Origin of the sequence: [Flexibacter] sp. ATCC 35208 (genome assembly GCF_001975825.1) — a bacterium.
Lineage (GTDB): Bacteria > Bacteroidota > Bacteroidia > Chitinophagales > Chitinophagaceae > Chitinophaga.
Map to the genome: position 1 here is coordinate 115344 of NZ_MTKN01000011.1, position 55111 is coordinate 170454.

The window sequence follows — 55111 nt, forward strand, 5'->3', positions numbered from 1 at the left end:
AACAGGTTGCTGGCCATGCACCGTGGGGCACGTAGCTTCAACCTGAAGCCATTAAAAACAGAAGCGCTGAATATTCTCTTCAGCAGTATCATCGATCAGCATGAGCGCAAGACGAAGAGAGTATTGGTGGTAGAAGACAATGAGCCGGATGCATCACAGATAGCCCGTATCCTGGACAATGGAGAGCTGATAGAAATGGAATTTGTAGATAATGGAAAATCGGCCCTTGATGCCATCAATCAAAATAATTATGATTGTATCATCGCAGATTATATGTTGCCAGATATAGATGGTGCAGACTTTGTCGCTGGATTAAATACCGTGAACAGGTACAATGCTACACCTGTCATTGTATATTCTGCGCGGGACTTTTCCAACAATGAAAAATCCAAACTGAAGCAATATGCCAATAAAATATTGCTGAAGGGCGTTAACTCATTGGATTTGTTGCTGGAAGAAACGATCATGCAGTTGCACCTGAACCACCAGGCATTATTACCTGAAAAGAAAAAGCTAATCGAAGATCTGCGTTCTCAGAAAGATGTGTTAATCCATAAGAATGTACTGGTAGTCGATGATGATGTACGTAACTTGTTTGCCCTGACTACAGCATTTGAGCGTTTCCATATCAATACTATTACGGCAGAAAGTGGAAAAGAGGCAATGAGTATTCTCAGCGAGAATAACCAGATCGATATTGTGCTAATGGATATCATGATGCCGGAAATGGATGGATATGAGACGATGCAGAAAATTCGCAGGGAACATAAGAACAGTGCACTGCCGATCATAGCAGTGACAGCGAAGGCGATGAAGGGGGATAGAGAGAAATGTCTGGAAGCCGGTGCATCTGATTATATCACCAAACCATTGAAGATAGATCAGCTGTTATCGTTGATGAGAGTGTGGTTATACCGTTAATGTAAATACTTTATATCGATAAATATATTAATGTATATTCATTCCGAAAAAATTGAATAGGTGCAGCACCACGATGTCATAAAAATATTAGTAGTTGATGACCGACCGGATAATCTTTTGTCAATAGAATCCATATTGGAAAGGGAAAGCTACATCATCGTCAAAGCAAACTCTGGACGGGCTGCATTGAAGATCCTGCTTAAAGAATTTGATTTCTCCCTGATCCTGATGGATGTGCAGATGCCTGATATGAACGGTTTTGAAACAGCCACTTTCATTTATCAGCGTGAGAAGCTAAAAGATATTCCGATCATCTTCATCACTGCCCATAGTCACGAAGAAGAAGTGATCTTCAAAGGTTATAAGGCGGGTGCTGTCGATTTCATCTATAAGCCAATTAACCCGGAGTTGTTGCGTATCAAGGTAGGCCTGTTTGTAGAGTTGTATAGAAAGACACAATCACTCATTGCACAGGAACAAAAACTACTGAATGCCAACGCTTCACTACAGAAGGAAATAGAGGAAAGAGAAGCTTCTGAGCTGAGAGTATTAGATCTGAACAAGCAATTGCTGCAAAACAATATTCACCTCAAAGCGGTGAATGCTGAACTGGATAGATTTGCTTATATCGCATCGCATGATTTGCAGGAGCCGCTTCGTAAGATCAGGGTGTTCAGCGATATGATCGTTCAGAAAAAAAGCAGCAGCGAAGAAGTGAATAAGTATGTGATGAAAATCACGAACGCCACTATCCGCATGCAACAATTGGTCAGCGACTTACTCCGTTTCTCCCGTCATTCTATACAGGGAGGAGACTTTATTGACTCTGATCTGAATGAAATAGTGAAAGATGCATTGAACGAACTGGAGATAAAAATTCAGCAGAACAATGCGATTATTAAAATTGATCCATTACCGTCTATACATGTGATCCCAACCCTGATGCGGCAGCTGTTTTATAATTTAATCAGCAATGCGTTGAAGTTCAGAAAGAAGGATGTGGCGCCGGAAGTACATATCTATGCGCAGAAAGAATCGCCGGAAGATGCGACGAGTCAACTGTATAAGATCTATATCACAGATAATGGAATTGGTTTTGAGAGCCAGTATGCAGAGGATATTTTCATCGTGTTTAAGCGACTGCATAGTTACCATGAGATAGAAGGTACGGGTATTGGGTTATCTATTTGTAAGAAGATCATGGAGCAGCATAATGGTTTTATTACAGCTTCAGGGGAATTGGAACAAGGAGCGACATTTGTAATAGGTATACCGGTAAAACAGAGAGAGCCGCTGCCGCAGGCGCTATAAGCCCCCGCGGCAGCGGCTCCCGGCGGTTCAAAATCTTTTGCCGGAGGCAAAAGATTTTGAACCGCATTTTATTTTATAGTAAAACTACCATTCAATTTCACATCATCACTACTACCACCTACCATCACACTAAACGTTCCTGGCTCCACCACCCACTTATTCTGCGCATTCAGCAATTGCAGATCTTCAGGATTCAGTTCAAAACTAATTTCCTTAGACTCCCCTGCCTTCAAATGCACACGCTGGAAGCGTTTCAGCTGTTCATTCGCTGTCACCACAGAGCTATAATCATCTCTTACATACAGCTGTGCTACCTCATCCCCTTCTACCTTACCAGTATTCTTCACAATAAACTTTACCGCTACTTTCTTTCCATACACACTCACCTGCAGGTTCTCATAACCGAAAGTAGTGTAGCTCAAACCATATCCAAAGCTATATTGTGGCTTAAAAGTCATCTCAACATAATCATGTCTTGAAGCATTCTTATAGTTATAATACACCGGCAGCTGGCCTACAGATTTAGGAATAGACACTGGCAAACGTCCGGCAGGATTGTAATCGCCAAACAATACATCTGCTACCGCATGCCCACCTTCCTGACCAGGATACCATGCATTCAGAATAGCAGGTACATTGTCAGCAGCCCATGTGATATTCAAAGGACGGCCTTCAATTAATACCAGTACAATCGGTTTGCCGGTTGCAGCCAGGCTTTTCAGCAATTTATTCTGTAAACCCATCAGATCCAGACTCACCCTGTCATACCCTTCACCACTTTCCATATCACTCACAGCGTTTTCGCCTGATTTTACTTCAGCCGCACCCGTAGCCTGATAAGAAGTTTTGAAATCACGTGCACTGGAACCACCTAATACAAGCACGACTGCATCCGCACCCTTTGCTGCAGCAACCGCAGCAGCGATATTATCATTGGCAGTATCACGAATGGCACAACCTTTCACATAAGTCACATTGGTACCTGTTCCTAACTTCGCTTTAATACCCTCTAAAACGGTCACAATTTTCTCTTCCGGCTGCGGAGCGGTATAATCCCCCAACTGGTTGTAGATATTGTCTGCATTCGGCCCGATAACGGCTAAATTCTTAATTGACTTGCTCAGTGGCAGCAGGTTGTTTTCATTCTTCAATAAAACAATTGATTCCAGTGCTACCTTTTTAGACAGTGCAATATGCGCAGGAGTGGCTACTGCTTTATCAACAGCTGCCGGATCTACATATGGATTTTCGAACAGCCCCATTTTGAATTTCACGCGCAGCACATGTGCTGTTGCAGAATCAATGGTGGCCATTGTCACCAGTTTATCCTTTACTGCTTTGATCAGTGCATCGCCATAGGCTGCACCGCCCAGGTCATTGTCCAGACCTGCATTGATGCTCATCGCTGCTGCCTGTTCTATATCAGCTGCTACACGATGGTTTGAATTCATACTTGGAATGCCATGCAGATCGGAAACTGTATATCCTTTGAATCCCCAGTCTTTCACCAGCACATCCTTCAGCAGGAAAGCATTGGCACTGCAAGGGATACCATCTATAGAGTTGTAAGATGCCATGATAGAGAGTGCACCTGCTTTGATCGCATCTCTGAACGGAGGCAGGTAGGACATATACAGGTCACGCTGACCAGTAAGTGCAATACCACCATTGTGCCCACCTTCAGGAGAACCGTAGGCGGTAAAATGCTTCAGGGTAGAAATAATGTTTTTACCACTGTTGATATTGCTGCCCTGGAAACCTTTTACCATGGCAATACCCATCTGGCCAATCAGGTAGGGGTCTTCGCCATAAGTCTCTTCCAGGCGTGACCATCTTGGTTCACGCACCAGGTCCAATACAGGACCATAGCCAATGTGTGCACCCTGAACCCTTGCTTCTACAGCAATAGCACTTGCCATTTCCTGTATCAGAGCAGGATCCCAGGTACTTGCCTGTCCGATAGAAGTAGAGAATACGGTGGTACCAATTGCCATATGTCCATGCGGACATTCTTCTGCCAGTATCAATGGAATACCCAGGCGGGTATTTTCCATCATATATTTCTGCATGGCATTGGTGGCTTCAGCACTCTGGCGTGGGCTCAGACCTGTTTCCAGTGTCTTTTGTGTCCATGGATCGGCTCTGAGCGTAGCCCAGAAACTACCGATATGTCTTTTGGATATCTCTTCTTTGAACGTTTCACTTATACCTACAGCATCACCTTTCTTTTCGTACATAGGCCAACCGAGCAGTGTATTCAGCTGCCCGACTTTTTCTTCCAGCGTCATCCGTTGCAGCAGATCTTTCACCCTTGCTTCAACCGGTGCTTTCGCATTTTTGTAGGTCTGTGCACCAGCCTGACCAACGGCCAGCAACAGTACCCCAAGCATGATAATTCGTTGTCTGATTTTCATCGTTACCTGTTAAATTTATTGACAATCATTCATTTAGATGAATTGCGAGTCCTAAAAATAACAAGTATAGGGGTTAGTTTTTAAATAATTTTTAAAGTGATTTTATCTTCTCCCAGAGTGATAAATTATTAACGGGCTTTGATCTTTTTTAGCTCCCGCATGCCATCTTCATTATTCGGATTGATCTGGATGGAACGCTCGTAGAGGGCAATAGCTTCGTTTCGTTTACCCGCCTTGTTCAGTGCTTCTCCATAACTATCGTAGGTATTGAAACTAAGTGGAAATAGCAGACAGTTGAGTTTAAAGATCTCCAGAGCTGCATCGATCCGGTAGTAATCATAAAGCTGCTCATACCCTGCCTTGTTCAGTTCCCACTCACTCAGATAGTAGTGAGCAGTGTCAGTTTTCAGCAGGGATAATTGTGTAGCAGCGGCATCAGCACCTTCTTTGACTAAGGTAGTTACATATATTCTGGCCAATGATTTTTTATCATCGATTTTTTTCGGTGGCTCATTGTTTAACATATGCAATGCATTGGTGACGATCGCACCAAAAGAAGGAGCCGCAGTGTTGTCAAAAGCAATGATCGTTTGGTTTTTATCGAGGTTGTGGTAATAGAAAGTAGCGAGCCCGAATTTGAAACCACCATGCCCTGCTCCTTTGCCATAGCCGGGTTGATCAAATAATTCCCAGCCTAAGCCGTAAGAACCTGTACCGTCACCCTGCATGGTATCCATTACCTTTTCGCTGTGAATAGTTCCATTTTTCAATTTCACAGGTGTGAGCGCAAGTTGTACAGTAGCAGGACTGAGTAACTTATAACGAAAGAATGCTTTGTCAAATAATAACATGTCATTCACCGTCGTGATGATGTTGGATGCACCAATTGCTGCGTCATTGTTATAGTCTGTATACCGGTATCTTTTTAAATCACCTGTTCTTGAAAAGGTATCGATCGCAAAACTTTCATACGCATGTTTTGTGACCTGTGTGGGCAGTTTGTTTTGAGTAGGATCATAAACAAATGTTTCATACATGTGTGCGGGGTTAAAAATGTGTTTTGTTAAATAGGCATCAAATGGTTCATGACTGATCTGTTCTACCAGCAGACCTAATAATACAAATCCATTATTGCAATAGCGAAACGCTTCACCCGGTTTGAATGCAAGTGTTCTGTGTGCAGCCTTTAGCTGGTCAATGAGTATATGACTGGTTACAATCGTATCAGGATATTGTTTGATCAATGGTTCAAACAACTCGATATCAGGTAAGCCGGAAGTGTGTGTGAGCAAGTGTCTGATCGTAATGTAGGGATATGGAAAGTCAGGGAAGTATTGCTGGAAAGAATCATCCAGGTTTAACTTCCCCTTTTCCATCAGCTGAAGAATGGCGGTAGCTGTAAATGTCTTTGATATAGAAGCAAGGTTAAATGGTGTTTCCAAAGTATTCGGCGTACGCGACGGCATATCGGCATAGCCATATGAAAGACTGTGAATGACTTTCCCTTTTTGGGCCATCAATATATTGCCATTGAGTAGCTGAAAGTCTTGCGCAGACAATGATAGACTGGAGCTGAGCAGGGTGGTTATTAAAATGGATTTCATGTCAGTACAATTTTGATAGGACAATATTAATCCAGCCAGATTGCACCAGATTTTAAATGTGATTAAACCACTTGAATGTGGGATAAAAAAGGGAAAGAGGATTTGGTGCCCGAATTAAAAGAGACCGTATCATTACTTATGACACGGCCTCTCAGGGTACAAGGATAGGGATAACAAAGGATGCAGGACCGGTTTATTCTTTAGGTAGTTGTTGATTATTCTTTTCACCTAATTGTTCCAGCAGCTTCAGACCCAGCAGTCCGCTAATAGGACCATTGTTGCCATCGCCACCACCACCGATCAGTATGTCAGGCATAATCTTAATATGCTGTTCACCGATCGCTTCCATCACTTTCAATTGTGTGAAGTTGTTACCACCCATAGCTTCCACCGCCAGCTTATAAGACTCAGCGCTTGATTTACCAATCGCCAGGATCTTTTCCGCTTCTGCATTACCTGTTAAGGATATTTTTTCAGCTTCTGCTCTTGCCGTTAATTCCGTTCTTTCAGCTTCTGCTTTTGCCAGCACTCTTACTTTTTCTGCTTCACCACTTGCCAGCAGTTTCATACGATCCGCTTCTGCATTGGCTTGCAGGCGTACACTGTTTGCATCACCTGTTGCTTTCTTTACAGAAGCATCTGCAATTCTTTCCGCAATCAATACGCCCTGATCTGCTTTTACGATATCTTTCTGTATCTCTGCGATAGCGGTTTCTTTTTCCAGTACCTGTCTGGTTTCCTGTGCACGCATCTGTGTTTCATAAGTCACCTTTTGTTCTTCAGCGATCTTACGATCCGTCAGTGTTTTCATCAGGCTTTCAGGAGGAACGATATCACCGATCAGCGTATCTACACCGAATACGTTGTATTGTTCCAACACACGGCCGATGTGCAGTTTCGCAGATTCCTGTCTTTCCTTACGGCTCTTCAGGAAGTCGATCACTTCAGCATCCTGCGCAGAGTTACGGAAGTAGTTGCCGATGGTAGGTTCCAGTACCTGAGTGACCAGGTTACTCATGTTACCAAAGCGGGCAATTACCTTAGGTGCTTCGCTGGCAGGGATATGAATGATCTGTGCCACGTCGAGGTTGAATGTAAAACCATCCTTACTACGCACAGTAATGGTAGAGAGGTTTTTATCCAGCTGGTGGGCCTCACTGCGGGCACTCGCCCAGTTCAGTACCAGGTTGGTAGTAGGTACATATTCGACCTTCATGATGTAAGTATTGATAGGATACTTACCGGGGCCTAATGGTTCTGCCCATACACCTTTGTAGTTTTTACCTACAATGTTACCGTGTTTGAAATCGGTACCACTCAGGTCTTCACCTTCGTTACCTACATAAGAGATCACAACACCCACATGGCTGATAGGAATTTCAGTCATGGTACGCATCTCTACCTTTGCAAACCACGGGTTCATAAAGTAAGAACCAGAGAGAATCACCTGTTCCTGTAATCCTTTGTAGCCGCCCTTTTCAAGGAAAGCATCCGCATCCTGGAAGTTTCTGTGACCTTCTATAATCTTACCTGCGATCTGACCGTTTTCAATCGCCTTACCTTCCATTGTAGTGACAATACCCACCGCATTGTCAGGTACATTCACCATATCGGTGATTTCCACTTCAAAGATGAAGGTGTTGATACGATAAGAACCGGGTGTCATAATCGCCGTTTGACGACCTTTCTGACCACCACTTTTCAGGAACGTTTCTGCATTCTGGAAAGCATCGCAATCTACGCGGCGGGCCAGGATAGCGCCGGGTTGTAGCTCTGCACCATCTTTTGCTAATACGAGTCCGATCTTACCTGTAGGGATCACAGTGAAAGCCTGGAACTTAACATCGTACTGCCAGAACCATTTCCAGAAGTACACACCTGGGGCAAGTGTTTGGGCCTGAAAACCAGCTTCTCCGTTAGTGGCCAGAATGCGGCCTTCGGGGAGTTCCTGTTTACCCACCAGTACGAATTTTTTGGTGACTAGTCCTATTTTATCTTCGGGTACGATCACAAGGCCAAAGAATACGCGGAGAATGAAACGGTACAATACAAGGCATAGTACGGGGATGCCAAGCAGCATCAGCCACCTGATTACATCAGTTGTTTGCATAAAAGTTGTTGGTTTATGTATTTGAGTATATGAAATAGGAGTCCATGTCAGGTATGTCCCAATACCTGTGAATTTTGCGCGTGCGCACAGTCGTAATAGCTATAATGCTTTAATTAAAATACTGGTGGGGAAGTATTGAAAATTGTGAAGATTAGATAGTGCAGATTACGAAAATTGCAATTTGCGGGCTTGTTGTACATTGTAAATATTATTACCATACAAAAGTTATAACTATTTTTTGAATTCCAAAAAAGTTTTAACAAATCATATACAACTGCAAATTATTGGAAAATAACTTTTTAAGAAAGGAGTGCCTGAAATTGTGAAGAGGGCATAAAAAAATATGTGTTTTTTGAAGGTAGTATGCCTCGAAAACATACCACTACCATCAAAAAATACGTTATTTTTAATGAGCACACTGCGAAAAAATATTTTTGAACAGTGGCCAGATAATATCCTAAACCTATGAAAACTTACATGTTCGTAATGCCTTTGTGCATGGCTTTCGCCTGCAAACAATCAGCTTATTTGCCGGAAGGCAGAAAAATCCCTTTAGGAGATAGTGTAGGTGTCATTACCATCCAATTGCCTTCGCAGTACGATACTGCATTTTCCTTTGTTCATTATGAAATGGGGAAAGACTACCTTATGTACCGCTATCAGCCTAAAACATTGCCTTTGAATAATAGTGACCGGCTCACTGTATATCTATCTATCGACAAGATATACGATACAGCAGCAGCTATTCACCAGTTATTTTCAAGGCATGAACAACTACTCATTGATACCACTATGAATATCAATGGTAATCAATTTTATATCTATGGGAGCAATTTCCAGCAGGACTCTTTCTACTTGCAGACAGTGGAGGCATCCACGGTGAGAAAAGGACGTACACTGACACTTTTGTTCGAAAAGCGTTCCCCCGATGCAGATACCTCTTTCATTGAGAGTTCCAGAAATGCCCTGCTGGCAATGCGTATTGACTAAAGATCTAACCAGGCAGCAATTGCCAGTGTCTTTAATTGTGGTATATCGTAGGCCGTTGCATGCCTGTATACTAAACTGTTGGACATGGATTGAAGCTGGGCAAATTCAACGTCATCACCGCATGATCTAATTCTGCCCGCATTTGTGCGATGTATTCGTTGCTTTCCTTCTTCAATTGCTCTGCCAGTTGTTTGTAGTATTCAATGCCACTCAGCAGGTTTTTCTTGAATGTTTGTAATGATTTTACCTGCTGCGCTGTCAATGAACTGCTTGTTGCTAATTTCTTTTTGAAATAATCCATATAAAGATGCAGCTCATTGATAAACATATTCGGACGGTAAATTTTATTCAGCAAATTCACCCTGCCGTATATATGATTTACCATTTCTGTCAGCGAGAAGATGCCTGAAAAATACGCCAGGTTAGGTCCAGGGCATATCGTCACTGCATTCAGGTTATGTGATAATGGTAATCCGTTATTGATCAGTACAGAACTTGTCAAACCTTCACAGAGACAGTCTTTTACCACTATCTTTTCAAACGCTTCTTTGTATTCCTCACCACTCAGGTTCTGTGCTTCCAGTTCTTTGAGTTTCAGGTTTTGAAATTCTCTGGATGCGGTACAGATAGGATTCTTAGTAAAAGTCGTATCTGTCACCAGGAATTTTTTATAGCAAGGGCTACCCGGTCTTTTTTTCTCAATCCTGGTTTCCAGTTGCTTTTCAGCCGAAGTTCTGCGGAGGTTGTTGAAAGGCACACCCAGTGGAGATGCATCACTTACATAGTAGTCTTCTTTCTGGGCAGTAGCCAGTAGCTGAAGCGTTTCAGTATCTACGTTCGTTGCTTCCGGTACTAACAGGAATGGGCTGCCCCAACCTGTAGCATCCATGGAATAATATTCTAAAAGGAACTCCTGTTCATTGGCAGTACCAATACCACCCTGTACGGTGATCAGTTGTGGAGGCTGTACGGGATAGTGCTTTGCATTGCTGCACAACGCAAATAGCTCAGCAGCTAAATCAGCTCTCTTGGTTCTGAACTCTTCCAGAATAGGTCCGAGTAGTAAACCGTCGGTGGCAAAAGCGTGTCCGCCACAGTTCAACCCTGACTCAATTCTGAATTCAGAGATCCAAACGCCTTTCTTGGCAAACAGTTTACCTTGTATGAGTGCAGAGCGATAGTCGCTCACTTTCAGAATGATCTTTTTCTTCAGCTGCCCATTTTCGTCAGGCAGGAAATCTGCCAGCTGCTCTACATAGTTGTATAGGCGTGGATTATAGCCTGCAGACAATACGACAGAGCTGCTCAGTTTACTATCGGCAAAACCCCTCAATGCAGCAATTGCATCAGAATATTTTTCTGGCAACAAATCACCATTCGCATCTGTACGCAAATTATCAACCTTACACATGATGTTCACATCAATCGCACCTGCTACCAGCTGACTACGCAGGTAATCCTGGTCTACAGGCTCACCATCCAGCATTTTTAGGTACAGTTGTTTTACGGGAACATCGTCTGGAAGTAGTTCGAAATATTTACTCAGTTCGTTATCTTCAAAGAAAGGCAATTCTCGTAAAATGGTCATCTGGCGTTCCACCATTTCGTGGATCAGGTCAAGGTAACCTGTTATTCTTCTGGCTCTGTGGTCTTCTGCGCGCTCGCTGATAGGTTCGTAAGGATGGTCTAAAAGTTTTGAATAATGTGCCCGCATACTCTCTATCACAACATCGTCGGTGATCGATATAACTGACGAGATCCCGAATCTCGCCACTTTGGCTGGCGTGTCTATGGTATACCCCAGACCGAGTACTGGGATATGGAAGTGGTGCAACGTCGTAGTGTTCATTAGGTAAAGTTCACCAGATATTCGTTTTAGATTCCTGACCGTGAGCAGTCTTGTTACTGATGTAGCTCAGCCTTTTCTACTGATTTTATGCAGGTTTTTTAGGTGTTGCCACTTAGATCTTTTTTCTATTGATGACCTCCCAAAATGCTTCGTTGTACTTGTCACTTATCGGGATGCGCTTATCCCCTATGTACACGTGGTTATCCTGAATTTGCTGCAGGTGATCCAGGTTAATAATAAACGAGTGATGAATGCGGAGGAAGGGCAGCGCCAGCATCTCTTCAATTTCCTTGAGCCGGCGGTAGACGAGGATGTTTTCTTTTTCCAGCACCAGTTTTACATATTCTTTCTCACTTTCGGCATAGAGGATGTCGTGAATAGGCACTTTTTTGATGGTTTTGCCGGTTTTGGCAAAGAAATACCCGTTATCCACGACACTTTTCCCGTTCTCAAAGGCGGCTTCGATCTTTTTTTGAGCGTCGAGGAACCTTTTCAGGGTGATGGGCTTTAGTAAATAGTCGATGGCAGAGTAGTTGTAACTGTCTGCCGCAAATTCGGAGTAAGCGGTGGTAAATACGATCTTGATACCAGCGGGCAGTAATGCCGCCAGTGACATGCCATCCAGCAGGGGCATATTGATATCCAGGAAGATGAGATCTGTTTTATGCTGTTTTACCGCCTGCAGGGCTTCCAGTCCGTTAAAACATTTGGCCACAATCTGCCAGTCGGTGGTTTGGCAAATGAGGACTTCCAGCAGACTGACGGCATTGGGCTCGTCGTCGGTAATGATGCAGTTCAGTTTCATATAAGTGGGATTTTTAAGGAGGCGGTGTAGGTACCATCTTTGGATCCACATACCAGTTGGGCTTTATGGCCATACAGAATATCCAGCCTGTGTGTCAGGTTTTTTAACCCCAGACCGGCTTTGACAGCGCTTTGATAATCAGGGATGTGGTTGACGGCTTCAAACAGCAGGTGTTCACTGTTAGTGGTCAGGGAGATACTGATTTTGTTTTCATTGGCACATTTGTCAATGCCATGTTTGAAAATATTCTCGACAAAGGTGATGAGGAGCATGGGAGGGATCATCAGTTGTCCGTCGTATTCCATATTAAAGTCGAGTTGAATGTCGTGACGCACCCGGATCCGTTCCAGACCGATGTAGTTTTCGATGAACCGGACTTCCGTTTCCAGCATCACTTTTTCCCGGGGACTTTCTTCCATAAAGTAGCGCATCATTTCTGCCAGTTTTTCAATGAGCAGGGCGGTGCGGGGAGCTTCAAGGTAAGCTTCGTAATAAATATTGTTTAGGGTATTGAAGAGAAAGTGTGGTTGTACTTTGGATTTCAGGAGGTTCAGTTCTGCCTGACTCTTTTCAAGTAGCAACGAGGCAGTTTGCTTGCGGAGCTTAAAGTAGGCCATGGTCATTCTGATGGGAAAGCCCATAAAGTATACGATGGTCATACCCATGACAGAGCTCACGATCATGTCCGGGCTAAATTTTTCTTCCGGTTTTTCGGTAAAGTAATAATTGTAAAAATACCAACTTCCATAGGATCGGATAGTACCTATTACCAGGATGAAAAAGATGACAGCGAATACGTACAGCGGTTTTTTGCCCTGTTTATACAAATGTGGTTGTAGCACCAGCATGTCTGTATAGATCACGATGGCGTAAAAGCTGGTATAGTAAAGGGAGAAAAAAGTCGCATGTTGCCATGTATTCATGGACAGCAGCGAGGTAAACAGGAAAATGCAGATGAGGCCCCAGCCCAGCCACTGCAATTGCCGCAGGTTGAAATTGAAAATAACTCGTTCCACATAATAAAAATACCAAATCCTGCTCTTTTGCCTCGCTCAATTCAACCATCCGGGTACTTTATTCAATGAACTATTGAAAATATAACCCTGATGGTTGAATAAATTGGGTAAAGAGAGCAAGAATGGACACCTTTGATATAAGGTAAAAGAACGCCATTCTAATGCCTGATTCGCGGCTACTCTTTGTGGGTAGCCGTCTGCATTTTACGAATGAACAAGGTTTGAATGATGAGGGCGATCACATATAGAATCAATAACCCCATGAGGGTTTTGGTGATAGCCGGTGAGGTGATGTCGGTGGCGAGTGGGTGTCCCAATGGTATCCTGGTGAGTGTTTCATTCACCGCAGGAATGAGGGACAATAATAAGGTGGTGGTCATGAGAAAGGTCTGTACGTATTTGGTCCACGCCTGATTGGAGCGACGTAACCAATAAGCAATTGCTAAAAAAAGTAAAATCATGATCGCCAGTGCATGACCCGGATTGAAACCACCTGCTTTTGATAAGCCGAAGGCGGTGATACAGGCAAATACGGTCAGAATAGAGTAATAATTCCCTGTGGTGGTGCCGGGTTGAATTTTGCCAAATTGGATAAAAGCTGCAATTGCAAAAATGATAGCGACGATCGAAATGATCGTATGGATGGTGCCGAGTACGGATAAAGAGATCATATTGTTTGTTGTTTTAGTCATACAAATCTCGAATGAATCCCTAAGGAAAATCTTAACCCCGGTTAAAATCTGGATGCAACCGAGAAAATTCATAATCCGGATGCCCATCAGCAGGTGTTGATGGCATCTACTTTAAGTTCGCTGTATTTGCAAAACCTCTTAAGTTATACACAATACTGCGGTGCACAATCAGGTGGGTATAGTGCTATGTGACAATTTGTAACACCTGCCACTACTGCTTCTGCTTCTTTAAGTATAAATCCCAACCCAGTTGTGGGCCTTCATCTTGTTATAACAACTTTTATAATAACAGCCACCAGATATAGCTACCACCATTATTCCCCCATACTGATTTAATCTTCTCTTTCATTCCTGCGGCTGTCACTGGCATCCCTTTCTTAGGCGGTACAATACTTGTGGCAGGTACACTCGTGAGGTCTACATTCGTCGCAAACCAGGTTACATTATCATGTGGCAGTGCAATGCCTAATATCATACCAGGTAATCCTGTAAAAGACTCCGGCCCTCCTGACACATGTATCTGATCTGTATAAAACGCCACCACATAAATCGAGTCCATCACAATGGCATTTGCTCTCCGGCACTGATAGCCGGCTATCTCCCTCGTTTCGCTGGTGATTTTCCATTGTATGGCCCGTGCTGTGTCATTGATCAGCATATTGTCGCCATACACCTGTTTCTGGCAGGTATACAAGCCTGTAGTCAAATCTGTATAGATCAGGTTCGCCTGATAGACCCCTGGTGAATTCGACATAAAATCCTGTGCCCCCGGATCTGGCATAGGTGTAAATAAAGTTCGGTTGGCAGCAAAACTCAGTTTTGCATTGAGCCTTTTGAACTGAGGATTGGAATTACGCCACGATTCAAAAAATTGTTTCGACATACCATCATCCGGTCTTTCTTTAATGCGTTTGTTGATATACGCATGCATATTGATCGTTTTCTCAAAAGTAATCGTACCGCTGGATGGAAAGCGCTGTTGGGCTGTCAATGACTGTATACCCAATAAGCATACAGCAATCAGTATATAGAGCGTTCTCATGATTTAGGTTTTGCACCACCCATTTTATTGAAGTCCCAGGTGATGGTGAACATGAAATATCTTCTGATCGTGCTGTAGGTATTCTGTGTAATCTGACTACCTGATACATTTCTGTTAAAACCAGAATTCTGATTCAGCAGGTCATTCACCGAAGCCGCTACTCTCAGTTGTTTTTCCTTCAGGAATTTCCGGCTTACTTCCATATTCCAGATCGTTCTCTTCAGATCTGTATTAAACGATTTGGTTTTTGGAGAATAAGTAAAATTCGTTCTGGAATAAAACTCGAAATTTTTTGGAAGGAACACCCGGAACTCGGCACCCGCATCGAATCCCAATCCGTTACTATTCAGGCTGGGCAATAGCGATGACTTCTGAATGGTATAATTTGGCCGGGCGTTAACTTCGAAGTAACCCTTTTTGTCAGCATTCTTTCTAAGGGTGAGCTCTGGCGAAATAGTGTAGGACGTTGCTTTGTTCAGTACACTATTCACCATGTTATAAGACACATTGGTATTGGCAGACAACATCGTTGCAAGGCTCATGCCCCACCAATTGGTTTTGAAATCACGCATCGCCCAGATACCTCCATTGTAGCCATTCTTCTTAATATTTGCATATTGGTAAGTACTGGCGCCGGCAGAATCTGTTACTACATTCGATACAATCGAATTATGCTTGAGCGAGAAGTTCGCATTCAGGTACATGTATTGCTGCGTAATCGCTTTATAGGAATTGTAATTCCAGTAAATATCATCGCTATAAGACGGATCCAGGTCAGGATTGCCCAGGTGTATATTCAGTGGATCGGTGTTAATTCTCACAGGTTGCAATTGTGTCACTGTGGGCAATTGCGTTCTCCTGGTTACGTTAAAGGTCATAGACTTTGACTGACTGAATGTATACGTCAGGTAGACTTGTGGATTGATATTGACAAAGTTCCGTTTGAAGGTGCTGTTGTCATAGCGGTTCAGTTGTTCGAACGATACATTGGATACCTTGGAACCTGCACTGAGTCTGAACTTAGTCGCCTTGTAAATAAACATCGCGCCACCCTGATGAGAGACGTTGTCAATTTTGAAATCGTTGCTATACAGGCTATCCAGTACATCGTACTTATCGGAGTCAGATTTTTTGTACGTGTTCAGGTTACTGTTGGCATTGGTCAGCACAAAGTCGTAGGAGAACGCAAGTTGTGCTTTGTCTGACAGTGGTTCATTGAAGGTTGCATTAGCGGTCAAAGTATTGTTGTCGCTATGCTGCACCCTGTTCTGATCGTTGACCACACTACTATCCAGTCCTTCCTTTTCATTATAGTAATTAATAGCAGATTTCAGGAACTCATTTCCATTATTACGGGTATAACCTTCACTGATACCCATGGAGAATTTTCTGCCTTTCTTTTTCAATTGCTTATTGAATAAGATGCCGGCATTAAAGGTGGTTTCATCCGTTTTAGAATGCACTGCCCTGCTGTTAGTATTGAGCAGCGTACTATCCTGGCGCAGGCTGGTAGTATTATACTCGTTATCGACTGAACTGTTCCTTGAACCACCGGCGGCATTCACCACGAGGGTACTGGTGGTGTCCAGTTTGAATTCAAAGCGGCCATTACCTTTATGGCGGAAGAGATAATTATGGAATTGCTGATCAGAGGTGGTATTGATGTAGGAAGAAGGCAATGTGTTTTGTGTAATTACACGCTTGTTTCCATCTACCGCCAGAGACCCTATTCTATAATTGACATTGACGGTAGTCTTGTCATTATTGAATTTATTGTCGTAGTGCACACCGCCGTTTTTCGCGGTGGGCAGGCCTTCTCCATAGTATTCACCATTGTAGCTTTCCAGCTCATCGTTGGTCTCCCCGGAGATGCGGATGCTGCCATCGTCTCCAAAGTTGAAGTTGTAGTTACTCATGCCATACTTGCTGCTTTCACCCCAATCCATACCAAAATGGCCGGTGTTGTCTAATATGCCATAAGCGGAGAATCGTTCTTTGCCTTTGAATGCATTGAACATTAGCTTACCGGTATAGAAATTATCTGTACCGCCAGAGGCTTCGACCTTGCCGAAGTAACCGTTCTTTTTGTCTTCCTTGAGTTTGATGTTGATGGTTTTCTCTTTCTTACCATCATCAATCCCCGTGAAGTTTGCCTGGTCGCTGGATCGCTCGTAGACCTGTACTTTGTCTACCATATCGGCACGAATGTTTTTCGTCACGAGAGTAGGGTCGTCACCGAAGAATTCTTCACCATCCACGAGTACCTTATTGACGGTTTTGCCCTGGGCGGTGATCTTTCCATCTTTGTCTACTTCTATCCCCGGAAATTGCCGGAGCAGGTCTTCTACTTTTGCATTCGGCTCTACGTGAAAGGCAGAGGCGTCATACTCGGTGGTATCGCCTTTGATCTTCATCTCCGCTTTCTTGCCCTGGATCAGTACTTCCGTTAATAGTCTCGACCTCAGGAGCATGTTGATACCCTGAAAATCGTACACAGGTTTAGTTGAATCCAGGCTAAACTCTGCGGTGTAGTCTGCATATCCCGGGTAGGATACTAGCAAAATAAACTGGCCACTTTCTTTAAGTGGTACAGAAAAATTGTGACTGGAGTTATTCCAGATGAACTTGCAAAGGGTGGAGTCCTTTGCTCTGAGTACGCTGATCGTGGCATCAGTAATCTTTATTCCAGCAGCTGAATCGGTCAAACTCCCTTTCACGGCATAAGGCTGCTGGGCATACAGGTAACATGAGCACAAACAAAGAAGAAGGAGTATAGGTCCTGCTTTCATTTGTAAAATTTTGATGCATGGGTTAATCCGTCTACACTTGTACCTCTAGGTTATCAAATCAAAAATAAACTAAATTTTTAGTTGTGTGCCCATGCATCTCATTTTAACAAAAATTTATTAAAATCCGTCGAAGATAAAAGGCGTATTATCAATGGCTTTAGCAGGAAGTTTTTCATCTCTGATGCTGGCCTGGTAGGCGAAGCAGGCAATGATGACGGCGGCTTGTTTCAAGTCTTCTATTTGTAAATGATCATAGTCGTCCAGGTTTGTATGATGGGTTTTGCTGTTATAATCTACAGGGTCCTGAATGAATTGAAAGGCGGGAATTCCTGCCCAGTCAAAAGACAGGTGATCGGTGGATCCGGTGTTGTGGAGAGTAATAGTATTGGCACCTAGAGTATCGAATGGCGCGAACCATTTTTTGAAGATGGGTACGACGGCGGTGTTGTTTTGGGCGAAAATTCCTCTGATCCTGCCCGTGCCGTTGTCCAGGTTAAAGTAGACGGAAATGTTTGACTGTGATGGTTTTATTTGTCTGGTTTTCTTTTCCCTGAAATGATTGGTGACATAGTTAAATGAGCCATGCAGGCCCTGTTCTTCCCCTCCCCATAATGCGACTCTGATCGTTCTGCCGGGTTTGAGTTTTAGTGAATCCAGTAGTCGCAGGGCTTCCATCATGACAACACAACCGGCAGCGTTATCAGTGGCACCAGTGGCGGCTGTCCAGCTATCGAGGTGGGCGCCCAGCATCACGACTTGTGAGTTCAATTGTGGGTTAGACCCTTTTAGCTCTGCAATCACATTCATACCGGGTACTTCTTCTGTAGAAGCTTTTACCTGTAGGTTCATTTTCAGCACCACCTTTTTTAATCGGCTTATGCGTTGTGCATCTTCATTGGCGATATCTACTTCAGGCAGTACCATGGGGTTATTTTTTCTAAATCCATAAGTGGCCTGGTTCATCACTACACCATTATCACTGTTTCCTCTTGCCGCAATGATACCGATCGCCCCTGCCTGTTTTAATGCCTTTCTACACACGGGCAGGTTATGAAGATACACTTGAATGTGTTTCATCTCCTCCGACGATATCATGTAGGTATCTTTCAAAGTGTCCAGTGCTGCCTGATCATGCCTGGTAGCGGCCACCCCAAAATTCTTATGGGTATCTACAGGGGTGCTTTCGATCAGTATGAATTTATCTTTGAATTGGGCAGCGTGATTTTGTAACCAGTCAGCGTCCAGTGATTGCTCACGAGTGATGGTAGTCACCTCTCCCTGCAGGTGATCGGCGGCGGGTGACCATGGCACCGGATAAGCATGTATCGGAAAATAATATGGAGTGACGGCATCCAGGCTAAAGCTCTCAGCCTCCCATTGAATACCGAAAGGGCCCCAGGATTCAGTGCCGGCATAGCTCACATGCCATTTTTTAAATTCCTGTACTGCCCAGTCAGCGGCTCTTTTAAAACCAGGAGAACCTGTAAGCCGGCCACCAGATTGGTCTGTCAGCCCCTGGGCTAATTGAGGAATATGAGAGTAGGCAAATTCTGCCTGCATTATTTTCTGAACGATGGCAGGATCGATCGCGTCCTGTGCAAGGCAGTTTTGATGGCATGCAATAGCTATGAGAGAAAGCCATAAAATTTTCATGTGCGGATCTTTTAATTACGGTTAACTAATCACCGTAATTTATAACAATCCTTCAAAACCATACTTAGCCATGCTCCAAAATTCATCCAGTGCAATGATGCGGGGTTTGAAAAATGAGATAATTGCAGGCCAGTCTTCGCCTTGCAAAACATTCACATTTTCCAGCCGGGTACTGATGGTACTCATTGTTTTTCCATACTCGTCCATGGTATTGGCCTGCCATTGCCAGTCCTCTCCCAATGTCGTTTCCAGAACCGCTTTGTTGACGACAAACAACTTATAGAACCGGGGATCCGATTGTGTAATGACAATGGCAATGCTGGCATGCCGGCTATCGGCATCCATTTTAAAAAATACACCGGCAACACCTGTCTTATAGTTCAGCCAGCTAATAGGCTCCCCGTCCGCAGATAGCACGGGTTTCATATATCGACCAAAGGCGGTCCAGAAATTCTCTTTCAGTTTTGAAACTTCCTGTTTGGAATACATGCTGCGAAAATACTCACTGGAAGCACCAGTGCAAAATTTTCGCAATATTCTTTGCGTCGTTCATGCCTCTGTGGTGGGCACCTTCCAGTGAGATCTTTAGCATGCTCAGCGCTTTTTGCATACTGACAGGACGATCCGTTTTTTTCAATCGATGCTCGTTAGCAAAAAGATGAGGTAAATTTCATATTTCTGAATATACAAACACCTTGCTAAAGGCGGATTAGTTCTATTTCTCCAGATAACTTCACATCATCACCTACAATCAGGTTACCGGCATCATTAAGCAGGTGAAAGTTCAAACCAAAATCTTTTCGGTTGATCTTTCCATTGATTTCAAAACCAGCTCTGTGGTCATTGAACCTGCCAATACCACTGCCTGTATGTTCTACTTGCAGGGTAACAGGCCGGGTATTATTTAAGATGGTTAGTTCACCTTTTAAAGTATCATTGGCTAATACGCCATTGAATGTAATGGTAGGGAATTGCGCAGCGTCAAAGAAGATATTCGAGGTAAGATGACCGTCGCGTTCTTTATTATTGGTGTCTATGCTTTGTACTTCCAATGTGAAAGTAACAGAAGCATGTTCGAAGTTTTCATTGTCTGTTTGTACAGTGCCGCTGAATGCCCTGAAGAAGCCCGATACGTTGGCAATGCCAAGGTGTTTTACTTTAAAACCGATTTGAGAATGTCCGGGATCAATGTTCCATTGTGTCATAGCTTTAATTTTTTGTCAAAGCTATATGGAGGCATGGGGGAATATTTTACCATAGGGTAAATAATCAACAAATAGTTCTGATCCGGCTAGTGCTGAAATTACCTGATTGTCCTGATCCTGCTAAGCGACTGCTGTGTAATTCCCAGGTATTTCGCCATATCCCCCAGGCTAATCCTTTGATGAATTGCATTATTCTCCTCTACAAACAATCTGTACCTATCCGCCGCATTCTCTTCCAACATCTCACTGATCCTTTTCGTCATCTTAGTAGCAGCTATACTCACCAGCTTACGAAAGAACGTCTCCACAGCATGATGTTGTTTACATAACCCCTCCATGACCTCATAACGAATCATAGTAACAGTTGTATCTTCCAGCGCTACCAGATTAAACTTAGATGGCACCTGATTCAAATAACTATCAAACACCGTAAAAAGTACATTCTCAGAAAAGAACCGCATAATAAACTCCTTATCATCCTTCTCAGAGAACGACTTGATCAATCCTTCATTAACAAAATAAAGATACCTGCAGGTTTCCCCACTCCGCAACAGGAAGTCTCCTTTGTTGTAAGACTTAGTGATCGCCTGCGAAGTCAGTTCCCACAATACAGCATCTTCCAACGGTGAAAACTGCTGACAATACAGTACCAGATTTGCCATATTAATTAAATGAATTTCGGAATTCCAATGGCGATAACTGTGTCTTCGCCTTAAACAATTTACTAAATGACTGTGGATAATCAAACCCTAATCCATAAGCAATCTCACTCACCGACAAATCAGTAGTAGATAACTGTTCCTTGGCCTTCTCAATGAGTTTATCCTGTATATGTTGCTGTGTACTCTTGCCTGTTAATGTCTTCAGTAAGTTGCTCAGATAATTCGCCGATACATTTAGCGCTGTTGAAATGTACTTTACACTGGGTAGCCCTTTTTTTACCAACTCATCACTATTAAAATAATCAGTCAGCAATGCTTCCAGTTTTTCCAGAATGTGATGATTACTGATTTTTCTTGTAATAAACTGTCGCTGATAAAACCGCTCCGCATACGCCAACAGCGATTCCAGCTGCGCCAGAATGATCTCCTGGCTGAATTGATCGATATTGGTATGATACTCTCTCTTAATATTCTCCACAATAGCAGAAACCGTCAGCTCTTCTTTTTCTGAAAGAAACAATGCCTCGTTCACTGCATAATCAAAATACTGGTACTGTCTGATCTTCTTTGCCAGCGGCGTATTCCACAGAAAATCGGGATGGATCAGTAACACCCATCCCGATTGATTTATTTCTTTTGAAAGTGGTTCGATACTAAACACCTGTCCCGGCGCCATGAAACTCATCACTCCTTCATCAAAATCATACTCCTGCTGTCCATATTTCATTTTCACATTGTAGCCTTTCTTCATGCTGATCAGGTAAAAATTGAACACAATACTGACCGGCTCTTCCATATGAATATCTTTGATAGGCGCTACGTCTATCACACTGATCAGTGGATGCTCCGGTTTAGGGAAGCCCCTGAACTCGTGAAATGCAGATATTGTACTAAAAGTAAAGATGCGTTTTCCGGCCATCATACAAGTTAATTATTTTGCTGCAAAGGCGTTGGCAAAGTCTTTTGCGAAGTCTTTCACTTTCACCTTCCCAAATTCCGCTGGTCTGTTTTTTAAGTAATCAGCTTGCAGGACACCTTCGTGCACGCTGGCATACATTTCTACCATACCCTGGGCGATAGCGGGTTGCATACCGGCAGCTATCAGACCTTGCAGGTATTGTTCATTGGGAAGAGCGATCCATTGCAGGCCGGGTTTGCCAATAGCCTCTCCTATAATCTGTGCAGTTTCATTGCAGGTCAGTTCATCGCTTACTACATATCTTACCCTTCTGTGGGCAGCTGGCAGTGTGATTTCATCTGCAATTGCAGCGGCGATATCTGATGGTGCTACCCAGGTAGCGATGTCATCTCCTCCGGTATTGGAAGCCATGATACCTTGTTGCTTGATCAATCCTATAAAAGCATACAAGTTATAATAGAAGCCTACAGCACGCATGAAGGTAATGTCTGCATCCGCCAGTGTATTCAATGCCTGCTCTACATTGTAATGCAGTTTAATGAGTCCTGAGCCATGTTCCAGATGTGCACCGATACTACTCAGGTGAATGACTCTTTTTACACCGGCCTGCCTGATAGCCTGTGTCAGGTTGTCTGCCACTTTCTGGCATTCAGCGTACAGGTCTACATTGGGATCGAAGTAGCTGACAAAGGGAGGGATCATGGTATACACGAGGTCAGCGCCTGTAAAGGTGCGGGTGAGGAAATCTGCATCTTCAATAGAACCGACAGCCGGTGTGGCGCCGAGTGCTTTGATAGCGGCCGTTCTATCTTCTTTGCTGGTGACGATTGTCAGGTCATGGTGATGAAGAAGTTGTGCCAGTGGTAATCCGATATGGCCTAAGGAGCCTGTTAAAACGATTTTCATGCTATTTGATTTTGTATCACAAAACTCCTGATAAACGGGTGCGCGGACGTAACCAAATCTAAGGTTGTTGTGTTCAAATCTTTCTCCGCGTTGTTGGCGGCGGTGATATTGGGGGTATCTTACTATAGTTTCCTACATTTGCAGCATGGTGCACCCACTGCGAGCTCATATAGAAGCCATCAGTAAACTCACTGATGAGGAATTTGAATATATCCTGTCTCATTTTACGCCTGTTAAACTGAAGAAACATCACCTGCTTGTCAGGGAAGGGGAGTTGGTGAAGTGTGAATACTTTGTGTTGAAAGGTTGTCTCCGCGCTTATATGACTGAAGAAAAATCAGGTAAGGAATATACTTATCAGTTCGCCGCTGAAACCTGGTGGATCTCAGAGCGGGATGCATTTTTAAATCAGACCCCTTCAAAAACCGCTATTGAATGTTTGGAAGATTGTGAGTTACTGGCCATTACCCTGGAAGATACCTTGAAGGTGGGGCGGGAACTCTGGAAGTATGAACATTATAAAAGTGTCAAGTCTGCCCATGGGTTTGTTGCATTGCAAAAGCGGGTGCAGCTGATGATTATGGGAAGTGCGAAAGAACGGTTTGAGCATTTTGTAATGCAATATCCGCATTTATATAACCGGATCCCTAAAGCGATGATTGCTACGTATCTGGGTGTAACCCGCGAAACGATCAGTCGTTTGTACCGTAAATAATTTGAGTAACATATGCAATTATCCAGTCAGATCTCCTGCTAGCCTTGGAGTAACCCGCAAAAACATAAGTCGTTTGTATCGTAATGTTACAAATGTCACAATTTTAAAGTGACATTTGTCCTTCGACAGCAGTGCTTTGAGCAGCAATTTTGTGTCTCAAATTACAAACGACATGAAATATTTGTTCTTCTCTCTACTGTTTTTCGCAACATTTGCCACTTATGCACAAGAGCAACCTGGCTACTATCGCATGACATTAGGCGATTGTGAAGTCATCGCTATCTCCGATGGTACTGTTCCCCTGAATTTAAAGGGTTTATTACACGAAAAGAAAGCAGGTGAAATTGAATCACTGTTAAAACAGAACTACCTGGACACGATTGTAGAAACATCTATTACTGCATACCTGGTAAAGACCAATAATCAACTCATCCTGATCGACGCTGGTACGGGCAACTTTTTGGGCGCCACTTTAGGCAAAGTCCGTCACAACCTGGAAGCAGCAGGTTATAAGCCGGAAGATATCAATGTAGTTTTATTAACACACCTGCATGCAGATCACGTAGGTGGTTTAAGTGAAGGTGGTAAAATGGTTTTCCCAAATGCCACTCTTTACATCAGTCAGCCGGAAGCTGATTTCTGGTTAAACCCAGCCAACAAAGCCACTGCCAATAAAAGAGCGACTTCTTTCTTTGATCCTGCACAGCAATCAATTGCTCCTTATCAACAGGCGGGGAAGGTAAAAACATATGCTCCTGGCGCACAGTTGTTACCGGGTATCAGTGCCATTGCATTGGCAGGGCATACACCAGGTCACAGTGCTTTTATGCTGACCAGCAAGGGCGAAAAACTGGTCTTTGTAGGTGATATCATTCATGCTGGTGCGGTACAATTAGTAGATCCGGGCGTGACAATTGATTTCGATGTGGAATTTGCAGGTGCTGAAGCTGCGAGAACGAAAGCCTTTGATGATGCTGCAAAGCAAGGGTATTGGGTGGCCGCACCACATTTATCATTCCCAGGAATTGGACATGTGAAAAAGGTGGGGAAAGGATATGAATGGTTGCCTATTAATTATATGACGGTGAAGTTTCTGCATTAGTGTAGAAACTTTCTTCTAATGTGTCCATATCATCCCCTGCGGATTGAATCGGAGAGTATGTATTTCAGAGGTTCCTTTCTTGTATACGGCATATATCAAAAGTAAGAAAATTTGGATACATCATTTACTAACCTGGACACATCTACCCCAACTCCCTAAAGCATGTGTTGCTGTACAATAAAGCACAGCAACACATGCATATCATCTTCATCACCGGTGCCTCTTAAATGCATCAGAAAATGTGATAATGGAAAATGCAAAATGGCGCATCGCAGGATTAAGAGAGGAAAGTATACGGCCTGAAAAATGGAGAAGTTTAATGGAAAAAAAATAGCCCCCGCAAGGGGGCTACTCCGCTATATCTCCTTATTAATTATCTCCAACGCCTCCTTATCCTCATACTCCACTATCAACTTCCTCAACCGCTCCTTCAAATCCTTCACCACCTTTGCATACTGGGTATCCTTATACACATTCACCTTCTCCCCCGGATCCTTCTTCAAATTAAACAACTCCCAACTCTCCACTCCCTTATAAAACCTCACCAACACAAAATCCTTCGCCCTTATCCCAAAATGCGGACTCACATGATGCGGCTGCGGATACTCATAATAATGATAATACACATCCTTCCTCCAATCCTTCGGCTCCTTCCCCTTCAACAAAGAAAAGAACGACCTCCCCTGTATATCCGCCGGCGCTTTTATCCCCGCAAAATCCAAAATAGTCGGCGCCCAATCCACATTAGACACAAACCCAGCTACCTTCGTTCCCGGCTTTATCACCCCCGGATACTTTGCCACAAACGCCGTCTTCAAAGACTGCTCATATATAAACCGTTTATCAAACCATCCATGCTCTCCCAAATAAAACCCCTGATCAGAAGCATAAATCACCACCGTATTCTTACTCAACCCCGTACTATCCAGGTAATCCAAAATACGCCCAATATTTCTATCCAAAGACTTCGCCGTTGCATAATAGTCCTTCAGATAGCGCTGGAACTTCCACTTTACCAACTCCTTCCCACTTAATTTCTTCGCATCAAAATCAGCCGAAATCTTACCATAATACTTCTCATACGCCCCTGCCTGTTCTGGGTCCAACCTTGCATACCCCTTGTTCACATACCGCTTATTAGGCCCTGCATCCGCAGCATCCTTCAATGCTGTTCCAAATTTCTGATGCACTTTCAGATCCAGATCCAACAGCATTGTCTTATCAATTGTCATATCCTGATCCTGAGCTGCCAATCTCGTATCGTAGTTGTCAAAGAAATCGTCCGGCAATGGGAAATCAATATTATCATACGCGCCCAGATCCTGCACATCCGGCAACCACTCCCTATGTGTAGCCTTCTCTCCTACTACCGCAAAGAACGGCTTGCTTGTATCCCGCTTCTGCAACCAGTCAAAGAAGAACTCAGAGATCAGATTCGTCACATACCCCTTATACTGAATCGTATCATTCTGATTATTGATAAACTCCGGATTATAATACTGACCCTGCCCCGGCAAGATATTAAAGTAATCAAACCCAACCGGCAAACTACCCAGATGCAGCTTTCCAATCCACGCCGTCTGATACCCTCCCTGCTGCAATAGAGTAGGGAAGTTGGTCTGATTCACATCATACCGTTTTTCATTCAGGGTATACCCATTTTTATGGCTATACTTCCCCGTCAGCAAAGTCGCCCGGCTTGGCCCACAAATAGAATTTGCTACAAAGTTGTTATTCAGCAATGCACCTGCATTGGCTATCCTGTCTATATTGGGCGTCTGCACCAGCTTATTACCATAAGCACTCGTCGCCTGGTAAGCATGGTCGTCAGACAGGATAAAGATGATGTTAGGTCTGTTCTGCGCCTGTGTATACAACACTGTTGTCAACAACACGCATAGCAACCCAAATGGACGTAATAACATGGTCTGGTTAGTTAAAAGTAAATGTCCTGTGTCTGACTAACAGTCTACTGATTTAGTAGAGCAAATAAAGTAAATATATTCCCGGAATGAAAGTATTTGGTGGAATTTTTTTTCAGGAGTAAATTTAGAGAGAGTTATGATCGCTGAATTTCAAGCATATTGCCGCACACTAACGCTACTCTCTGATGAAGAGATAGAGCGGATTACCGCATTCGCAGTTCCCAGAACGCTACAGCGAGGTGAGCACCTGTTGCAGCAGGGACAGGTATGTCGGCATAAAACGTTCATAATAAAAGGTTTACTACGTAATTACGGTACTGCTGCCGATGGCACTGAATACATTTTACAATTCTCTTCAGCGCATCAGTGGATATTAGATCCGGAAAGTTATCACCTGCAGTCTGCCTCAAAATTTAAAATAGCTGCCATAGAGCGTACTGATGTATTGCAATGGCCAAAGGCTGAATTTGATACCTTATTAAACGAGATGCCGGCGCTGAATACTTATTCACAGCAATTGGTCTCAAGAATTAATTATACCGGCCGGCAGCGGCTGTTTACCACGCTTAGTGGTACGCCTGAAGAAAAGTATGATGACTTTGTTATTAACAACCCTGATTTACTCTCCCGTGTTCCACTCCATATGATCGCTGCTTATCTGGGTATGTCATTAAAGACATTGACCCGTATCCGGCATGCACAGTTACATCGTTAATTTAAATATGGTCAAATGACCACATTTACACCACCACATTAAATGACTTTTGTATCAACAAATTAAATCATTCATTTATGCGGGTATTTGTTACAGGAGCTTCGGGTTTTGTTGGCTCTGCAATCGTAAAAGAACTGTTACAGGCAGGACACCAGGTATTGGGTATGGTGCGTTCTGATATCAATGCCGAAGCATTGAAAAAAATAGGTGCAACAGCTCACATGGCAGACCTCACTGACATTGAAAGCATCAAAGCGGGTGCAGTACAATGTGATGCGATTATTCATACAGCTTTTAATCATGATTTCTCCCGGTTCAAACAAAGTAGTGAAGAAGATCATCAGTTGATTTTAGCATTAGGAGAAACTAAGTTGCCGTTCATCGCTACATCTGCGATTGGTTTGTTAAATTATGAACGTCCTGTTGATGAAAGTGATACACCTCCACCATCAGACAAGGTACCGCGTGCGGCTACAGAAGAAGCGGCCCGCAGTGTCGGTGCTTATATAGTAAGACTGCCACCCACTACGCATGGAGAAGGTGATCATGGTTTTGTGCCTATTATTATTAACATAGCTAAAGCAAAAGGTGAATCAGCTTACATTGGTGAAGGGAAGAATAACTGGCCTGCGGTACATCGTTTTGATGCAGCGGTATTATACAGGTTGATAGTAGAAAAACAGCCGGCGCAAAAAGTGTTTCATGCGGTAGCGGAAGTGAGAGTGCCATTTAGAGATATAGCGACGACTATAGGGAATGGATTGAATATGCCAACAGTGAGTAAGACAGGTGCAGATGCGGAAGCGCACTTTGGATGGTTTACGCATTTTGCGGGAATGGGAGTGATGCCTTCGGCTGAAGAGACAAAGCAAATATTAGGCTGGGAGCCCAGAGAGAAAGGGATATTGGAGGATATTGTGGAAGGAGGATATTTAAAATAAGCCACATATTCAAGCATCATTTTAAAAAAGGGGATTTATCCCCTTTTTGCGTTTCTGCACTTGTCGCGTTGGAAATTAGTTCTAATTTTCACCTGATTTTACAACTCCAATTCACGAATATTTCCAGATAGTATTTTTCTGGTGCTGGTGTATAACCAGTGCAGGTGGAATTCTATTGTCAAGACACTAAGCTTTTAATTCATAATGTTATGATTATTAATTCCCGATTTTTATATGGCCTTCTGGTGATGGCGTGCTTCGGGGGATGCAAACATGAGCCCTCCTTTGACCCTTATGGCCCTGGTCTTACTGAACGCCTCAATGCCTATAACAATGTACAGTCGAATGTTAATAACGGCACCCCTGATTTATTTATTGACTTCTCAGCAGGTATTAACAATGCCTTCAAAACTTCTACTGTCAACAGTCTGCTATCGCAATGTTTTAATACAATACTAACCGACAAATTTGAAGTATATAAGCTGGGATCTAATGAGGTAACCCCATTACCAGTGACCAATACCACGCAGCTTGGGCAGGAAATAAGTAATCAAAGTAATTATAAAGATATCTGGGCGCCTATCCAGAAAGCTGTCGAAAAAATCACAGCAGCCGATAATGATGCGCTCTTAATTACAGACTTCGAAGAATGGAATGATAAAACTGAAGTAACAAATACCGCCTATCTGAAACTGCCATTTTCAAAATGGTTGGCTAAAGGTAAATCCATCCATTTTTTTATAGTAGACTATAAAGAAGGTAATGTGGACAAACATATCTATTTTACCATCTTCAATAGTACTAACATTCTACTCTCTAAGCTCTCGCCTAAACTCAGTCCCTACAGCACCCGGTTCGATTTGTCTACAAGCGCATATACTTTATCAACAAACTATGCAGACCCCAAATCAGGTGGTATTTACAATAATAAAAATGATTTAGACCTAAAGAAAGATCAATATATAAAAGGTGAATGGTATGAGTACTATCCACTAGGTCTTGATTGGAAAAATATAGCAGACATACATAAAGAGGTGCCGGAAGAATTCTCCGACATATTCCGCAATCTCTTCATAGACCTCAGCAATCAGGATAGCTATATCTTCAAAGCATTCGAAGTACAAACTTTCAATGCCACTACAGATTTCACAAATTTTGCAAAAGCTGATTACACATTACACAATCCTCCCAAAACTACTAAAGGGAAAAATGGTGAACCCAAAATATCCGACGAAGAAAAAGATCCATTAATACTCGAATGCTATAACGACGACGGCTCAATAAAAGATGCCTGCAAATACCATCCGCAAACATTAAAGCCGCTCTCCAATTACTTCCACCTGAATCAACCCTTATTTGATAATACCAGCAAAAGCGATAACAAACATATAGAACTTGGAATCACCTTCGATTCCAATTTTACACCTGCAGAAGCTGATACTTTATTAAGAATAAATATCGTGCTCACTGCGGCTACCCCCAATATCGACAATCCAAAACTGGAAAAATTCAAATGGGTCAATGGGAAAGGAACACCCAATATCGCGCTATATGAATCTATAAAAAACACTTTACTGGAACTAAAACCTGAAAATAAAACGATCTACACCTATTATATCAAAACATTATAATCATGGAATCAATTACTGCCTACACCGTTTCTGTCATTATCACCCTTGTCATCTTATTCATCGCAGCTATCATCGCTAACCTCATCAAATTCGAAGGTGGCAGCAGACCCAAAGATCCCAAAATCAGGAAACTATGGTTCTGGGTATTATGTCTGGTAAATCCTATTCTCATCTTCCTTCTCGGCTTCTTTGTATTCATGCCCGATGGTAACAGAATGGTGATAAAAAATTACATCGCCGCCTTAACCATTGGCACCGCAGCAGGCTTCTTCTTATACATCCTATTAGGCTACATCCTCAGCCGCATCTTCACAAATGGTAAGCTAGGTCACTGGTTTTAATCTGCAATCATCATGGACAAATTATTCGTTATCGCCGTCGGTGGTACCGGCATGCGCTGCCTCGAAGCCTTCACTCACCTCTGTGCAGTAGGCATGTTCGACAGCAAGGAAATCGAAATGCTCACACTCGATACAGATCAGGCTAATGGCAACAAAGGCCGTGTGGAAAAACTGATTCAATTATACAACCGGATTAAATCCGGCGGTACCCCCAATGCAAATACCTTCTTCTCTTCTAAACTAAACCTCTATCGGTTTTATACCAACTATTCCGGTCAGGGCAGAGAGAATTATAAAAATATTTCCAAGTTGAATTCAGGCACACCTGAACAACAAAAAGGCAATAAACTCATCTCAGACCTTTTTCTTGACAACGAATCCGTACAGGAATTCGACCTCTCTCACGGCTACCGTGCACAAACACACCTGGGCTCTATGCTCATGTACCATGGTATGATCGAGGCAGCCAGAAATATTGTAAGAGGCACAGATGTAAAAGTACAGGAACGGGAACTGGATGAATTTGTTACCAAACTGGAACTCGCCGGGCAAGATGCTCGTGTGTTCATCTTCGGCTCTATCTTCGGTGGCACAGGTGCTTCTTCTATTCCCATCATTCCCAAAGCCCTGCAGGAATTCATAAAGATCCGGTCCAAAGGGGCTTCCAGCATCGACTTCTCCAAAGCTAAGTTCGGCTCTACCCTGCTCACTGAATACTTTACTTTCAAAAAGCCCAATGACAAACAGAAAGCCAATAAAGAAAATAGTATCATCGCAGATGCCTCTTATTTTCCCCTGAATAGTCAGGCTGCCCTGCAGTTTTATCAAAGTGATCCTACCGTACAGCGATGCTATAAAATGCTCTATCACATCGGTTGGCCGGTAGAAAGTAAACCTGTAGACAATGGCAGTACCCAAACCATCACCGGTGGTGCTACCCAGGAAAATGCGGCACATATCACTGAATTACTGGCTGCCTGTGCTGCCTATGATTTCTTTACCAGAACAACCGGTCTGGATGTAGACAAAACTGAGTACGTATACAAAGCCGTAGACTTTAACAGCAATGCCTTCAGTTTCTCTATTCACGACTTTGTGGGCAATGGTAATAAAGCAGGAGAACGATTCGCCAACAAAATCGGCGCTTTCTTTTCACTGGCACATATTTCACTCACAGTCAATAATGCGGCAAACGGTGACGCCGGTATCAAAGGTTTTATTACCAGGTGTCAGGAGCAAAAAATCACCCAATATAATACCATCACCGATGCTGAATGCGGTGAAATCAATGACTACTTCAAGGCATTCGCATACACCTTCGAAAGTGCGCGATTCACACCCGGTTGGTTGTACCAGGTTAGGAACACGGTTGCCCCGGGTACATTCATCTTCGATAGCAAAGCCTTTCCTGATAGTCTCTCTGAATTGAAGAAACTGGATGTCGGCACCATCTTCCCCGATGAAAAAAATCACTGGCCTAAAGGAGGTTTACTGGCTAACAGATATGACACCTTTGTCAAAAAGCTGATCAACCTGGGACCAGCCGAAGAGCAACAGGTCAATACCACAAAAGAAAAATTCCTCGCTCATATCTACAATGCAATCACTCATTCACAGGGCTTCCATTTAATCTGAAATTACAATGAGCAATAAAATAAAAGCCTTAACTATCAAGGTACACCCTAAGACAGAACTACAGGGCGTGCAATTCGCCTGGGACAAGATCCCACAGCTGGAAGTTTTTACCAGAAATATCATTATTCCTGAGATAGCAGTGGAACAGGATGGCGGTGCTGCTGTAAACATTGGTACCCTTGTATCTGGTATTCCTACCGTATTTGCGAGAGCGGCCCTGTTCGAAAGCGCTTTGAACAATATCATTGATCAGGATGCCGCTACATCCGGGCTCATGTCGTTTTACAAATCGCTGGTGAGTGAGTGGAAAGGTTTTATCAGTTGCCTCGCATTGAACTATAAAGATATTGAAGTAAACCGTGTTCCTCTCGTTTATTCAGATGGAAAAAAGCTGCCCGATACAGAAAATATTTATGAACCCACTGGTGCATTTGGCAATGCTTTGTTTGAAAGACAACCCCTATGGAGCGATCAGTCACTGGCTGATAATGCAGAGAAGGTGCCGTTTATAGATGTGATCTCTTTCAAAGGAAATGTAATCGGTGGTACATCGCCCGATTGCTTTCTCTTTACGTCGGTATCTTATAACATCAAAGGAAAATATCCTTTCATCAATATTCAAAACGGTCGTTTTGTAGATCCGTTAAAATCTGATCCAAGCCAGCAGGAGCTGAAATTAATCTATGGATATGCCAAACATATCCTGGACAATATACAGTCATTCAAACAGCACTTTAGTGGTTTGCCGGCAGATATCAGACCTTCCTACGAAAATATCAGCGCCTGCCTGCAGGATTGGATAAAGGATATGGTGAGATATCAGGAGCAAAAAAACTTTCCCAGACTGGATAGTCCCACCCCTCCTGAAGTTGGTTCTCTGTTTGCATTACCCTTTAGTAAGTTATTTAATTATTCCACTTTATTATTTGGTTCTGAAGGCATCATCACACAGGTAGAAAATTCAGCATACAGTATTCCATTTGATCCCAAAGATTTGCTGCTACCGGACTCCACCGAAATTGCGCAGATAGATTTTGGTAAAGAAGGTGCTGAAAAAAAGAACTTCTTATCTAATAAACCCATACTGTTATTAGCCGCCGAAACAAAGGGTCAGCCTAATAACTATACATACTTTGCGCTGCCATTGACACCGCTTGCCTTAAATGTATTTGGAACAAACCTGGATGCGCTTGCAGGATTGTCGCCTAACTCTAATGTCAGATCACGTATCTCTGCGGTATATGATCCTAATGACAGGGATGGAGAAAAGCTGATCGTACACCTCAAACTATTTACCGATACCGGCAATGAAATTCTCAGACAGGTAGTGTATAAAGTTACGCAGGAAGCCATTATGGGAAAAGACATACTGATGTGGCCCAACTTTATATCCAAACAATGGAACCGGTATTTCCTGTATTCTGAGATTCCTCACAACGATGCTAAATTCCAGGCCACGCCGTTTATTGGCAATGTCAATGACGAGTTCTTCCGCATTGCGCTGGATGATAAAGGTATCCCATTTTACCTGGCGGAAAAAGGCCGCGCTGTATCTGTTCCTGATACGCAGGTGCAGCTGCACATCGCATCGAACAATGCAGTGGCTGATAACAAATATAAGTATGAGATCTACGAAAGTAATCAGCCATTCAAAGGCATTAAGTTCTCGCATGCAGGTGTAGATTGTGGGTTTGGCATTATACGATACAAATCATTTGGGAACGATCCGGCATTTCCATTGAATATGCTGAATACGACAAAGACATTGTACCCGGCTTTTCTGGGCGTCGATTTTGGTAGTACGAATTCTTCCATTGCTTACTATTCCGAAAGTGATAATAAGGTGAAAGAGGATCTGAAACTTACGAACAAAAGAATTTCATTGTTGTCCACCGATTTGAAAAATAATGATGAACGTCCGGCAGTGGAAGATGAAATATTTTTCTTTCAGAATGATGAGATCTTTTCCAATTCTATCAAGTCGGTGCTCACTATTCATGATCCCAGAAGGATTGTGAATGAAAAGAACAACCAGCCTGATTCTCTCTTGTCAGATGCAGTAAAAGGTGGATTCCCTTGTTTTGAAAAGAACCTTCCTATCGATAGCGCATTGGATAACCGGTATTTCCTGACCTACAACAGAGTGGGGACGGCAGAGCTGGTATACAATATGAAATGGTCCACACAGCGTATTGATAAAAGTTATAAAACGGCTTACCTGAGTACGCTGATGTTGCATGTATATGCACAGCTCTTTGAGGAAAACCATGAGCCGCATACGCTGAAATGGTCTTATCCCTCTTCTATGGGCAAAGACCTTTTAAGCGAATACAGAGCCATCTGGGATTCGTTAGTGAATATCAGCCCTATCAATAGCAGCGTTAAATTGAAGACATATCCACCATCTGACCTGTCGGATATTGGTGATGTGCAGAAAAGTACCTGGGGCGTAGGCAGTGATGCAGGTGGCGGTTGGGGAGCAAGTGATGAAAGTGGCTGGGGCAATGAAAAGGAAACAAAAAAGAAGGAGATCGTAGAAATTCCTTTTGATACGGCACCTATTCGTTTTGATTTTAAAGAACTGGGTAATCAGGAGTCTTTGTCAGAAGCCTGTGCGGTAGCGAATTATCTCGTCAGGCCCCAGGGCGGCTATTCAATAAATGCAGGTGAGTTAATCCTGTGTTTTGATATTGGTGGTAGTACGACAGATATTACAGCACTTTGCCAGATGTTAGATGGCAAGGCGATGATCAAGCAAAACTCCATTCGCTTTGCAGCTGAGCGTATGGCGCAGGCCACCCGATATTCCCCCAATTTCAGAACCGTGCTGTTGAAAATGTGTGAAAGGAAACGCATCTCGATCCAGGGACTGAACAAGGGAGAGAATAAATTTTCTGAAAATACGGCTCCCTATTACTTTGAACAGGTATTGGACCGGTTGGAGCATACAGACTTTAATACCTTTTATCTGCTCATAGCAGCGGAGTGTAAAGAGATGATGAGTGTGAACCTGTACATCACAGGGCTGATCATGTTCTATGCAGGGCAACTGGTACATAAGCTACGAACAGAAATAATCCGTTCCGAAGATGCGCCACCTGCAGTGAAAAACACGCCTCCAAAAATCAGGATTGCCTTTGCCGGCAAAGGCGCCCGCATCTTTGACTGGTTCAATGCGGTCGATCCGTCTGCTGCAAATAACTACTATACCCAGATGTTCATCAGAGGTATTGGTGGCGAAGCGGTGGCAAGAAAGACCATCATTCCTGTGAGTCAAAGCCCGCTGAAAATAATAGATATCAATTCTCAGAAAGGAGACAGCTATACAGATGTTAAATACGAAGTATCAAAAGGGCTCGCTATTCCTACGAACCTTACCAGGATATTAGTGCCCGCCAATAAGCAGGCCATCGAGATTCTGGGGGAAGATCATTTCTGTATAGTCATGCCTAATGGCGAATTCAAATACCTCGAATCTACCAATTCAATTACGCCGGAAATGCTGGAACATATTGGTGATTATTTCATCAACTATCCACCACAGGGAAGCCAGCCTTGTCCGCGGTTTATGGACTTTGCAGATTTATTCTACAGGGTGGCGTCTTCCATGTTCGGATTGAAAATGAGCTCGGCGGACTTCATGGCAGGATTTCAGGATATGAATATCGAAAACTACATCAAGGGCATACCTGAGTTTATAGAAGCGAAGAAACGTAAAGTGGATGAGCAGAAGAAGTTTGATTATGTGGCGCCTATCATCATACTCGAAGGGATGAAGTTTTTTGAAAAGCATCTGTTAAAAGGAATCAAAATCCAGTAAGCTATGACCTATCGATTGCTAGTGAAGATATCCAGGCGATTAGTCTCTTTCTGGTACCAGACTAATAGTAATGCGTATGCACCCCTGATTATAAAGGATAGCAACGAGGTATTGTTGTATTTCTATGTGAATGGGAACGATTTCATATTTGGAAATGCGGCGAGGGATATGTTCAACCAGCATCATCCAAATGCATATGGAGACTATTTTGAGATCATCAAAGATCCGGCAAAGCATTTTACCATATATGGTAATAAGAAGCCTGTAAAGCAACTGTTTTACTATGGTGTAGAGCAATGTCTGTCTTTCTTTATCAATACAGTATTATATAAGAGTGATTCAATAGAATCTTATCGTCAGCATTTGTCGCTTCATTTTTTATTTGATGTGGATATCGAAGACAAAGAGAAGGCGCTGATAGAAAGTTTGTTTATAGATGCAGGATATTTCAGTACAAGCAGGGTGAATTATGATGCCGCGTTGTTTGAAGTATTGGCAGGATGGGGTGCTATTACGCCCCGTAATCATGTGTTGTTATTGAATGGACTGAATGGAACACTGTATTTTAAGTTGTATGAAAATTTCCAGCAGGGACCTGTAAGTACCTTGTCTATGGATGGGCAGGGCGCTGATCCAAGAGTAAAGCTGTTGGCTGAAATGATCATAGAATACATTATTGCACAGCAGTCGTTTTTGTCGATTGATATAGAGAAGGAGACAGGTGCGATACTGCCTTTTTGCACAGATCAGCTCAATCATCTTTCACCGGTTATAAAGGGAGAAGTGGAACTGACGGATGGGCATAAGTACTGGTTTCAGGTGAAGGAGCGGACACTGAATGAACGGTTGCAGTTTTATTCCAATGATCAGGTGGTGTATAACAATATCGATGGTTTATTGGAAGAGAATAAATTGAATGTGGATAACACAGTTGTTTTATTGGTAGGAGAAGAAATCAGTACATCTTATTTTTTGAATAAGTTATTGAAGAAATATCCTCGTGTGAAGAAAGTAGAACCTGTTTGGTTGAAAGATACGATGGAGTTGGTTTTTGCGGGGTTATTCCGAAAGGTTGTTGCGCCACCGTCATCAGCAAGGGGTTCGGTTCCATCCTCATCGCTCCCGGTTTCGGGTGCTTCATCACCACTGCCGGTTTCAGTTCCATCTTCATCACCACCAGTTCCGGCTCCATCATTGCCACCGGCAGTTCCGGCTGCTTCATCTGCTTCATCAGCACCGCCATTGCCAGCTGCAAAGCCGCCATTACCGCCAGTTGTGAATAAGAATAAACCTCCATTACCACCACCATTACCACCATCAAAAAAGTAAGTTATGGCAATTCATTTAGAGAAAAGGAAACCTGTATCACTGGAAAAGACGACTCCCGGACTGCGGAAAATAATAGCAGGACTGGGTTGGGATACAGCAAATGTAAATGGCTACAATGTAGACCTGGACCTCTCTGTCTTTATGATGGGGGCCAATGGCAAGTTGCCGAAGGATGAATTTTTTGTTTTCTATAATAACAATACCAGTCCTGATGGTGCTGCTTACTATCCGGGTGATAACAGGGATGGTGCCGGAGAGGGAGATGATGAGATCATTTCCATTGATCTCGGAAAGGTCGATCAGCAAATCGAGTATCTCTACTTTGCGGTGACTATCGATCAGGCAGCATCGAGGGCACATCATTTCGGTTATGTGCGGAATGCTTATATCAATATTCGTAATGAGGCGGATAATACGCTCCTGTGTCAATACCGGCTCAATGAGGAATTCAAAGAAGAAGACTCTGTGATCATTGCAACGTTGTCAAGGAATAATGGACAATGGGATGTAGAAGCAGTGGGGCAGGCATTTTCCGGAGGACTGAATACACTGGTTGATATGTATCAATAATAATCATTTTTTTATGGGAAGTTTTAATCTAACAAAAGGAGAAAGATTCTCCTTGTCAAAAGCGGCTCCCGGTCTTACGGTAGTGAGAATAGGTATGGGATGGGATCCCAACGATCAGCCGGGAGGACCTGACTTTGATCTGGATGTATCTGCATTTGCATTGAATGGGAGTTTTAAGATTCCATCTGATTCTTATTTTATTTTTTATGGGCAGGTAAGGATGGACAATTGTATAGAAGATCCGGTAGAGAAAGGGTTGATGCGGCCTATTACCAAAGATGGTGCAATCATGGGGGCGATAGATGACCCTAATGGAAGAAGGAGTGATGGAGATGATGATGAAGATATGTTTATTGATCTTTCTAAAATTACACCTGATGTAGAGCAGATCATCATCTGCTGTACGATCTGTAAATACCCGCATGATAATAAGAAGGACAGACGTACGCTGAACCTGAATTTCGGGCAGGTGGATGATTGTTATATCAGGATCATCAATGAGAGTACAGGTGAGGAGATATTGCGGTTTGATCTGAAGGATAAATATACGAACGAGGATGCAGTGGAGTTTGGGCGTTTATTCAGGGTTGGGAATTCGTGGGAGTTTGAGGCGATGGGTAGAGCACATACGGGTAGTTTACAGACATTAGTTGATATGTACACTTAAAAATATTTTTATGGCATTTAATCTTAGTAAGAATAATGATCCTGTTCCGGTGGCGGAAAAGAAGAGTAAATTGTGGATAGTGTTATTGTTGGTAGTGGTGATTGTTGGAGTGGCGGTTTGGTATTTTATACCGAAAAAGGAAAAAGCAGTAGCTGATACGGTTGTTATAGCTCCGGTTACGGATACAGCTGCTACAACTTCGGTTATGGATACGGCTGCTTTAGTTGCAACTACTGCCCCTGTAGCTGATTCGCCTGTTGCTACTGATCCTGGTCCTACCTCTGCCGGGGTTCCTCCTGTCACTGCTCATACCACTGCCGAGGGGGCTCCTACCGCTGCCGGGGTTCGTTCCCCTGTCGCTGCTCCTGCCCGTATTGCCGCTTCATTCAACAAAGGGAACTCCGCTCCTATTGCTATTTCCGACGAAGTCGTAAAGGAAATAAAGAAAGCACATAAAATCACCATTTATGGCTACGCCAGCAGTGAAGGGGACATCTCTGTAAATATGAGACTGGCACAGGAAAGAGCAATATCATTTAAGCAATACCTCATCTCCAAAGGAGTTGATGCAAATATGATCACTGCTATAGGCAAAGGTATTGACAATCCCATCGCAACAAATGATACCGAAACAGGGCGTACCCAAAATCGGCGGGTAGAAGTAAGTATTGAATAGTTAATAAATTTTCCATGAACATCTCACAAGACTTAACCCTGCTCTGGAATGATATTATTCATCATCCCGGAACCAGCATTGCTATCATTTGTAATCTCATCATAATAGAAAGTCTGCTGTCAGTAGATAACGCCGCAGTACTTGCTACCATCGTAATGGACCTCCCTAAACCACTTTATTCACATTCACCTCCATCTTCACCAGCACGACCTCCCCAAAATGACTGGCAAAAGCTACTTCAGCCGCATCGCGGCCAATGGCCATAATGATCCTGCCTCCAACCGGTTTCTCCATCAACGCATCAAATGTATACCACCGATCCCCTACATACGCTTCAAACCATGCATGTAAATCCATTGGTTTCAAATCATGCAGATATCCTACCACCATGCGGGCTGGTATATTTATACTTCGGCACAGTGCTATCGCTACATGCGTAAAATCCCTGCATACACCCGTTCTGCTTTGCAGCACATCCACAGCAGACGTAGAACTATTGGTAGTACCATACTGACGGGATATGTTTTGGAAACACCATTGCCGGATGGCTTCAACTTGTTCATACCCTGATTGTATATCCTTTATAATTTCCATGGCCAGCTCACCGACTTTGTCTGACTCACAATACCTGCTTGGTAGTAGAAATTGCAATACAAGACCGGGTAACTCTTCTATCGGTACATATGCTGCGTCTGGATTCACATCAATATTCTCATCGCACTCAGCGATAACACTGCTTTCAATGATGGTAGTTCCTACAGGTAAAATAGTACGTTGACAAATATTGCCATACCCATCTATATATTCACTTACGGGCACCAGCGGAGTTGTTAAAAACGCTTCCTGCCTGATAAACTGTGTAGGTTCGCTTTTGGAACGTAACATGAAAATACTGGTGACAGGGTACTCAGTATATAATTCAAAAAAGGAGGAAGCTTGTAAGAGCATAAAAGCCAGCGTATTTATAAAATATGTTCAAGGGTACCAAATAATGTTGAAAGTTGCTAAAAAACTAATTCCTGTTGGCAAAAATTGAATTATAAGCCCAAAACTCCAAATTTTCGGCATGAATGCAAGTAAATTTCTTCTTTAAGCCATATATGTGTATTTAGTTATATATTTTATGTAGCAATGCCTGTCTGGTGCTATTGGCTTTGTGGCAATGGGCTGATATAAGATTGGAAATATGACCACTTAGCTGTTCTGCTTACTAAGAGTGTGTGACAAAGCTTTGTCATAGATTTTATTTTATCTTTGATTTTATGAGAAAATATCCAATAGGCTTACAGGATTTTGGGAAAATAAGAAAGGAGGGGTATTTATATATTGATAAAACTCAATCAATTCATAAATTGATTGACTCGGGTAATTATTATTTTCTGAGTCGCCCTAGACGTTTTGGTAAATCTCTATTACTGTCTACTATCAAGGAGATTTTCAGTGGCAATAAAGAATTATTTGAAGGGCTTTGGATCTATGATCAATGGAATTGGGAACAAAAGCACCCAGTGATACATTTAAGGCTTAGTAAGCTTGATTATCAAAAATTAGGATTGTATGAAGCACTCAGTATGGAAATGGGTGTTTTAGCAAAAGGGCTGGGCCTGGAACTGGAAGCCAGTCATTTAAAAGGAAGATTTGAAGAACTGATCCGTAAGGCTTCTGTCAATGGAAGAGTTGTGATCCTGATTGATGAATATGATAAACCTATTACCGATTATCTGGAAAATATAGAGAAAGTCGAGGAAAACAGATCGGTATTTAAAAGTTTTTATTCTGTATTAAAAGATGCTGACGAATATATTCGTTTGTTGCTGATAACAGGAGTAAGCAGATTTTCAAAGGTTAGTATATTTTCTGATCTGAATAACCTGTACGATATTACGCTTAATCCTCATTATGCTACATTGATGGGCATTACCCAGCAAGAGCTCGAGTCTGATTTTAAAGAAGAAATAAATGTACTTCAGCAAACGCAGCCCGATATTTTACAGAAATTAAAAGAATGGTATAACGGATATTCATGGGACGGTACCAGTAAAGTATACAATCCATTTTCAGTGCTGAGTTATATGGGGTCTGGGCGGATTCAAAATTTTTGGTTTCAAACGGGTACACCCACCTGGTTAGTGAATCTGATGAAGCATAACCGGGAATTTGAACTTGAAAATTTACGAATTGGAGAAAATGCTTTGGGTAGTTTCAATGTGGAGCATATCGCGTCAGTACCGGTTTTGTTCCAGACCGGGTATCTGACTATTAAACATTATGATGAAGATACAAGATTATATGAGCTTGGTTATCCAAATAAGGAGGTAGAAGAAAGTTTGACAGATGCGCTGTTGAGTGCTTATCGAAATATATTTCCAGGCAACGACTCAATGGCTGTCACTTATGATTTGGGAAAGGCATTGAAAAATAACAATATGCCTCAAATGATCAAAGCACTGGATGTAATTATCTCCACCATCCCTTACGATCATTGGAAGGCTGAAAGTGAATCAATCTTTCATATCATCGTACATCTAACCTTTAAACGTTTAGGCCTTGATGTACGTAGCGAGGTACATAGTTCCACCGGTAGATGCGATGTACTGGTGTTTACTGAACAATTTATTTTTGCTATAGAGTTAAAATTGAATGGAACTGCGCAGTCGGCCCTGGATCAAATTTTTGAGAAAGGTTATTTGCGTCCTTACCAATTAGAAGATAGAAAGAAAATAGCTATTGGTATTAGCTTCTCTTCAGAGAAACGATCTGTTGAAGAATTTTTGGTCAAAGAAGTGAACTAATTTTGCATAACATCTATACGGGAGCGGCATCTCTATTGACATCTTCTTTGAGTTCATGAAACAAGACTTATCAGCATCATTTGGTATCTTGTATCTTCCTTAATTACCAAACTGCGGATAGCAATATAATTTAACATTATGATATTGGAAGTAGCGATTTTGTATATAAAGCCGGGACTATACCCGGAATTTGAAATAGATTTTAAGAAAGCAGGACAATATATCAGATCAATACCGGGTTATCGTCATCACAGTTTGCAAAAATGTTTAGAAAACGTCAACAAATATATTCTGTTAGTCGAATGGGATAAGTTAGAAGACCACACAGTAGGTTTTAGACAATCCGATGTCTATGTGCATTGGAAGGAACTATTGCATCATTATTATGATCCATTCCCAGTTGTAGAACATTTCAAGGAAATTGAATTATAAATTTATTTTCCGTAACTGGCGTTAAAATTCGCTAAAAGGCTGGAATTAAATCGTGCGGCTATAGGTAACCGCTTTCCCTGCACAAGAATCTATGTGTTTTTTGAATGGTATTTCTCAGCCGACCGAGTAAAAATGTTGCATATTCGTAAAATTAACTTCCCATAGAGTTAGATTTTTGATGCATGGCTTTAGCGGCGATTATTGAAGTATTCTGAAGCTTGTTTGCCGCAATATTGTAAAATAAAAAGGGATTCGAACCAACAACAGTTGAATAATAAGTAGTTACAATTGCTACAATAATTCTAAAATGACAAAACCCGCTGTTAGTCAGCGGGTTTTGTCATTTTAGCGGAGAAGAAGGGATTCGAACCCTTGAAACCCTTTCGAGTTTACACACTTTCCAGGCGTGCCAGTTCAACCACTCCTGCACTTCTCCATCGGTTGAATTTTATTTCGGATGGCAAAGGTAACCTTTCCCCTCACATTTCCAAAATATTCCCAAAAATTCTACCCTGATCTTCGTCACCATTCATGATTTATCGGCGTCAGCTCCCCTCTTAACGAAGTCTCTATCATCTCCTGCGTCGCCGCCGCATCCAAATTCTGCCCCAACACAAACATCAATTTCGTTATCGCCGCCTCAAATGTCATATCATGCCCACTTATCACCCCTATCTGCGCCAACAGCGAGCTTGTCTCATATTTACCCAACTCTACAGATCCTCCATCACACTGCGTAATATCCACTATCACTATCCCCTTTTCTATTGCTTTACGAAGGCAATCTATAAACCACGGCTGCGTATTTGTATTCCCACTCCCAAAGGTCTCCATAATGACTCCTTTGAGGCCCGGAACATTCAGCGTCGCTTCTACCGCCTTTCTGGTGATCCCAGGAAACATCTTCAACACCGTCACATTATCATCCATATGCTTATGCACCTTCAATGGCGCTGTTGGCAATGGTAATACCGCCTGTGTCTTATACTTGATATCTATCCCCGCTTCTGCCAGCGGCACATAGTTCATGGAATAAAATGCCTCAAATTTCTCTGCATTGTATTTTTTGGATCGATTACCTCTGAACAGGGAGAAGTCAAAGTAAATACACACTTCTGGTACCACTACATGCCCATTATGACGTGTAGAAGCGATTTCCATAGCAGTGATGATATTCTCCTTCGCATCTGTCCGGATCTTTCCAATCGGCAACTGAGACCCTGTCAATATCACCGGCTTCGCCAGGTTCTCTAACATAAAACTCAACGCCGATGCCGTAAACGACATCGTATCGGACCCATGCAGGATCACAAAACCATCATACCGGTCGTACCTGTCCTCAATGATCGAGGCCAGTTCTACCCATATTTCCGGCTGCATATCAGAAGAATCAATAGGAGGATTAAAAGCATACACATAAAAGTCTATGCCCATGCGGTATAGTTCGGGTAAGTTGTTCCGTATCTCGTTAAAGCCAATTGGCCGCAAAGCCTTTGTCTTTTCATCGAAGATCATTCCCACTGTTCCACCCGTGTAAATTATAAGGATTTTACTCATTGCAGCTGCTGTATCAAAAATGCCTGCAAATTTACCGCGTAATCAGTTAGTTAGTTTTGAATAATTTCAACGCATTGCTTGTAGTTATTGCAGCCACATCATCTATTTTTAGATTTTTTATATCTGCAATTTTTTGACCGATCAATGGAATGTAGGAACTTTCATTCCTTTTCCCCCTATATGGAACCGGTGCCAGATAAGGTGCATCTGTCTCTAATACAATGTGTTCCATCCCAATCTCCCCCAGCGTTACATCCAATCCAGACTTCTTAAAAGTCACCACACCACCAATGCCTAAATAAAACCCGAGATCAATAATTTCACGCGCCTCCTCAACGGTACCGCCAAAACAATGGAATACCCCACTTAAACGGCCATCCTGCAATGCACGGACCTCTTCTATACATTCCCGCGTGCTCTCACGGCTATGTATCACCACCGGAATACCATACTGCCGCGCAAGGTCCAGTTGTCGCCTAAAAGCTTTATACTGCTGTGCTGTAAACGTCTTGTCCCAGTAAAAATCCAGTCCAATCTCCCCGATCGCCTTAAAAGGTCGCTTCTCCAGCCAATCCTCCACTGCCGCCAATTCCGTATCCACATTGTCATTCACATAACAGGGATGAACCCCCATCATAGGAATACATACCCCCGGAAACTGTTGCTCTAATGCCAGCATTCCCTCAATCGACTGACTGTCAATATTTGGCAAAATCAACTGATATACCCCCTCCTTTATGGCCCGCTCTATCGTCGCCGTTCTATCATCCGAAAAATCTTCCCCATACAAATGGGCATGTGTATCAATCCATTGCATTTTATCTGAAATATTAATTTTTTCCGAAAGATGACTGAAAATATTATATTTGTATTTAATAAATATATCAGCGATCTCCCGTACAAAAGTACGGCCGCAAAACCTCATTAAAAATTTTATACTTATCCTATGAGAAGCTACTTTTGCTTTAACCGTATCCTTGCAGGTGTTGTGGGCCTTTTATTGACTGCCACCTTGTTTTACGCCTGTTCCAAGAGTACGACTGATGTGACCAAGACGAACACAAGCGATAACCTGACTATCACCGCTGCCGGAGACCAGGCTGTTGCAACCAGCTATTTCGATGATCTCTTCGTAATCGCCCAGGAAGTATGTCAGGATGCCGGATATACTCAAACTGGTCGTAAAGCTTCTCCTACTACTGAAATGACTTCTAAATTAGGTGCCTGCTATAGCTACACTGTCGATAATGTGCAGACTGACAGCTGGCCTAAAACAATATTAGTAAGCTTTGGTACTGGTTGTGCTGACGCTGACGGCCGTGTACGCGTTGGTAACATCCAGATCACTATGACGGGTTACTTCTACTACACCGGTTCTACTATCACTGTAAAACCACTCACTTATACTGTAAATGGTAAAAGCGTAACCGGTACACAGACAATCACTAACACCAGCTCTAACAGCGTATACAAATACCTGTCTGTAATCTCCGGTGGTTCTGTCGTGCTGGATTCTACTACTGTAGGCTTCGGCGGTAGCGGTACTTATACTCAAACCTCCGGCACTGCTACCCTGGGTAGTGTGTCTGACGATATCTTCAATTATGTAGGTACTGATTCCCTGGTATACGCAACAGGTAATGCTGCATACATCACTGTAGCAGATTCTACTTATCTGGAAAGAAAACTGAGCTGTGCTTATATCGGCAAAGGTAAAGCAACCGTGTCTTACAACTCACTGACTGCTACCGTGGATTATGGTAACGGTGTATGCGATGACTCAGTAACGATCTCTGTAGGTGATAAGGTAAAAACTATCGCATTACCTAAATAATAAATCATTGCCCAGGTTTCTAATTGCCCGAAAGCGCGAATGGAACCTGGGTTTTTTATGCCCGTTGAACAAGGATTGATTTCTATATAAACAAGGATTGCCTTTTGCAAACAATTAAACAAACCATTCTCTTAAAAATACTCCATCAGCAAGTATACCCACTAAACCGGCACCGCCTCCATCTCCATCCCCTTCTTCTTAAAATACTCCATCACCCTCGGCAATGCATACTCCAACCGCTCCCATGCCTTCGTACTATCATGAAACACTATTATCGACCCCGGTTTTGACTTAAACACCACATTCTGCACACACGCCTCTCCATTTATCTCCGTGTCAAAATCCGCACTCAATACATCCCACATCACGATCTGTGCCCCCGGTATCAAATTTTTAATCTGCTTTATCTGAAATGGCGTAATCCGCCCATAAGGTGGTCTGAATAAAGTAGAATTGATAAACTTCCGCGCCTCCATCACATTCTCCACATACTTATCTGTCCCCGTTTTCCACCCATTCACATGATTATGGGTATGATTCCCCGTCGTATGCCCCTCCTCCAATATCCGCTGATAAATTTCCGGATACTCCACCACATTCTTCCCAATACAAAAGAACGTGCCTTTCGCATTGTATTTCTTCAACAAATCCAGTATAAAAGGAGTCGCAGTCGGATGCGGACCATCATCAAATGTCAGGTATACCACTGGCCGTGCAGGAGATAGGCTCCAGGTGCAACTCTTATAGATGGCTTTCAGGATAGCCGGCGTCTTGGTCAGATAAAACATGGATGGGTTCGGATTTAATTTTAAAGGTAGTACAAAATGAAGCGTATTTCGTATTTCCATTTACCTTTGCCCCATGCAACAACAGAAAGTTCGGGTACGATTTGCGCCCAGTCCTACCGGCGGATTACACCTGGGTGGTGTACGCACGGTCTTATTCAATTACTTATTTGCAAAACAGCACAATGGTGAATTTGTGCTCCGTATTGAAGACACTGACCAGACCCGTTATGTTCCCGGTGCAGAGGAATATATCATGGAATGCCTGAAATGGTGTGGCCTGATTGCTGATGAAAGCCCGCTGGTTGGTGGCCCTTATGCCCCTTACCGCCAGAGCGAACGTAAGCCCATGTACCGTGAATACGCGGAACAACTGGTGAAAGCCGGTTATGCTTACTATGCTTTTGACACGCCAGAAGAGTTGGAAGAGATGCGCACCCGTCTCAAAACCGAAGAGAATCCATCGCCACAATATAATCATGCTGCCCGCGCGCAGATGAAGAACTCTATTTCTTTGTCTGAAGCCGAAACAGCAGAACTGCTGAAAAATGGCACCCGCCACGTGATCCGTATCAAAATGCCGGATAACGAAGAAGTGAGCTTTACCGACCTGATTCGTGGTCATGTTCAGTTTAATACCAGTACTGTCGATGACAAAGTATTGCTGAAAGCCGATGGCATGCCTACTTACCACCTCGCTGTAGTAGTAGATGACTATCTCATGAAGATCACCCATGCTTTCCGTGGCGAAGAATGGCTGCCTTCCGCACCCGTTCACCTCTTGCTGTGGAAATACCTGGGCTGGGAAGCACAGATGCCACAATGGGCACACCTGCCGCTGATCCTGAAACCTGATGGCAATGGTAAATTGTCTAAGCGTGATGGTGACAGACTCGGTTTTCCTGTGTATGCTATGAACTGGACAGATCCTAAAACCGGCGAGGTGACCAAGGGCTTCCGCGAAAATGGTTTCCTGCCAGAAGCATTTGTAAACATGCTGGCTATGCTGGGTTGGAATGATGGTACCGGTCAGGAGATCTTCTCTATGGATGAACTGATTGCCCGTTTCTCCCTGGATCGCGTCAGCAAGTCAGGTGCTAAATTCGATTACGAAAAAGCAAAGTGGTTCAATCACCAGTACCTGCTGAATGCTGATAATGACAAACTGGCTGCACTGTTTGCACCTGTATTGAAAGAAAAAGGCGTCACTGCATCACCTGAATACGTAGCGACCATCGCTGGTCTGGTAAAAGATCGTTGTGACTTTGTCAACGACATCTGGCAACATGGTTTCTTCTTCTTCGAGGTGCCTGAAAGCTGGGATGTTACTGCGGTGAAACCTAAGTGGAATGCAGATAAGACACAGTTCTTTATGGAATGGGCTTCTATACTGGAAACTTTGTCCGATTTCTCGCTGACAAGTCTGGAAGAAAGCTTCAAAACACTGGCGACTTCTATGAATATTAAAATGGGTGAACTGCAATTGCCTTTCCGTATTATGCTGACGGGTGGCAAGTTTGGTCCTCCTGTATTCAATATCGCTGCCACATTGGGTAAGCACGAAACTATTCAAAGGATCATGAATGGTCTGAAAGCTATTAACGAATAAAATAGCCTTATAAAAAAAACGAGGTTGTATGCTTGATACAACCTCGTTTTTATTTAAGATCAAAATATGCTACTTATTTCTTGGTTTCTTTAGCCCAGGTATCTTTCAACGTGACCGTTCTATTGAAAACCATCTTCTCAGCAGTACTATCAGTATCCACTGTAAAATACCCCTTTCTCAAAAATTGCAACTTATCACCCGGCTTCGCATTCACCAATCCCGGTTCTATCAAAGCATTCGGAATCACAGTCAATGAATCCGGATTGATATAAGATTTGAAATCACCCTCTTCATTACCCGGATCCGGTGTATTGAACAGACGATCATACAATCTTACTTCTGCCGTCTTTGCATGCGCTGCACTCACCCAGTGAATGGTACCTTTCACCGTCATACCACTGTTATCGCCACCACTCTTGCTCTCAGGGAAGTGAGTTGCATAGATAGTCGTAATATTGCCATTCTCATCCTTATCAAAGCTTTCGCCTTTGATGATATAAGCATTCTTTAAACGCACTACCAGACCAGGTCCCAGACGGAAGAACTTCTTAGGAGGCTCCTCCATAAAGTCTTCTCTTTCGATATACAAGGTCTTGCTGAAAGGCAATTTACGGGAACCAGATTCCGGATCTTCCGGATTGTTATCCGCCGGCATTTCTTCTACCTGATCATCCGGGTAGTCAGTGATCACCAGTTTCACAGGATCTAATACCGCCATCACACGATTCGCAGTTTTGTTCAGCTCATCACGAACCAGGAACTCCAGCAGACTCACGTCAATAACGTTCTCACGCTTCTGTACCCCGATCCTTTCGCAGAACTCACGGATACTGGCAGGCGTAAAACCTCTTCTGCGCAGACCACTGATAGTCGGCATACGGGGGTCATCCCAACCACTCACATGTTTCTCATTTACCAGCTGCAGCAGCTTACGTTTACTCATCACAGTGTAAGTCAGGTTCAACCTGGCAAACTCATACTGATGAGAAGGGAAAATACCCAGCTGTGCAATGAACCAGTTGTACAATGCACGGTGAGGAATGAATTCCAAAGTACATACAGAATGGGTGATACCTTCAATGCTATCGCTCTGTCCATGGGCAAAGTCGTACATAGGGTAAATACACCATTTGTCGCCGGTACGGTGGTGATGTGCATGCTTGATGCGGTACATCAGCGGGTCACGCATATGCATATTGGAACGCTCAGGAGAGCCTTCCTCAAATTGTTCAGTATCTATCTTTGCACGCAGTACTTTTTCACCATCCTTAAATTCACCATTCTTCATGCGCTCAAAGAGATCCAGGTTCTCGTCGATGCTACGGCTACGGTAAGGAGTAGGTGTACCAATCTGGGTAGGGGTACCTTTTGATGCGGCGATCTCCTCAGGAGTAGAATCGTCCACATAAGCCAACCCTTTTTTGATCAGTTGTACAGCGAAGTTGTATATCTGGTCGAAATAATCAGATGCATAGAGTTCCTGCGCCCATTGGAAGCCCAACCATTGGATGTCGGCTTTAATAGACTCCACATATTCGGTGTCTTCGGTTACCGGATTGGTATCGTCGAACCGAAGATTGGTCTGGCCGTTGTATTTCTTTGCCAGTCCAAAGTTCAGGCAGATGCTTTTCGCATGCCCGATGTGCAGGTAACCATTGGGTTCAGGAGGGAAACGGGTCAGTACCCTTCCGTCATTGACTCCGTTAGCAATATCCTCTTCGATGATTTGTTCAAGGAAGTTCAAGGACCTTTCTTCGCTCATAAGGTTTAAATTATTTCGGAGGACAAATGTAACAAAATCTGCCAAGCCGACCGCAGACACTGTCTATTTATCCGTTATTCGGAGAAATGAGGGGTAAAAGAGGGCTTAAAGAGGAACAGGTTATGAAAACCATCATGAAGAAAAAAGATACCATCATTTTTCTCTTTTTCAGAGAATCGTACATTTAGGAAATAAATTCACGGAAAAACGAAAAACTACCAATATAATGGTCAACCCCTCTCAACGCCCCATCCGGGTACTCGTGGCCAAAGTCGGCCTCGATGGCCATGACCGTGGCGCTAAAGTAATCGCCGCAGCCCTGCGCGACGCCGGCATGGAGGTGATCTACACCGGCCTTCGCCAAACTCCTGAAATGGTGGTCAGCGCCGCCCTTCAGGAAGACGTAGACGCTATCGGTGTCAGTATTCTCTCGGGTGCTCACATGACCGTTTTCCCCCGTATTATGGCCATCATGAAAGAAAAAGGGATGGACGATGTGCTGCTGACAGGTGGGGGAATCATTCCTGAAACTGATATGCATACCCTGCATGATATCGGTGTAGGCAAATTATTCCCTCCAGGTGCCCGTACGGAAGATATTGCCAGCTATATCAATGAATGGGTGGCTACACATAGAAATTTCTAGCATTTCTGTAACCTTTTAGCGACCTGGTCGTCTTTTTTAGAAAAGAAGTAATACATGAACATAAAGACATGCCTGTTTACCCTGTTATGCTGCCTGTGCCAGTTCGCCCTGTTCGCCCAGGATACGACCGAACAAAAGAAACTCCGTCAGCATGTTTATGCTACCAATGGTGGAGATGGGCCCATCCTCTCTTTTGGCAATGTAAAGATGGATGGCGCACATGTCAACACCGCTCCACGTTTTACCCTGTTCTTTAATGTAGGCCGTAATTATAATTATGACTTTACTAAGTGGCTGGGAATCTATTCTGGTGTCGATCTTAAAAATATAGGGATCATCACCAAAGAGAACGGTACAAAGCTAAAACGCCGTGTATATACCCTGGGCGTGCCTTTGGGACTTAAAATAGGTGATGTAAGAGGGCAGAATTTCTTTTTCTTCCTGGGTGGCCAGTACGATCTGGCGTTTAATTATAAGGAAAAGCAATTTATAAATGGAGATAAGGCGAAGAAATTCAATGAATGGTTCAGTGACCGTACGCCACTACTCATGCCTTCACTGTTCGCGGGCTTCCGCTTCTACCCGGGTATAGGCCTGAAAGTACAGTACTATCCTAATAACTTCTTCAACAAGGACTTTAAAGAAACCGTAGCAGGTGTAACCACCTACCCCTATCGCAATATGGAGTCCAAAATGTTCTTCGTAACCCTGACCTACAGTTTTGGAGATACATGGCCAACTCAGCTCAATCGTTTTGGGAAAATGTTGAATTAACCTGATAGTATTTTCACGTGTTCGGTGCTTCGCCGTCGCTTGTTCGACGCTAGTTCGATGCTAGTTCGCTGCTTGTATACTCAAACCATATTTCGTGAGTAAAAAATATGAAATCCTTATCTGTAAATGATAGAGGAGGATTTTTTTGTGAGTATAGGTGATATATTTTTAATAAATTACATGTTAATATTGTATCAGTGATCGCCCGCAAAAAAATCTTACATTACATATCCAAACAGAAAAACCATGTACCAGACGATTAATACCACCTTAGAAAACGATACATTATTTATCTACATCAACCGCCCGGACAAGATGAATGCCCTGAACCAACAAGTCATGGCAGAACTGGCCCTTGCTATTGATGAAGTATACAAAGACAGAGAAATAAAAAGTGCGGTCATCACTGGTACTGGCGAAAAAGCATTTGTAGCCGGCGCAGATATTGCCGAATTTCTACGTCTCTCCCCACAACAAGGTATCGAACTAGCCAACAAAGGTCACATGATCTTTAAGCGTATCGAAGATTGTCCGAAGCCTATTATTGCTGCCGTCAATGGATTTGCACTGGGTGGTGGATGTGAATTGGCCATGGCCTGCCACTTTCGTATCGCTGCTACCAATGCAAAATTTGGTCAGCCAGAAGTGAACCTCGGTATCATTCCAGGTTATGGTGGTACACAACGTCTCACCGCTCTCATTGGCAAAGGCAAAGCAATGGAATTGATGATGACTGCCGATATGATCAATGCTCAGGATGCACTAACATGGGGACTCGTGAACCACGTAGTAGCACCAGAAGAATTACTCACAAAAACAAAAGAAATACTAGCAAAAATACATGCGAAAGCACCGCTTGCAATTGCCAGAGTTATTAAATGTGCAAACGGTGCATTGGACAAAGATGTAGATGGCTATGAGCTGGAAATCAATGAATTCGGAGCCTGTTTTGCTACGAAAGATATGCAGGAAGGTGCGTCTGCATTCATTCAAAAACGACCTGCATCATTCATTGGAGAATAAGCAACATCTATACTTTTAATGCCAATATCCGTGTATAATAATTGATGAGCGTAACCCGTTGTGATAACTTCATAAGCATATTAACCAGGTATAACCATAAAATCCTATTCATGAAGACAACAACAACCCTTGCCCTCAAAAAATCAAGAAAACTGAAATTGGAAAAAGTAACAATTTCAAAACTCAACGTGCAACATTTATTTCCTATTCTCGTCGATGGCCCAGGTCAATCTACACACCCGGTGTGTGATTTTACACAGGTAACGACGGTTATTGACGTTGCAGTTTTTTAAACCTTTTCACACTTTCAGGCTGTATCATCAATTACGATACAGCCTGTTTTTATTCGGGTACCTGAAGGAAACGTGTAGTTCATTAAGCGATTCTCAGGCGGATCATTTAACTTTGATACATCCTCAAGCAATGTTGACCATTTATGATGACACGACTCTTATTAACCATTATTTTAAGCGGCTATCTATTCCCGGCCACCGCACAGGAGTGCGCCTGTAAATCAAGTCTGCAATACCTGATTGATAAAGTAGCCCGGAACTATATTGGCTTTCCGGACAAAGTCACGACTGCCAATAAAAAACAATACCAGGCATTTACTGATAGTTTAATAAAAGTATCAGATACAGCTTCTATGCCTGTATGCTTTTCCATCTTACAAAAATGGACCACCTTTTTCCAGGATAAACATTTAATGGTGATTGTAAATCGTGGCGGAAAACATCCTATGCTTGATACCTACTTCCCCAGAAAAAACCCTGTTAAAATTTCGTTGGATCCATCTTTCAAAATACTCAATGATCAAACCTGCTTACTCACCATACCCAGTGCACGGCTTGAATACAAAGGCATTGTCGATAGCTTACTTGTACTGCACAAAGATCTGCTGAGTAAGACAAGTCATTTCATCATCGATGTGAGGGAAAACAGGGGCGGATCCACACTTGTATTCGACAACGTATTACCCTACTTATATACAAATCCTATCATTACAGAAGGAGCCATGGTACTGGCTACAGAAGAGAATATCCATAACCTGTACGAAGTGACGGATTATCCAAATGTAAGTGATAGTATGAAAGCCGTTTTCAAAAAAGAAGCAGCTGCATTAAAAGCGCACATAGGTAGGGAATATCAGTTATGGAATAATGATACCACGACTATGGATCAGGTATTCCCTTACCCCAAAAAAGTATCGCTACTCATCAATCATAATGTAGGCAGCAGTACAGAGATGTTTGTATTAAAAGCACGCCAGAGTAAAAAGGTAAAACTGTTCGGCACACATACTGCCGGTGTAGTAGATTACTCTGATGTAGTGCCGTATATGATGCCCTGTACATTATTTGCCTTTGGCGTACCCAGCTCCCGCACACTACGCATGCCTGCGGAAGTTATTGACAATATTGGCATTGCCCCAAACGTTGAAATTCCAGCAAATACTACAGATTGGGTACAGTATGTAGTAGAACATCGCTGATTAATTTGTATATCTTATAGGAATAATGGAATCGTTTAAGAAAACCCGGGCCTACTCTAGATTAATAGCCTTACACATTTTAGCTTGGTCTATTTATATATTCATTGGATTAGCCCGAAAAATTTTATTGACTAAGTATACTTTCGACCTGCTCGACTTTGTATTTACAGAGTTGCCGGTGGTGTATATTTTTTATGGAAACTATATCATCCTCCGAAAATTTTTGAGCACAAAAAAATATGCATTGCTGGTAGCAGGTGAGTTGTTCGTGTTTTTCTCTGCTGCATTTTTATACTTTGCATTCGGTACCCTGATCAGACCTTTCGAACCACCGGGTACTGTTCCGCCCTATGTCTTCTCCGAATTATTACTGGATACATTGTGGGTATACCTGATTTATGGTTTTTTCTCTTTTGGTTATTACTTCGGTATGGAGTCGGTCAGCAAAGAAAAGCGACTACGTGTTATGGAACAGGAAAAGGCAAGGATAGAAGCCGACCGGCTTAAATCGGAATATGCCTTTTTGCGGGCACAGATCAATCCCCATTTTTTGCATAATACCCTGAACCTCTTTTATGCCAAATCTATCATGGTGAGCGAAGAATTGTCGGAAGGCATACTGACCCTCTGTGAAATCATGCGCTATTCTATGCATACCGGTGAGGCAGATGTGGATACCGTACCCTTGTCCAGAGAAATAGAGCATGTACAGAATGTGATCAAAATCAACCAGCTCCGGTTTAGTAACCGGTTACAGGTCATTTTTGACATCAGTGGCGATATGAGTGACATTCGGATTATTCCTTTGGTAATTATTACGTTGGTAGAAAATGCTTTTAAACACGGAGAGCTGAATAATGACCAGCATCCATTGGTGATGCAGTTAAAAGTGTCGGAAGAGGACGGTACGATTTACTTCTCTACCCATAACAGGAAGAAAAGGGGGCCTAAAGAATTGTCCAACGGTATAGGTATGGATAACATTAAGAGAAGGCTGGATGCCACCTATAAAAACAATTATTCCCTTACTACGACTGATGAAGCGGACAATTATACCGCTTCATTATGGATCACTGTTTCCTAAAAATACCTGTAATCATGCTATCCGTCCCTTGAAAAAGAGGATTGGTGTAATGTATTTCCTGCATGGGGCGGGTGGGCTTACCTTTGATTCATCGATTCCATTAACCCCTATTCGAAAGTCACATTAAAAGTTGGGGGGGACAACCCAACTGGGTCTTTGGACCAAATAATACTGAAGGCAGGGTTTCACATATTCGGTTAATCCGAAATCTTCCTGCCAACTTTTTTTCATCCATTCGCCCCCGAAAATTTATTTCATTCACTCGTTCCAATGATCTTTGCCGGTTTGGCTATCCATTGACACGGTTTCATTCATTCGCCCCCAAAATATTAGACCTGAAAAGGTCTTTTTCATCCATTCGCCCCC

The 55111-nt window shown here is 42.9% G+C and carries 47 protein-coding genes and 1 tRNA gene (1 of these 48 running past the window's edge); 25 read left to right on the plus strand and 23 right to left on the minus strand.

Going from position 1 to position 55111, the window contains the following annotated elements:
• A protein-coding gene (locus tag BW716_RS09240) for a HAMP domain-containing protein (RefSeq protein ID WP_179091058.1) crosses the window boundary here: on the plus strand, nucleotides 1-921 show its final stretch. Its footprint begins 5169 nt before the window's first position; 921 of the gene's 6090 nt are visible here — the last part of the coding sequence; the start codon falls outside the window, past its left edge; its stop codon occupies nucleotides 919-921.
• A gap of 60 nt (nucleotides 922-981) precedes the next feature.
• Nucleotides 982-2232 carry a response regulator gene (locus BW716_RS09245; RefSeq protein WP_083722251.1) on the plus strand — a complete coding sequence of 417 codons (1251 nt, stop codon included), beginning with the start codon at nucleotides 982-984 and terminating at the stop codon, nucleotides 2230-2232.
• A 68-nt stretch (nucleotides 2233-2300) separates the two neighbouring features.
• Here the strand turns inward: BW716_RS09245 and BW716_RS09250 are convergent, their stop codons facing one another.
• From BW716_RS09250 to BW716_RS09260, 3 genes are all read right to left on the minus strand, one after another.
• The gene (locus BW716_RS09250) at nucleotides 2301-4646 is read right to left on the minus strand and encodes a glycoside hydrolase family 3 N-terminal domain-containing protein (RefSeq protein ID WP_083722252.1); all 2346 of its coding nucleotides are present in this window, start codon (nucleotides 4644-4646) and stop codon (nucleotides 2301-2303) included.
• Nucleotides 4647-4774: 128 nt separating this feature from the next.
• On the minus strand, nucleotides 4775-6250 hold the full coding sequence (locus BW716_RS09255; protein WP_083722253.1) for a serine hydrolase: 1476 nt from the start codon (nucleotides 6248-6250) through the stop codon (nucleotides 4775-4777).
• Between the two features lie 193 nt (nucleotides 6251-6443).
• Nucleotides 6444-8360, minus strand: coding sequence for an SPFH domain-containing protein (locus BW716_RS09260; protein WP_083722254.1), 1917 nt, complete (start codon nucleotides 8358-8360; stop codon nucleotides 6444-6446).
• Nucleotides 8361-8825: 465 nt separating this feature from the next.
• On the opposite strand from BW716_RS09260, the gene BW716_RS09265 reads away from it, so the two are divergent.
• Nucleotides 8826-9350, plus strand: a complete 525-nt coding sequence (locus BW716_RS09265) for a hypothetical protein (RefSeq protein WP_143708798.1) — start codon at nucleotides 8826-8828, stop codon at nucleotides 9348-9350.
• A gap of 70 nt (nucleotides 9351-9420) precedes the next feature.
• On the opposite strand, the gene BW716_RS09270 is transcribed toward BW716_RS09265, so the two are convergent.
• The 13 genes from BW716_RS09270 to BW716_RS09330 form a co-directional block, all read right to left on the minus strand.
• Nucleotides 9421-11199 carry a hypothetical protein gene (locus BW716_RS09270; RefSeq protein ID WP_083722256.1) on the minus strand — a complete coding sequence of 593 codons (1779 nt, stop codon included), beginning with the start codon at nucleotides 11197-11199 and terminating at the stop codon, nucleotides 9421-9423.
• Between the two features lie 112 nt (nucleotides 11200-11311).
• Nucleotides 11312-12004: a LytTR family DNA-binding domain-containing protein gene (locus BW716_RS09275; protein ID WP_179091059.1), complete on the minus strand. Its 693-nt coding sequence runs from the start codon at nucleotides 12002-12004 to the stop codon at nucleotides 11312-11314.
• On the minus strand, nucleotides 12001-13020 hold the full coding sequence (locus BW716_RS09280) for a sensor histidine kinase (RefSeq protein ID WP_143708799.1): 1020 nt from the start codon (nucleotides 13018-13020) through the stop codon (nucleotides 12001-12003). Before BW716_RS09280 ends, BW716_RS09275 begins: the two co-directional genes overlap by 4 nt.
• Before the next feature lie 176 nt (nucleotides 13021-13196).
• On the minus strand, nucleotides 13197-13712 hold the full coding sequence (locus BW716_RS09285; RefSeq protein ID WP_143708800.1) for a hypothetical protein: 516 nt from the start codon (nucleotides 13710-13712) through the stop codon (nucleotides 13197-13199).
• 280 nt (nucleotides 13713-13992) lie between these two features.
• Nucleotides 13993-14754 (minus strand): GLPGLI family protein, encoded by a 762-nt coding sequence (locus tag BW716_RS09290; RefSeq protein ID WP_143708801.1) that lies wholly within the window; start codon nucleotides 14752-14754, stop codon nucleotides 13993-13995.
• Nucleotides 14751-17543 carry an outer membrane beta-barrel family protein gene (locus BW716_RS09295; protein WP_083722261.1) on the minus strand — a complete coding sequence of 931 codons (2793 nt, stop codon included), beginning with the start codon at nucleotides 17541-17543 and terminating at the stop codon, nucleotides 14751-14753. Before BW716_RS09295 ends, BW716_RS09290 begins: the two co-directional genes overlap by 4 nt.
• Nucleotides 17544-17660: 117 nt before the next feature.
• Nucleotides 17661-19196, minus strand: coding sequence for a M20/M25/M40 family metallo-hydrolase (locus tag BW716_RS09300; RefSeq protein ID WP_083722262.1), 1536 nt, complete (start codon nucleotides 19194-19196; stop codon nucleotides 17661-17663).
• 39 nt (nucleotides 19197-19235) lie between these two features.
• Complete coding sequence (locus BW716_RS09305) at nucleotides 19236-19685, minus strand: DUF4268 domain-containing protein (RefSeq protein ID WP_083722263.1); 450 nt, start codon at nucleotides 19683-19685, stop codon at nucleotides 19236-19238.
• 13 nt (nucleotides 19686-19698) lie between these two features.
• The gene (locus BW716_RS38430) at nucleotides 19699-19833 is read right to left on the minus strand and encodes a hypothetical protein (RefSeq protein WP_255373860.1); all 135 of its coding nucleotides are present in this window, start codon (nucleotides 19831-19833) and stop codon (nucleotides 19699-19701) included.
• Between the two features lie 61 nt (nucleotides 19834-19894).
• The gene (locus tag BW716_RS09315; protein ID WP_083722264.1) at nucleotides 19895-20401 is read right to left on the minus strand and encodes a YceI family protein; all 507 of its coding nucleotides are present in this window, start codon (nucleotides 20399-20401) and stop codon (nucleotides 19895-19897) included.
• 98 nt (nucleotides 20402-20499) lie between these two features.
• Entirely contained in the window at nucleotides 20500-21063 is a 564-nt protein-coding gene (locus tag BW716_RS09320; RefSeq protein ID WP_083722265.1) for a Crp/Fnr family transcriptional regulator, read from the minus strand.
• Between the two features lies 1 nt (nucleotide 21064).
• Nucleotides 21065-21982, minus strand: coding sequence for an AraC family transcriptional regulator (locus BW716_RS09325; RefSeq protein ID WP_083722298.1), 918 nt, complete (start codon nucleotides 21980-21982; stop codon nucleotides 21065-21067).
• 12 nt (nucleotides 21983-21994) lie between these two features.
• Nucleotides 21995-22888 (minus strand): NAD(P)H-binding protein, encoded by an 894-nt coding sequence (locus tag BW716_RS09330; RefSeq protein ID WP_083722266.1) that lies wholly within the window; start codon nucleotides 22886-22888, stop codon nucleotides 21995-21997.
• A gap of 145 nt (nucleotides 22889-23033) precedes the next feature.
• Here BW716_RS09330 and BW716_RS09335 point away from each other — a divergent pair, with 145 nt between their 5' ends.
• Complete coding sequence (locus tag BW716_RS09335; RefSeq protein ID WP_083722267.1) at nucleotides 23034-23603, plus strand: Crp/Fnr family transcriptional regulator; 570 nt, start codon at nucleotides 23034-23036, stop codon at nucleotides 23601-23603.
• A 172-nt stretch (nucleotides 23604-23775) separates the two neighbouring features.
• Nucleotides 23776-24705, plus strand: a complete 930-nt coding sequence (locus tag BW716_RS09340) for an MBL fold metallo-hydrolase (RefSeq protein WP_083722268.1) — start codon at nucleotides 23776-23778, stop codon at nucleotides 24703-24705.
• Between the two features lie 356 nt (nucleotides 24706-25061).
• Here BW716_RS09340 and BW716_RS09345 read toward each other — a convergent pair whose 3' ends face one another.
• Nucleotides 25062-26630, minus strand: coding sequence for a sulfatase (locus BW716_RS09345; RefSeq protein ID WP_083722269.1), 1569 nt, complete (start codon nucleotides 26628-26630; stop codon nucleotides 25062-25064).
• Nucleotides 26631-26766: 136 nt separating this feature from the next.
• On the opposite strand from BW716_RS09345, the gene BW716_RS09350 reads away from it, so the two are divergent.
• From BW716_RS09350 to BW716_RS09395, 10 genes are all read left to right on the plus strand, one after another.
• Entirely contained in the window at nucleotides 26767-27345 is a 579-nt protein-coding gene (locus tag BW716_RS09350; protein WP_083722270.1) for a Crp/Fnr family transcriptional regulator, read from the plus strand.
• Nucleotides 27346-27422: 77 nt separating this feature from the next.
• On the plus strand, nucleotides 27423-28286 hold the full coding sequence (locus BW716_RS09355; RefSeq protein ID WP_083722271.1) for an SDR family oxidoreductase: 864 nt from the start codon (nucleotides 27423-27425) through the stop codon (nucleotides 28284-28286).
• 209 nt (nucleotides 28287-28495) lie between these two features.
• On the plus strand, nucleotides 28496-29917 hold the full coding sequence (locus BW716_RS09360; RefSeq protein ID WP_083722272.1) for a hypothetical protein: 1422 nt from the start codon (nucleotides 28496-28498) through the stop codon (nucleotides 29915-29917).
• Nucleotides 29918-29919: 2 nt separating this feature from the next.
• Complete coding sequence (locus BW716_RS09365) at nucleotides 29920-30258, plus strand: hypothetical protein (RefSeq protein WP_083722273.1); 339 nt, start codon at nucleotides 29920-29922, stop codon at nucleotides 30256-30258.
• A gap of 12 nt (nucleotides 30259-30270) precedes the next feature.
• On the plus strand, nucleotides 30271-31893 hold the full coding sequence (locus BW716_RS09370) for a hypothetical protein (protein WP_083722274.1): 1623 nt from the start codon (nucleotides 30271-30273) through the stop codon (nucleotides 31891-31893).
• 7 nt (nucleotides 31894-31900) lie between these two features.
• Entirely contained in the window at nucleotides 31901-35713 is a 3813-nt protein-coding gene (locus BW716_RS09375; RefSeq protein ID WP_083722275.1) for a hypothetical protein, read from the plus strand.
• 3 nt (nucleotides 35714-35716) lie between these two features.
• The gene (locus BW716_RS09380) at nucleotides 35717-37042 is read left to right on the plus strand and encodes a hypothetical protein (RefSeq protein ID WP_143708802.1); all 1326 of its coding nucleotides are present in this window, start codon (nucleotides 35717-35719) and stop codon (nucleotides 37040-37042) included.
• 3 nt (nucleotides 37043-37045) lie between these two features.
• Nucleotides 37046-37612 (plus strand): TerD family protein, encoded by a 567-nt coding sequence (locus tag BW716_RS09385; protein ID WP_083722277.1) that lies wholly within the window; start codon nucleotides 37046-37048, stop codon nucleotides 37610-37612.
• Nucleotides 37613-37625: 13 nt separating this feature from the next.
• Entirely contained in the window at nucleotides 37626-38279 is a 654-nt protein-coding gene (locus BW716_RS09390; protein ID WP_083722278.1) for a TerD family protein, read from the plus strand.
• A gap of 10 nt (nucleotides 38280-38289) precedes the next feature.
• Entirely contained in the window at nucleotides 38290-38955 is a 666-nt protein-coding gene (locus tag BW716_RS09395; protein WP_083722279.1) for an OmpA family protein, read from the plus strand.
• Between the two features lie 165 nt (nucleotides 38956-39120).
• Here the strand turns inward: BW716_RS09395 and BW716_RS09405 are convergent, their stop codons facing one another.
• Nucleotides 39121-39840 carry a transglutaminase family protein gene (locus tag BW716_RS09405; RefSeq protein WP_235643575.1) on the minus strand — a complete coding sequence of 240 codons (720 nt, stop codon included), beginning with the start codon at nucleotides 39838-39840 and terminating at the stop codon, nucleotides 39121-39123.
• A gap of 377 nt (nucleotides 39841-40217) precedes the next feature.
• Between BW716_RS09405 and BW716_RS09410 the strand changes: the two genes are divergently transcribed.
• Complete coding sequence (locus tag BW716_RS09410; protein ID WP_083722282.1) at nucleotides 40218-41747, plus strand: ATP-binding protein; 1530 nt, start codon at nucleotides 40218-40220, stop codon at nucleotides 41745-41747.
• Between the two features lie 138 nt (nucleotides 41748-41885).
• A complete protein-coding gene (locus BW716_RS09415) occupies nucleotides 41886-42179 on the plus strand; it encodes an antibiotic biosynthesis monooxygenase (protein ID WP_083722283.1) in 294 nt (97 codons plus the stop codon).
• A 349-nt stretch (nucleotides 42180-42528) separates the two neighbouring features.
• On the opposite strand, the gene BW716_RS09420 is transcribed toward BW716_RS09415, so the two are convergent.
• The 3 genes from BW716_RS09420 to BW716_RS09430 all read right to left on the minus strand — a co-directional run bounded on the left by BW716_RS09420 (nucleotide 42529) and on the right by BW716_RS09430 (nucleotide 44553).
• A tRNA-Ser gene (locus BW716_RS09420) sits at nucleotides 42529-42615 on the minus strand.
• 86 nt (nucleotides 42616-42701) lie between these two features.
• Nucleotides 42702-43736, minus strand: coding sequence for an asparaginase (locus BW716_RS09425; protein ID WP_083722284.1), 1035 nt, complete (start codon nucleotides 43734-43736; stop codon nucleotides 42702-42704).
• 46 nt (nucleotides 43737-43782) lie between these two features.
• Nucleotides 43783-44553, minus strand: coding sequence for a TatD family hydrolase (locus BW716_RS09430; protein WP_083722299.1), 771 nt, complete (start codon nucleotides 44551-44553; stop codon nucleotides 43783-43785).
• Nucleotides 44554-44682: 129 nt separating this feature from the next.
• On the opposite strand from BW716_RS09430, the gene BW716_RS09435 reads away from it, so the two are divergent.
• A complete protein-coding gene (locus tag BW716_RS09435; RefSeq protein ID WP_083722285.1) occupies nucleotides 44683-45570 on the plus strand; it encodes a hypothetical protein in 888 nt (295 codons plus the stop codon).
• A gap of 161 nt (nucleotides 45571-45731) precedes the next feature.
• Here BW716_RS09435 and BW716_RS09440 read toward each other — a convergent pair whose 3' ends face one another.
• Nucleotides 45732-46358 (minus strand): polysaccharide deacetylase family protein, encoded by a 627-nt coding sequence (locus BW716_RS09440; RefSeq protein WP_083722286.1) that lies wholly within the window; start codon nucleotides 46356-46358, stop codon nucleotides 45732-45734.
• Between the two features lie 73 nt (nucleotides 46359-46431).
• Between BW716_RS09440 and gltX the strand changes: the two genes are divergently transcribed.
• The gene (gene gltX / locus BW716_RS09445; RefSeq protein WP_083722287.1) at nucleotides 46432-47964 is read left to right on the plus strand and encodes a glutamate--tRNA ligase; all 1533 of its coding nucleotides are present in this window, start codon (nucleotides 46432-46434) and stop codon (nucleotides 47962-47964) included.
• Between the two features lie 73 nt (nucleotides 47965-48037).
• Here the strand turns inward: gltX and BW716_RS09450 are convergent, their stop codons facing one another.
• Complete coding sequence (locus BW716_RS09450; RefSeq protein WP_083722288.1) at nucleotides 48038-49726, minus strand: glutamine--tRNA ligase/YqeY domain fusion protein; 1689 nt, start codon at nucleotides 49724-49726, stop codon at nucleotides 48038-48040.
• 226 nt (nucleotides 49727-49952) lie between these two features.
• Between BW716_RS09450 and BW716_RS09455 the strand changes: the two genes are divergently transcribed.
• The 6 genes from BW716_RS09455 (at nucleotide 49953) to BW716_RS09475 (ending at nucleotide 54745) form a co-directional block, all read left to right on the plus strand.
• Nucleotides 49953-50372: a cobalamin B12-binding domain-containing protein gene (locus BW716_RS09455; protein WP_083722289.1), complete on the plus strand. Its 420-nt coding sequence runs from the start codon at nucleotides 49953-49955 to the stop codon at nucleotides 50370-50372.
• 54 nt (nucleotides 50373-50426) lie between these two features.
• Complete coding sequence (locus tag BW716_RS09460) at nucleotides 50427-51146, plus strand: outer membrane beta-barrel protein (RefSeq protein ID WP_083722290.1); 720 nt, start codon at nucleotides 50427-50429, stop codon at nucleotides 51144-51146.
• A gap of 246 nt (nucleotides 51147-51392) precedes the next feature.
• The gene (locus tag BW716_RS09465) at nucleotides 51393-52169 is read left to right on the plus strand and encodes an enoyl-CoA hydratase/isomerase family protein (protein WP_083722291.1); all 777 of its coding nucleotides are present in this window, start codon (nucleotides 51393-51395) and stop codon (nucleotides 52167-52169) included.
• A 110-nt stretch (nucleotides 52170-52279) separates the two neighbouring features.
• Nucleotides 52280-52462, plus strand: a complete 183-nt coding sequence (locus BW716_RS36085; protein WP_143708803.1) for a hypothetical protein — start codon at nucleotides 52280-52282, stop codon at nucleotides 52460-52462.
• 143 nt (nucleotides 52463-52605) lie between these two features.
• The gene (locus tag BW716_RS09470; RefSeq protein WP_083722292.1) at nucleotides 52606-53661 is read left to right on the plus strand and encodes a S41 family peptidase; all 1056 of its coding nucleotides are present in this window, start codon (nucleotides 52606-52608) and stop codon (nucleotides 53659-53661) included.
• 127 nt (nucleotides 53662-53788) lie between these two features.
• Entirely contained in the window at nucleotides 53789-54745 is a 957-nt protein-coding gene (locus BW716_RS09475; RefSeq protein ID WP_179091060.1) for a sensor histidine kinase, read from the plus strand.
• Nucleotides 54746-55111: the final 366 nt, after the last annotated feature.

Bases quoted from the DNA above. Each gene is read 5' to 3' on its own strand.
- BW716_RS09455 (WP_083722289.1), top strand. From the start codon at position 49,953: ATGGTCAACCCCTCTCAACGCCCCATCCGGGTACTCGTGGCCAAAGTC.
- BW716_RS09460 (WP_083722290.1), top strand. From the start codon at position 50,427: ATGAACATAAAGACATGCCTGTTTACCCTGTTATGCTGCCTGTGCCAG.
- BW716_RS09405 (WP_235643575.1), bottom strand. From the start codon at position 39,840: ATGTTACGTTCCAAAAGCGAACCTACACAGTTTATCAGGCAGGAAGCG.
- BW716_RS09355 (WP_083722271.1), top strand. From the start codon at position 27,423: ATGCGGGTATTTGTTACAGGAGCTTCGGGTTTTGTTGGCTCTGCAATC.
- BW716_RS09260 (WP_083722254.1), bottom strand. From the start codon at position 8,360: ATGCAAACAACTGATGTAATCAGGTGGCTGATGCTGCTTGGCATCCCC.
- BW716_RS09320 (WP_083722265.1), bottom strand. From the start codon at position 21,063: ATGGCAAATCTGGTACTGTATTGTCAGCAGTTTTCACCGTTGGAAGAT.
- BW716_RS09375 (WP_083722275.1), top strand. From the start codon at position 31,901: ATGAGCAATAAAATAAAAGCCTTAACTATCAAGGTACACCCTAAGACA.
- BW716_RS09470 (WP_083722292.1), top strand. From the start codon at position 52,606: ATGATGACACGACTCTTATTAACCATTATTTTAAGCGGCTATCTATTC.
- BW716_RS09340 (WP_083722268.1), top strand. From the start codon at position 23,776: ATGAAATATTTGTTCTTCTCTCTACTGTTTTTCGCAACATTTGCCACT.
- BW716_RS09250 (WP_083722252.1), bottom strand. From the start codon at position 4,646: ATGAAAATCAGACAACGAATTATCATGCTTGGGGTACTGTTGCTGGCC.
- BW716_RS09300 (WP_083722262.1), bottom strand. From the start codon at position 19,196: ATGAAAATTTTATGGCTTTCTCTCATAGCTATTGCATGCCATCAAAAC.
- gltX (WP_083722287.1), top strand. From the start codon at position 46,432: ATGCAACAACAGAAAGTTCGGGTACGATTTGCGCCCAGTCCTACCGGC.
- BW716_RS09325 (WP_083722298.1), bottom strand. From the start codon at position 21,982: ATGGCCGGAAAACGCATCTTTACTTTTAGTACAATATCTGCATTTCAC.
- BW716_RS09265 (WP_143708798.1), top strand. From the start codon at position 8,826: ATGAAAACTTACATGTTCGTAATGCCTTTGTGCATGGCTTTCGCCTGC.
- BW716_RS09390 (WP_083722278.1), top strand. From the start codon at position 37,626: ATGGGAAGTTTTAATCTAACAAAAGGAGAAAGATTCTCCTTGTCAAAA.
- BW716_RS36085 (WP_143708803.1), top strand. From the start codon at position 52,280: ATGAAGACAACAACAACCCTTGCCCTCAAAAAATCAAGAAAACTGAAA.
- BW716_RS09270 (WP_083722256.1), bottom strand. From the start codon at position 11,199: ATGAACACTACGACGTTGCACCACTTCCATATCCCAGTACTCGGTCTG.
- BW716_RS09350 (WP_083722270.1), top strand. From the start codon at position 26,767: ATGATCGCTGAATTTCAAGCATATTGCCGCACACTAACGCTACTCTCT.
- BW716_RS09365 (WP_083722273.1), top strand. From the start codon at position 29,920: ATGGAATCAATTACTGCCTACACCGTTTCTGTCATTATCACCCTTGTC.
- BW716_RS09345 (WP_083722269.1), bottom strand. From the start codon at position 26,630: ATGTTATTACGTCCATTTGGGTTGCTATGCGTGTTGTTGACAACAGTG.
- BW716_RS09435 (WP_083722285.1), top strand. From the start codon at position 44,683: ATGAGAAGCTACTTTTGCTTTAACCGTATCCTTGCAGGTGTTGTGGGC.
- BW716_RS09305 (WP_083722263.1), bottom strand. From the start codon at position 19,685: ATGTATTCCAAACAGGAAGTTTCAAAACTGAAAGAGAATTTCTGGACC.
- BW716_RS09330 (WP_083722266.1), bottom strand. From the start codon at position 22,888: ATGAAAATCGTTTTAACAGGCTCCTTAGGCCATATCGGATTACCACTG.
- BW716_RS09415 (WP_083722283.1), top strand. From the start codon at position 41,886: ATGATATTGGAAGTAGCGATTTTGTATATAAAGCCGGGACTATACCCG.
- BW716_RS09380 (WP_143708802.1), top strand. From the start codon at position 35,717: ATGACCTATCGATTGCTAGTGAAGATATCCAGGCGATTAGTCTCTTTC.
- BW716_RS09410 (WP_083722282.1), top strand. From the start codon at position 40,218: ATGAGAAAATATCCAATAGGCTTACAGGATTTTGGGAAAATAAGAAAG.
- BW716_RS09275 (WP_179091059.1), bottom strand. From the start codon at position 12,004: ATGAAACTGAACTGCATCATTACCGACGACGAGCCCAATGCCGTCAGT.
- BW716_RS09385 (WP_083722277.1), top strand. From the start codon at position 37,046: ATGGCAATTCATTTAGAGAAAAGGAAACCTGTATCACTGGAAAAGACG.
- BW716_RS09370 (WP_083722274.1), top strand. From the start codon at position 30,271: ATGGACAAATTATTCGTTATCGCCGTCGGTGGTACCGGCATGCGCTGC.
- BW716_RS09450 (WP_083722288.1), bottom strand. From the start codon at position 49,726: ATGAGCGAAGAAAGGTCCTTGAACTTCCTTGAACAAATCATCGAAGAG.
- BW716_RS09255 (WP_083722253.1), bottom strand. From the start codon at position 6,250: ATGAAATCCATTTTAATAACCACCCTGCTCAGCTCCAGTCTATCATTG.
- BW716_RS09395 (WP_083722279.1), top strand. From the start codon at position 38,290: ATGGCATTTAATCTTAGTAAGAATAATGATCCTGTTCCGGTGGCGGAA.
- BW716_RS09285 (WP_143708800.1), bottom strand. From the start codon at position 13,712: ATGACTAAAACAACAAACAATATGATCTCTTTATCCGTACTCGGCACC.
- BW716_RS09360 (WP_083722272.1), top strand. From the start codon at position 28,496: ATGATTATTAATTCCCGATTTTTATATGGCCTTCTGGTGATGGCGTGC.
- BW716_RS09425 (WP_083722284.1), bottom strand. From the start codon at position 43,736: ATGAGTAAAATCCTTATAATTTACACGGGTGGAACAGTGGGAATGATC.
- BW716_RS09440 (WP_083722286.1), bottom strand. From the start codon at position 46,358: ATGTTTTATCTGACCAAGACGCCGGCTATCCTGAAAGCCATCTATAAG.
- BW716_RS09430 (WP_083722299.1), bottom strand. From the start codon at position 44,553: ATGCAATGGATTGATACACATGCCCATTTGTATGGGGAAGATTTTTCG.
- BW716_RS09295 (WP_083722261.1), bottom strand. From the start codon at position 17,543: ATGAAAGCAGGACCTATACTCCTTCTTCTTTGTTTGTGCTCATGTTAC.
- BW716_RS09290 (WP_143708801.1), bottom strand. From the start codon at position 14,754: ATGAGAACGCTCTATATACTGATTGCTGTATGCTTATTGGGTATACAG.
- BW716_RS09335 (WP_083722267.1), top strand. From the start codon at position 23,034: ATGGTGCACCCACTGCGAGCTCATATAGAAGCCATCAGTAAACTCACT.
- BW716_RS09465 (WP_083722291.1), top strand. From the start codon at position 51,393: ATGTACCAGACGATTAATACCACCTTAGAAAACGATACATTATTTATC.
- BW716_RS09315 (WP_083722264.1), bottom strand. From the start codon at position 20,401: ATGACACAATGGAACATTGATCCCGGACATTCTCAAATCGGTTTTAAA.